Source organism: Variovorax defluvii (genome assembly GCF_039541515.1).
GTDB lineage: Bacteria > Pseudomonadota > Gammaproteobacteria > Burkholderiales > Burkholderiaceae_C > Variovorax > Variovorax defluvii.
On the sequence record NZ_BAABGJ010000015.1, the window covers coordinates 1 to 55095 of the forward strand.

The 55095-nt window shown below is 68.7% G+C and carries 53 protein-coding genes (1 of these 53 only partly in view); 28 read left to right on the forward strand and 25 right to left on the reverse strand.

What is annotated here, in order from left to right; genetic code table 11:
• The first annotated feature begins 244 nt into the window (after positions 1-244).
• The 3 genes from ABEA07_RS09065 (at position 245) to ABEA07_RS09075 (ending at position 3431) form a co-directional block, all read left to right on the forward strand.
• Entirely contained in the window at positions 245-877 is a 633-nt protein-coding gene (locus ABEA07_RS09065) for a response regulator (protein ID WP_345537321.1), read from the forward strand.
• Positions 878-1005: 128 nt separating this feature from the next.
• On the forward strand, positions 1006-3069 hold the full coding sequence (locus ABEA07_RS09070) for a carbon starvation CstA family protein (RefSeq protein ID WP_345537323.1): 2064 nt from the start codon (positions 1006-1008) through the stop codon (positions 3067-3069).
• A 155-nt stretch (positions 3070-3224) separates the two neighbouring features.
• Positions 3225-3431 (forward strand): YbdD/YjiX family protein, encoded by a 207-nt coding sequence (locus ABEA07_RS09075; protein WP_345537324.1) that lies wholly within the window; start codon positions 3225-3227, stop codon positions 3429-3431.
• Positions 3432-3446: 15 nt separating this feature from the next.
• On the opposite strand, the gene ygfZ is transcribed toward ABEA07_RS09075, so the two are convergent.
• Positions 3447-4370 (reverse strand): CAF17-like 4Fe-4S cluster assembly/insertion protein YgfZ, encoded by a 924-nt coding sequence (ygfZ, locus tag ABEA07_RS09080; RefSeq protein ID WP_345537325.1) that lies wholly within the window; start codon positions 4368-4370, stop codon positions 3447-3449.
• Between the two features lie 76 nt (positions 4371-4446).
• Here ygfZ and mltG point away from each other — a divergent pair, with 76 nt between their 5' ends.
• The 6 genes from mltG to ABEA07_RS09110 all read left to right on the forward strand — a co-directional run bounded on the left by mltG (position 4447) and on the right by ABEA07_RS09110 (position 9046).
• On the forward strand, positions 4447-5472 hold the full coding sequence (gene mltG, locus ABEA07_RS09085) for an endolytic transglycosylase MltG (RefSeq protein ID WP_345537326.1): 1026 nt from the start codon (positions 4447-4449) through the stop codon (positions 5470-5472).
• Positions 5469-6113: a dTMP kinase gene (gene tmk / locus ABEA07_RS09090; protein WP_345537327.1), complete on the forward strand. Its 645-nt coding sequence runs from the start codon at positions 5469-5471 to the stop codon at positions 6111-6113. Before mltG ends, tmk begins: the two co-directional genes overlap by 4 nt.
• A complete protein-coding gene (locus ABEA07_RS09095; protein ID WP_345537328.1) occupies positions 6110-7126 on the forward strand; it encodes a DNA polymerase III subunit delta' in 1017 nt (338 codons plus the stop codon). Before tmk ends, ABEA07_RS09095 begins: the two co-directional genes overlap by 4 nt.
• The gene (locus ABEA07_RS09100) at positions 7123-7506 is read left to right on the forward strand and encodes a PilZ domain-containing protein (RefSeq protein ID WP_345537330.1); all 384 of its coding nucleotides are present in this window, start codon (positions 7123-7125) and stop codon (positions 7504-7506) included. Before ABEA07_RS09095 ends, ABEA07_RS09100 begins: the two co-directional genes overlap by 4 nt.
• A gap of 68 nt (positions 7507-7574) precedes the next feature.
• Positions 7575-8381: a TatD family hydrolase gene (locus tag ABEA07_RS09105; protein ID WP_345537331.1), complete on the forward strand. Its 807-nt coding sequence runs from the start codon at positions 7575-7577 to the stop codon at positions 8379-8381.
• Positions 8378-9046 (forward strand): ankyrin repeat domain-containing protein, encoded by a 669-nt coding sequence (locus ABEA07_RS09110; protein ID WP_345537333.1) that lies wholly within the window; start codon positions 8378-8380, stop codon positions 9044-9046. The genes ABEA07_RS09105 and ABEA07_RS09110 overlap by 4 nt, the downstream gene beginning before the upstream one ends.
• A 282-nt stretch (positions 9047-9328) precedes the next feature.
• Here ABEA07_RS09110 and ABEA07_RS09115 read toward each other — a convergent pair whose 3' ends face one another.
• Positions 9329-10516, reverse strand: coding sequence for an extracellular catalytic domain type 1 short-chain-length polyhydroxyalkanoate depolymerase (locus tag ABEA07_RS09115; protein WP_345537334.1), 1188 nt, complete (start codon positions 10514-10516; stop codon positions 9329-9331).
• 17 nt (positions 10517-10533) lie between these two features.
• Positions 10534-10959, reverse strand: a complete 426-nt coding sequence (locus ABEA07_RS09120) for a CopG family transcriptional regulator (protein WP_345537335.1) — start codon at positions 10957-10959, stop codon at positions 10534-10536.
• Between the two features lie 196 nt (positions 10960-11155).
• Here ABEA07_RS09120 and ABEA07_RS09125 point away from each other — a divergent pair, with 196 nt between their 5' ends.
• On the forward strand, positions 11156-12205 hold the full coding sequence (locus tag ABEA07_RS09125; RefSeq protein ID WP_345537336.1) for a glycosyltransferase family 4 protein: 1050 nt from the start codon (positions 11156-11158) through the stop codon (positions 12203-12205).
• Between the two features lie 31 nt (positions 12206-12236).
• Entirely contained in the window at positions 12237-14390 is a 2154-nt protein-coding gene (locus ABEA07_RS09130) for an amylo-alpha-1,6-glucosidase (RefSeq protein WP_425584111.1), read from the forward strand.
• Between the two features lie 149 nt (positions 14391-14539).
• Here the strand turns inward: ABEA07_RS09130 and ABEA07_RS09135 are convergent, their stop codons facing one another.
• The 7 genes from ABEA07_RS09135 to ABEA07_RS09165 all read right to left on the reverse strand — a co-directional run bounded on the left by ABEA07_RS09135 (position 14540) and on the right by ABEA07_RS09165 (position 21584).
• A complete protein-coding gene (locus ABEA07_RS09135; RefSeq protein WP_345537339.1) occupies positions 14540-15493 on the reverse strand; it encodes a transglutaminase-like domain-containing protein in 954 nt (317 codons plus the stop codon).
• A gap of 222 nt (positions 15494-15715) precedes the next feature.
• Complete coding sequence (locus ABEA07_RS09140; protein ID WP_345537340.1) at positions 15716-16651, reverse strand: flavin reductase; 936 nt, start codon at positions 16649-16651, stop codon at positions 15716-15718.
• Positions 16648-17016: a VOC family protein gene (locus ABEA07_RS09145; protein ID WP_345537342.1), complete on the reverse strand. Its 369-nt coding sequence runs from the start codon at positions 17014-17016 to the stop codon at positions 16648-16650. The genes ABEA07_RS09140 and ABEA07_RS09145 overlap by 4 nt, the downstream gene beginning before the upstream one ends.
• Positions 17017-17024: 8 nt before the next feature.
• Positions 17025-17810: an SDR family NAD(P)-dependent oxidoreductase gene (locus ABEA07_RS09150; protein ID WP_345537344.1), complete on the reverse strand. Its 786-nt coding sequence runs from the start codon at positions 17808-17810 to the stop codon at positions 17025-17027.
• A 12-nt stretch (positions 17811-17822) separates the two neighbouring features.
• A complete protein-coding gene (locus tag ABEA07_RS09155) occupies positions 17823-18890 on the reverse strand; it encodes an LLM class flavin-dependent oxidoreductase (RefSeq protein WP_345537345.1) in 1068 nt (355 codons plus the stop codon).
• A 427-nt stretch (positions 18891-19317) separates the two neighbouring features.
• The gene (locus ABEA07_RS09160) at positions 19318-20301 is read right to left on the reverse strand and encodes a Bug family tripartite tricarboxylate transporter substrate binding protein (protein ID WP_345537347.1); all 984 of its coding nucleotides are present in this window, start codon (positions 20299-20301) and stop codon (positions 19318-19320) included.
• Positions 20302-20504: 203 nt separating this feature from the next.
• Positions 20505-21584, reverse strand: coding sequence for an LLM class flavin-dependent oxidoreductase (locus ABEA07_RS09165; RefSeq protein WP_345537348.1), 1080 nt, complete (start codon positions 21582-21584; stop codon positions 20505-20507).
• A gap of 110 nt (positions 21585-21694) precedes the next feature.
• Between ABEA07_RS09165 and ABEA07_RS09170 the strand changes: the two genes are divergently transcribed.
• Positions 21695-22651 (forward strand): LysR family transcriptional regulator, encoded by a 957-nt coding sequence (locus tag ABEA07_RS09170; protein WP_345537350.1) that lies wholly within the window; start codon positions 21695-21697, stop codon positions 22649-22651.
• A 5-nt stretch (positions 22652-22656) separates the two neighbouring features.
• Here ABEA07_RS09170 and ABEA07_RS09175 read toward each other — a convergent pair whose 3' ends face one another.
• A complete protein-coding gene (locus ABEA07_RS09175) occupies positions 22657-23544 on the reverse strand; it encodes an SMP-30/gluconolactonase/LRE family protein (protein WP_345537351.1) in 888 nt (295 codons plus the stop codon).
• A gap of 405 nt (positions 23545-23949) precedes the next feature.
• On the opposite strand from ABEA07_RS09175, the gene ABEA07_RS09180 reads away from it, so the two are divergent.
• The 12 genes from ABEA07_RS09180 (at position 23950) to ABEA07_RS09235 (ending at position 39201) form a co-directional block, all read left to right on the forward strand.
• Positions 23950-24723 carry an enoyl-CoA hydratase/isomerase family protein gene (locus ABEA07_RS09180; RefSeq protein WP_345537352.1) on the forward strand — a complete coding sequence of 258 codons (774 nt, stop codon included), beginning with the start codon at positions 23950-23952 and terminating at the stop codon, positions 24721-24723.
• Between the two features lie 2 nt (positions 24724-24725).
• The gene (locus ABEA07_RS09185; protein WP_345537353.1) at positions 24726-26867 is read left to right on the forward strand and encodes an acetate--CoA ligase family protein; all 2142 of its coding nucleotides are present in this window, start codon (positions 24726-24728) and stop codon (positions 26865-26867) included.
• A gap of 8 nt (positions 26868-26875) precedes the next feature.
• Positions 26876-28075, forward strand: coding sequence for an acyl-CoA dehydrogenase family protein (locus ABEA07_RS09190; RefSeq protein WP_345537355.1), 1200 nt, complete (start codon positions 26876-26878; stop codon positions 28073-28075).
• 6 nt (positions 28076-28081) lie between these two features.
• A complete protein-coding gene (locus ABEA07_RS09195; RefSeq protein ID WP_345537357.1) occupies positions 28082-29041 on the forward strand; it encodes an acyl-CoA dehydrogenase family protein in 960 nt (319 codons plus the stop codon).
• 16 nt (positions 29042-29057) lie between these two features.
• Positions 29058-29816, forward strand: a complete 759-nt coding sequence (locus tag ABEA07_RS09200; protein WP_345537359.1) for an SDR family NAD(P)-dependent oxidoreductase — start codon at positions 29058-29060, stop codon at positions 29814-29816.
• 17 nt (positions 29817-29833) lie between these two features.
• The gene (locus ABEA07_RS09205) at positions 29834-31063 is read left to right on the forward strand and encodes an SDR family NAD(P)-dependent oxidoreductase (protein WP_345537360.1); all 1230 of its coding nucleotides are present in this window, start codon (positions 29834-29836) and stop codon (positions 31061-31063) included.
• Positions 31060-31821, forward strand: a complete 762-nt coding sequence (locus tag ABEA07_RS09210; RefSeq protein ID WP_345537361.1) for a carboxymuconolactone decarboxylase family protein — start codon at positions 31060-31062, stop codon at positions 31819-31821. Before ABEA07_RS09205 ends, ABEA07_RS09210 begins: the two co-directional genes overlap by 4 nt.
• Positions 31822-31876: 55 nt before the next feature.
• Positions 31877-33124, forward strand: a complete 1248-nt coding sequence (locus tag ABEA07_RS09215) for an MFS transporter (RefSeq protein WP_345537362.1) — start codon at positions 31877-31879, stop codon at positions 33122-33124.
• A gap of 184 nt (positions 33125-33308) precedes the next feature.
• Positions 33309-35030: a SpoIIE family protein phosphatase gene (locus ABEA07_RS09220; protein ID WP_345537363.1), complete on the forward strand. Its 1722-nt coding sequence runs from the start codon at positions 33309-33311 to the stop codon at positions 35028-35030.
• Positions 35027-37501 (forward strand): response regulator, encoded by a 2475-nt coding sequence (locus ABEA07_RS09225; protein ID WP_345537364.1) that lies wholly within the window; start codon positions 35027-35029, stop codon positions 37499-37501. The genes ABEA07_RS09220 and ABEA07_RS09225 overlap by 4 nt, the downstream gene beginning before the upstream one ends.
• 102 nt (positions 37502-37603) lie before the next feature.
• Positions 37604-38737 carry a sensor histidine kinase gene (locus ABEA07_RS09230; protein WP_345537365.1) on the forward strand — a complete coding sequence of 378 codons (1134 nt, stop codon included), beginning with the start codon at positions 37604-37606 and terminating at the stop codon, positions 38735-38737.
• Positions 38738-38955: 218 nt separating this feature from the next.
• Positions 38956-39201, forward strand: coding sequence for a hypothetical protein (locus ABEA07_RS09235; protein WP_345537366.1), 246 nt, complete (start codon positions 38956-38958; stop codon positions 39199-39201).
• A 1-nt stretch (position 39202) separates the two neighbouring features.
• Here the strand turns inward: ABEA07_RS09235 and ABEA07_RS09240 are convergent, their stop codons facing one another.
• Complete coding sequence (locus ABEA07_RS09240; protein ID WP_345537367.1) at positions 39203-39646, reverse strand: putative immunity protein; 444 nt, start codon at positions 39644-39646, stop codon at positions 39203-39205.
• 195 nt (positions 39647-39841) lie between these two features.
• Here ABEA07_RS09240 and ABEA07_RS09245 point away from each other — a divergent pair, with 195 nt between their 5' ends.
• Positions 39842-40876 carry an alpha/beta fold hydrolase gene (locus ABEA07_RS09245; protein WP_345537368.1) on the forward strand — a complete coding sequence of 345 codons (1035 nt, stop codon included), beginning with the start codon at positions 39842-39844 and terminating at the stop codon, positions 40874-40876.
• Positions 40877-40890: 14 nt separating this feature from the next.
• Here the strand turns inward: ABEA07_RS09245 and ABEA07_RS09250 are convergent, their stop codons facing one another.
• The 4 genes from ABEA07_RS09250 to ABEA07_RS09265 form a co-directional block, all read right to left on the reverse strand.
• Entirely contained in the window at positions 40891-42351 is a 1461-nt protein-coding gene (locus tag ABEA07_RS09250; protein ID WP_345537369.1) for a methyl-accepting chemotaxis protein, read from the reverse strand.
• 139 nt (positions 42352-42490) lie between these two features.
• Positions 42491-42709 carry a hypothetical protein gene (locus tag ABEA07_RS09255; RefSeq protein WP_345537370.1) on the reverse strand — a complete coding sequence of 73 codons (219 nt, stop codon included), beginning with the start codon at positions 42707-42709 and terminating at the stop codon, positions 42491-42493.
• Positions 42710-42806: 97 nt separating this feature from the next.
• Positions 42807-44222 (reverse strand): phenylacetate--CoA ligase family protein, encoded by a 1416-nt coding sequence (locus ABEA07_RS09260; protein WP_345537372.1) that lies wholly within the window; start codon positions 44220-44222, stop codon positions 42807-42809.
• Positions 44223-44308: 86 nt separating this feature from the next.
• Positions 44309-45256 (reverse strand): adenylate/guanylate cyclase domain-containing protein, encoded by a 948-nt coding sequence (locus ABEA07_RS09265; protein WP_345537373.1) that lies wholly within the window; start codon positions 45254-45256, stop codon positions 44309-44311.
• Positions 45257-45555: 299 nt separating this feature from the next.
• On the opposite strand from ABEA07_RS09265, the gene ABEA07_RS09270 reads away from it, so the two are divergent.
• The gene (locus ABEA07_RS09270) at positions 45556-45888 is read left to right on the forward strand and encodes a hypothetical protein (RefSeq protein ID WP_345537374.1); all 333 of its coding nucleotides are present in this window, start codon (positions 45556-45558) and stop codon (positions 45886-45888) included.
• Positions 45889-45987: 99 nt separating this feature from the next.
• On the opposite strand, the gene ABEA07_RS09275 is transcribed toward ABEA07_RS09270, so the two are convergent.
• The 8 genes from ABEA07_RS09275 to ABEA07_RS09310 all read right to left on the reverse strand — a co-directional run bounded on the left by ABEA07_RS09275 (position 45988) and on the right by ABEA07_RS09310 (position 52367).
• Positions 45988-46935, reverse strand: coding sequence for an LD-carboxypeptidase (locus ABEA07_RS09275; RefSeq protein WP_345537375.1), 948 nt, complete (start codon positions 46933-46935; stop codon positions 45988-45990).
• Complete coding sequence (gene tadA / locus ABEA07_RS09280) at positions 46932-48014, reverse strand: tRNA adenosine(34) deaminase TadA (protein WP_345537377.1); 1083 nt, start codon at positions 48012-48014, stop codon at positions 46932-46934. Before tadA ends, ABEA07_RS09275 begins: the two co-directional genes overlap by 4 nt.
• A complete protein-coding gene (locus ABEA07_RS09285) occupies positions 47998-48198 on the reverse strand; it encodes a hypothetical protein (RefSeq protein WP_345537378.1) in 201 nt (66 codons plus the stop codon). The genes tadA and ABEA07_RS09285 overlap by 17 nt, the downstream gene beginning before the upstream one ends.
• Positions 48199-48846, reverse strand: coding sequence for an FMN-binding negative transcriptional regulator (locus ABEA07_RS09290; RefSeq protein WP_345537379.1), 648 nt, complete (start codon positions 48844-48846; stop codon positions 48199-48201).
• 66 nt (positions 48847-48912) lie between these two features.
• Positions 48913-49608, reverse strand: a complete 696-nt coding sequence (locus ABEA07_RS09295; protein WP_345537380.1) for an ankyrin repeat domain-containing protein — start codon at positions 49606-49608, stop codon at positions 48913-48915.
• 5 nt (positions 49609-49613) lie between these two features.
• The gene (locus tag ABEA07_RS09300; RefSeq protein WP_345537381.1) at positions 49614-50141 is read right to left on the reverse strand and encodes a GlcG/HbpS family heme-binding protein; all 528 of its coding nucleotides are present in this window, start codon (positions 50139-50141) and stop codon (positions 49614-49616) included.
• Between the two features lie 124 nt (positions 50142-50265).
• Positions 50266-50895, reverse strand: a complete 630-nt coding sequence (locus tag ABEA07_RS09305) for a response regulator transcription factor (protein ID WP_345537383.1) — start codon at positions 50893-50895, stop codon at positions 50266-50268.
• A complete protein-coding gene (locus tag ABEA07_RS09310) occupies positions 50892-52367 on the reverse strand; it encodes a sensor histidine kinase (protein WP_345537385.1) in 1476 nt (491 codons plus the stop codon). The genes ABEA07_RS09305 and ABEA07_RS09310 overlap by 4 nt, the downstream gene beginning before the upstream one ends.
• Positions 52368-52777: 410 nt before the next feature.
• Between ABEA07_RS09310 and ABEA07_RS09315 the strand changes: the two genes are divergently transcribed.
• Both ABEA07_RS09315 and ABEA07_RS09320 read left to right on the forward strand, forming a co-directional pair.
• Positions 52778-53866, forward strand: a complete 1089-nt coding sequence (locus tag ABEA07_RS09315) for a DUF72 domain-containing protein (RefSeq protein WP_345537553.1) — start codon at positions 52778-52780, stop codon at positions 53864-53866.
• 75 nt (positions 53867-53941) lie between these two features.
• On the forward strand, positions 53942-54430 hold the full coding sequence (locus ABEA07_RS09320) for a tetratricopeptide repeat protein (protein ID WP_345537386.1): 489 nt from the start codon (positions 53942-53944) through the stop codon (positions 54428-54430).
• Here the strand turns inward: ABEA07_RS09320 and ABEA07_RS09325 are convergent.
• Positions 54427-55095 carry the 3' portion of an FMN-dependent NADH-azoreductase gene (locus ABEA07_RS09325; protein ID WP_345537387.1) on the reverse strand. Its footprint extends 51 nt past the window's final position, so only the last 669 of its 720 coding nucleotides appear in the window; its start codon lies off the right edge, out of view; its stop codon occupies positions 54427-54429. The two genes, ABEA07_RS09320 and ABEA07_RS09325, sit on opposite strands and share 4 nt — an antisense overlap.

Sequence of the window (55095 nt, forward strand, 5' to 3'; positions counted from 1 at the left end):
GCGAGACAAAGAAAGTAACTCGCCCGCCGGGGCGAATTCCCGGCTCCTGCGCCACACAACCAGCAAGGCCAAAACAAAGCCCCGAACGCCAAGTCCAAGCCAAAACAAGAACAAAGCCAAAACAGAGGCCCAGAGCCCTCCCCCCCACCCTCTCCCAGAACAAGAGTGCGCAAGTCAGCGCCGGGCGAATCCTGAAACCGTCGCCCCCTAGGCGCAGATCGCAGCCGAAGCCGGAGCTTCTCCGATGACGATGCCCATCCGTCTCTTCCTGGTCGACGACCATCCGCTGGTGCGCGACGGCCTGCGTGCCCGGCTCGATCCGCTGCCCGGCATCGAGATCGTGGGCGAGGCCGGCAGCGCCGCCGAAGCGCTGGAGGCCATCGACCGCCAGCAGCCGCAACTGGTGCTGGCGGACGTGGGCATGAAGGACATGAACGGCATCGAGCTGGCCGCGGCATTGCAGGCGCGCCACCCGGGGGTGCGAGTGGTGATGCTCAGCATGTACGACAACCCCGAGTACGTGCAGCAGGCACTGGCGGCTGGCGCGCGCGGCTACGTCCTCAAGGACGCGCCGGCGGCGGAGATCGTCGCGGCCATCGAAGCCGCGGCGGCGGGCGGGACCTTCCTGAGCCCGGCGGTGTCGCAACGCCTCTTCCGCAACCAGGCGCCGCGGCCGCTGCTGACGCCGCGCGAGAGCGAGATTCTGTCGGCGCTCGGGCGTGGCGAATCGAGCAAGCAGATCGCGCGCACCTTGGGCCTGAGCGTGCGGACGGTCGAGGCGCACCGGCAGAGCATCAAGCGCAGGCTGGGCATCGAGGGGCAGGCGGAGCTGATCAAGTACGCTGTGGAGCATGCGCGAGGCTTCGGTCAAGGCTGAGCGGACACTTGATCAGGGTTATCCCTTAGGTGATGCCGCGCAGTTCGCTTGCGCGGTGTGACGGATGCCGGCGCGCGCTTCGCTCGCCACACTCCCTGGGTTCGCGTGACCCAAGGAGACACATCCGTATGCATACCATTCGCCGCCACCTCGTGTGGCTCGTCGTGGCGATCGCCGGCGGCTTTGCGCTCGGCACCGTCGCCCTGGCGCGTGGCGAGGCCATCAGCGCCCTCTGGGTGGTGGCTGCCGCCCTCTGCACCTATCTGATCGCCTATCGCTACTACAGCTTGTTCATCGCCGACCGCGTGCTCGGCCTGGACGGCAAGCGCATGACGCCCGCCCATCGCCACAACGACGGGCTGGACTACGTGCCGACCGACAAGAACGTGCTCTTCGGCCACCACTTCGCGGCCATCGCGGGCGCGGGGCCGCTGGTCGGACCGGTGCTGGCGGCGCAGATGGGCTACCTGCCGGGCCTGCTGTGGATCCTGGCCGGCGTGGTGTTCGCCGGCGCGGTGCAGGACTTCATCGTGCTCTTCATCTCCACCCGCCGCGACGGCCGCTCGCTGGGCGACCTGATCAAGCAGGAGATGGGCACGGTGCCGGGGCTGATCGCGCTCTTCGGCACCTTCATGATCATGATCATCATCCTGGCGGTGCTGGCGCTGATCGTGGTCAAGGCGCTGGCCGAGTCGCCCTGGGGGGCCTTCACGGTGGCGGCGACCATCCCGGTGGCGATCTTCATGGGCGTGTACCTGCGCTACATCCGCCCCGGGCGCATCGGCGAGATCTCGGTGATCGGCTTCGTGCTGCTCATGCTGGCGATCTTCGGCGGCCAGGCCGTGGCGAACAACCCGGACTGGGCGCCGCTTTTCACCTTCGACGGCAAGGCGCTGACCTGGATGCTGGTCGGCTACGGCTTCATCGCCGCCAGCCTGCCGGTGTGGCTGCTGCTGGCGCCGCGCGACTACCTCTCGACCTTCCTGAAGATCGGCACCATCATCGCGCTGGCGATCGGCATCGTCTTCGTCGCGCCCACGCTGCAGATGCCGGCGGTCACGCAGTTCGCGCAGGGCAACGGGCCGGTGTGGTCGGGCAGTCTGTTCCCCTTCCTCTTCATCACCATTGCCTGCGGCGCGGTGTCGGGCTTCCATGCGCTGATCTCTTCCGGCACCACGCCGAAGATGCTGGACAACGAGCGCCACGCGCGCTTCATCGGCTACGGCGGCATGCTGGCCGAGTCCTTCGTCGCCGTGATGGCCCTGGTGGCGGCCGCCTGCATCGAGCCGGGCGTGTACTTCGCGATGAACAGCCCGGCCGCGCTGGTGGGCAACACGCCGGAGACGGTGGCGCAGGCCATCTCGAACTGGGGCTTCGTGGTCACGCCCGAGATGCTCACGCAGACCGCGAAGGACGTCGGCGAAAGCACCATCCTCGGCCGGGCGGGCGGCGCGCCCACGCTGGCCGTGGGCATGGCGCACATCCTGCACCAGGCGATTGGCGGCCAGGCCATGATGGCCTTCTGGTACCACTTCGCCATCCTGTTCGAGGCGCTGTTCATCCTGACCGCGGTGGACGCCGGCACCCGCGCCGGGCGCTTCATGCTGCAGGACCTGCTGGGCAGCTTCGTGCCGGCGCTCAAGCGCACCGACTCCTTGGCGGCCAACATGCTCGCCACCTTCCTCTGCGTCGCGGCCTGGGGCTACTTTCTCTACCAGGGCGTGGTCGATCCGCTGGGCGGCATCAACACGCTGTGGCCGCTGTTCGGCATCTCCAACCAGATGCTGGCCGCGGTGGCGCTGATGCTGGGCGTGGTGGTGCTCTACCGCATGAAGCGCGAGCGCTACGCCTGGGTGGCGATCGTGCCGGCCGCCTGGCTGCTGGTGTGCACGCTGACGGCGGGCTGGCAGAAGATCTTCTCGGCCGATCCGAAGGTCGGCTTCCTCGCGCACGCCTCGAAGTACGCCGAGGCCCTGGAGAAGGGTGTGCTGCTGGCGCCGGCCAAGACGCCGGAGGCGATGTCCCGCATCGTCTTCAACGACCGGCTCGATGCGGCGCTGTGCGCGCTCTTCATCTTCGTCGTCTTGAGCGTGCTGTTCTACAGCGTGAAGAGCGTGCTGGCCGCGCGTGCCTCGCACAAGCCGACGGCACGCGAGACGCCTTTCGAGGCGATGCCCACCCAGGCCGCGTGAAATGAAGCTCTCCCCCAGGCTTCGCGCACTTTGTGTCGCTACGCCACCCCCCTCACCTGGGGCAACACCAGCGGCCCGGCAAAGCCGGTTCCGCGGTGTTTCTCGAACGGGCCTCGCTGCGCTCGCCTCGCGCAGCGTCATGGGATATTGAGGTGATGGCTTCTACGCTGTCCGAAGCCGGGCGCTACCTGGGCCGCTCGCTGGCGCAGTCGCTGCGGCTGATGGTGGGCCTGCCGGACTACGACGCCTACCTCAGCCACATGGCGCGCACGCATCCGGAGCAGGCGCCCATGAGCTACGAGGCTTTCTTCCGCGAGCGCCTGGAGGCGCGCTACGGCAGCGGCAAGGGGCGCTGCTGCTGAGCGCCCGCAGCGGGCTCAGATGTCTTGCAGAAGGGGGTAGGGGAGGGGCTCGACCTTGAGGGCCGCGCCGCCGGCGGAACCGGCATGCAGGCCTCCGGCGTCGAGTGCCGCGATCTGGATCGACACCAGCGCGGCCCAGCCGCCGCCCGGCGCGGGGGCGGCCTGCGCCACCAGGCCGACGGGCTGCTCCGCGTCGTTGGCGGCAAAGACTTCCTGGCCTGCCTCCACCGGGGCCTCGGACTGCACCAGGTAGGTCCGCCGCTTGAGCGTGCCGCGGAACTGGCTGCGGGCCACCACCTCCTGGCCGGGGTAACAGCCCTTCTTGAAGTTCACGCCGCCCACGGATTCGTAGTTGAGCATCTGCGGCACGAAAGCCTCGACGATGGGCGTGCTGACGGTGACGATGCCGCTGCGCACCTCGCTCCAGGACCACAGTGATGCATCGAGCGCCGGGCCCTCGGGCGGCGGGGTGCCGGCGGGGGCGATGTGCAGTGCACGCGGAACGCCGTCGGCGGGGTGGAGCGACACGACATGCGCTTCGCCGACGGTGCTGCAGCGGCCCGGCGCCGCGCCCGCATCGACGCCGTTCGCCGCCAGCGCCGTGCCGGCCAGACCGTGCAGCGCGAATTCTTCGGTGGCATCGCTGAGCTTGAGCTTGGCCCGCAACACGTACATCGAGAGTCGCTTGAGCGTGGCCGGCAGGATGTCGCGGCCCAGCACCAACAGCACCCGGTCCGGCTGCGGCTTGATGCCGATGAAGCTCGCGATCACGCGGCCCTTGGCCGTGCACAGCGCGGCCAGTCGCGCCTCGGCGGGGCCGAGCAGGGCGAAATCCTGGGTCAGTTGGCCGTTGAGGAAATTGGCGGCCTCGGGGCCCTCGGCGCGGATCACGCCGAGGTGGGAAAGGGCTGTAACGCCGTTCAGAACGACAGGGGTCATCGCTGAATTATCATGGGCCGGTCCGTTCCGTTCGGCCCGCAGGGCTACCGCGCTTTTCTCCTCGTCCACCGGATCCGTGCGCCGCTTCCTCCTCACGCTTTTTCTGCTCGCCGCTTTCGTCGTGCTCGGCGCCGGTGCGGCCGGGCTGTGGTGGGTGCAACAGCCGCTCAAGCTGCCGGCACCCTCGGTGGACCTGTCGGTGGAACCCGGCACGACGCCCAAGGGGGTCGCGCAAGCAGTGCAGGCCGCGGGCGTGGCGGTGCCCTGGCAACTGCTCTACGGCTGGTTCCGCTTCTCGGGGCAGGACCGGCAGATCCGCGCCGGGAGCTACGAACTCGAGCGCGGCGTCACGCCGAGGCTGCTGCTCAACATGCTGGTGCGCGGCGAAGAGGCCACTCGCAGCGTCGTGCTGGTGGAAGGCTGGAGCTTCCGCCAGGTGCGCGCCGCGCTGGCCAAGGCCGAGCAGCTCAAGCCGGACAGCCTGGGCCTGAGCGACGAGGAACTGATGAACCATTTCGGCAGGCCCGGCGTGCACCCCGAAGGGCGCTTCTTCCCCGACACCTACACCTATTCGAAGGGTTCGAGCGACCTCGCGCTGCTGCAGCGTGCGATGCGTGCCATGGACAAGAAGCTGGAAGCCGCCTGGTCGGCCCGGGCCTCCGACCTGCCACTGAAGTCGCCCGACGAAGCGCTGATCCTCGCCAGCATCGTCGAGAAGGAAACCGGCGCGGCCAAGGACCGCGCCGAGATCGCGGCGGTGTTCATCAACCGCCTGCGCGTCGGCATGCCGCTGCAGACCGACCCGGCCGTCATCTACGGCATGGGCACCCGCTTCGACGGCAACCTGCGCAAGAAAGACCTGCAGACGGACACGCCCTGGAACACCTACACGCGCCCCGGCCTGCCGCCCACGCCGATCTCCATGCCCGGCAAGGCGGCGCTGCTGGCCGCGGTCCAACCGGCCCAGAGCAAGTCGCTCTACTTCGTATCGCGCGGGGATGGCTCCAGCCACTTCAGCACCTCGCTGGACGAACACAATCGCGCGGTCAACCGCTACCAGCGCGGCATCGACACGCCGCCGGCCAAGGGTGAACAGCGATGAGCGCAGGCCTGTTCCTCTCGCTGGAAGGCATCGACGGTGCCGGCAAGTCCAGCCACATCGATGCGCTGGAAGCGCTGTTCAAGGCGGCGGGACGGCAGGTCACGCGCACGCGCGAGCCCGGTGGAACGCCGCTGGCGGAGACGCTCCGCACCCTGGTCCTCAACGAGGCCATGGACCCGCTGACCGAATCGCTGCTGGTGTTCGCGGCGCGGCGCGATCACGTCGTGCAGGTGATCGAGCCCGCGCTCGCACGCGGCGACGTGGTGCTGTGCGACCGCTTCACCGACGCCACCTTTGCCTACCAGGGGGCAGGGCGGGGCTTCGACCAGGCGGTGCTGGCCACGCTGGAGCGCTGGGTTCAGGCGCGTGACGATGCGGCACTGCTGCAGCCGGCGCTCACGCTGTGGTTCGACCTGCCACCCGAAATCGCCGCCGAACGCCTGGCGGGTGCGCGCCTGCCGGACAAGTTCGAGTCGCAGCCGGTCGAGTTCTTCCGGCGCGTGGCGAGCGGCTATGCAGCGCGTGCGGCCGAGGCGCCCCGCTTCGCGCGCATCGACGCGAATCGCTCGCGCGAACAGGTCTGGGCGCAGGTCGAAGCGGTGCTGGCGGAGCGTGGCCTGATCGGGAGGCACACGCGATGAGCGACGCGGCACCTCTGCTGCCCTGGCTGCGCCGGCCCCTGGCCGAACTCCTGCGCCAGCGTGGCCATGCCTGGCTCCTGCATGGGCCGTCCGGCCTGGGCCAGTACGAACTGGGCCTGGCGCTCGCCGCGGCCTGGCTGTGCGAGCGGCCGGCGGACGGGCAGGGCGCCTGCGGCCATTGCCCGAGCTGCCACGCGATTGCGGTACGCACCCATGCGGACCTCTGCGTGCTGATGCCCGAAGTGGCGATGCAGGAACTGGGCTGGCCACTCGACGAAAAAAGCCAGGCCGACATCGACGACAAGAAGCGCAAGCCCAGCCGCGAGATCCGGGTGGAAGCCATGCGCGACGCGGTCGGCTTCGCCCAGCGCACCAGTGCGCGCGGCCGCGGCAAGGTGGTGCTGGTCTATCCGGCCGAGCGCATGAACACCATCACCGCCAACGCGCTGTTGAAGACGCTGGAAGAGCCGGTCGGCGACGTGCGCTTCGTGCTCGCCAGCGAGGCTGCCTGGCAATTGCTGCCCACCATCCGCAGCCGCTGCCTCGGCTTCACCCTGCCGTGGCCCGGCGAGGAGGAGGCGCGCGACTGGCTGGTGGCGCAGGGCGTGCCGGCCGCGGATGCGCCGGCGCTGCTGCGCGCCGCCGGCGGCCGTCCCAGCGATGCGCTTCGCCTGGCCGCCGCAGGCCAGTCCCCCAAGGCCTGGAGCCTGCTGCCCAAGGCCTTGCAGCGCGGCGAGGTCGCCGCCCTGGCCGATCACGCGCCCGCCCAGGCCATCGTCGCCCTGCAGAAGCTGTGCCACGACCTCATGACGGTGGACAGCGGCGCCGCGCCCCGTTTCTTCGACGCCGCCGACCTGCCGGGGCCGCCCTCACGCGCGGCGCTGGCGCGCTGGGCCCGGTCCCTCGCAAATGCGGCAAAAACCGCAGAACATCCTTTCAATGCCGGCCTGATGCTCGAGGCGCTTGTGAGCGAAGCGCGAAGCACCCTAAACTCGGCCGGCCGCCGCCCATGAATACATCCGCCACCCCCACGCCCGCCGCGCCCGCCGCAACCGCCCGTCCCAGCGTCATCCAGTTGGCGATCAAGGAAAAGGGGGCGCTCTATGCGGCCTACATCCCGCTGTTCGCCGAAGGCGGCATCTTCATCCCGACCTCTCGCGAATACCGGCTCGGCGACGATGTGTACGTGCTGCTGACGCTGCCGGAAGACCCGCAGCGCTATCCGGTGGCCGGCAAGGTGGCCTGGATCACGCCGGCCCGTGCGGCCGGCAACCGGGCGCCCGGCGTCGGCATCCGTTTCCCCTCCGACGAGAAGTCGCGCCAGCTCAAGGCGCGCATCGAGGAGGCGCTCGGCGGCATCATGGCCTCCGACCGCCCCACCCAGACCATCTGAGCGTTCCCGTCCCCCGTGACGCGGACCGCGGGCGCTGCGACTGCGGCGCCCTTTTTCTTTTTGCCGCGATGTTCACCGACTCCCACTGCCATCTGACTTTTCCTGAATTCGCCGGCCGGATGCCCGAGATCCGCCAGGCCATGGCTGCCGCACAGGTCGACAGGGCACTGTGCATCTGTACCACCCTCGAAGAATTTGCCGAGGTGCACGCTCTGGCGTCCGGTTTTGACAACTTCTGGGCCAGCGTAGGTGTCCATCCGGACAACGAAGGGGTGACGGAGCCCTCCGTCGAGGATCTGGTGTCGCGTTCCGCGCTGCCGAAGGTGGTCGCGATCGGCGAGACCGGGCTGGACTACTACCAGATGGAAGAGCGCAAAGGCGGGCGCAGCATCGGCGACCTGGAATGGCAACGCAAGCGCTTCCGCGTGCACATCCGCGCCGCGCAGCAGGTGCGCAAGCCGCTCATCATCCACACCCGCGAAGCCTCGGCCGACACGCTGGCCATCCTGAAGGAGGAGGGCGAGGACGGCGGGGCGAGGGCGGCGGGCGGCGTGTTCCACTGCTTCACCGAGACCGCGGCGGTGGCTCGCGCCGCACTGGACCTGGGCTTCTACATCTCCTTCTCCGGGATCCTGACCTTCAAGAAGGCCGCCGATCTGCGCGAAGTCGCCGCCTTCGTGCCGCTGGACCGCATGCTGATCGAGACCGACAGCCCCTACCTCGCACCCGTGCCGTACCGCGGGAAGACCAACAACCCGTCGTACGTGCCCTACGTGGCGCAACAGATCGCCGAGCTCCGCGCCCTGCCGGTCGAGGCCATCGGCGAGGCGACCAGCCGGAATTTCGAGGCCCTTTTCAAAGGGGTGAAGTCGTGAAAAACAACTTCAAGAATCTACTTTATCTTATTGTTTTTACTGCATCTTTTTCGATTTATGCGGGTTCGTATGAAGACTTCTTCCGGGCCGTGCGCAGCGACAACGCCAGCGGCATCCAGGCGCTGCTGAACCGCGGTTTCGACCCGAACACCGTGGACGAGCACGGCCAGGCGGGCCTGCTCATCGCCATGCGCGAGCCCTCGCCGCGCGTGATCCAGGTGCTGCTGGATTCGCCGAAAACCAACGTCGAGGTGCGCAACGCCAAGGACGAAAGCCCCCTGATGCTGGCCGCGCTCAAGGGCCAGCAGGAACTGGTGACGCGCCTCATCGCCCGCGATGCCGACGTCAACAAGCCGGGCTGGACGCCGCTGCATTACGCGGCCACCGGCGGCCACGTGGCGATCATGAAGCAGTTGCTGGAGCACTACGCCTTCATCGATGCACAGTCGCCCAATGGCACCACGCCGCTGATGATGGCCGCGATGTACGGAACGGCCGAGGCGGTGCAGTTGCTGCTCGACGAAGGCGCCGACATCGCGATGAAGAACCAGCTGGGCATGACCGCGCTGGACTTCGCGCAGCGCGCGAACCGGTCCGATGCGGCGCGGCTGCTGAGCAACGCGGGCGCGGCCAAGGCCAAGCGGCCGAGTGACGGCAAGTGGTGATCGTGGATCAGTGATCGGGGCTGATGCTCGGCCTGGGATCCGCATGCTCGGACCGGCCCGGGTCTCCTTCGGCAACACAATATGCATTATGTTAAATCAAGGATGCGAATCCGCAGGACGCTCTCCTTCCACGACCCGTTCGGCCAATCCGCTCGAAATCAAAGGCTTTCGATCCGCTGAAGCGCGCCAGGCACCTTGATCGGCCCCGCGCGGTCCGATGGCGCGCTGGATCGCGAACTTTCTGGAGTTGCGCAACCGTGTCAACGCCACCGGCGCATGGGTTCAACCGCGGGGACTGTGCGACAGAAAGAACCGCAGCATCTCGGTGCTTGCATCGGCCCCTGCCGGGTTGGTGTAGCTTCCATGGGCGCTGCCGCCCGACCAGGCGTGTCCCGCCCCGTGCAGCCGCCAATACTCGGCGGTGCTGCGGCCCGCATGGTCCGTGTAGACCGTGCGCGTGTGGCGCTGCCCTTTGCCCGAATGTCCTTCCGCGGTGCGCGCGGTCGGCATGCTTCCCGTCGCCTCTTCGGTCGCCGTGCGCGCCGCCTCGATGATCGCCGCCCCATTGCTCACGTGCACCGTGACATCCGCATCGCCATGAAAGACGATGGTGGGCGGCATGGGTTGTGCGCGCGTGGCGCCTGACGCGGCACTGCTGCCGCGCATCGCGGACATGGCGGACATCAGGTCCGTCGCCGAGCCGCTCGGCAATCCCGAGTGGATGCCGACTGCCGCGAATACGTCTGGATAGCAGCGGCCGAGAATGTCCGCCATGGCGCCGCCCGCAGACAGGCCCGCCACGAAAACGCGCGCCGCATCGACGTGATGCTCGGCCGTGATCGACTGCGCCAAGGCGGCCAGGATGGCTGGCTCACCCCGCCCGCGTTGCTGATGCTGCGGCTTGAACCAGTTCCAGCATTTCTGTGAGTTGGCGTGCTGCGTCTGCTCCGGATAGAGCACCACCACGCCGAGATCGCGAGCCAGCGCATTCATTTGCGTGCCTGCAGCGAAGTCGTCCGCGCCTTGCGTGCACCCGTGCAACATCATCACCATGGGGCGCGGCGTGATCGCGATGCCCGGCGCGCAAGGCGGAAGATAGAGCTTGTACGCCAGCGTGCGCCCCTGGTGCGTGAAGCGGCCGTCGATCCACCGTTCCTCGCGTGCACCATCGACGTCGAAAGGTGCCTCGCCGGGTCGTTCCACCACCCCAGGATGGCGCACGTTCGGGGTTGCCTCGGCGAACTCCGCAGGCAGGTCGATCACGCGCGTCAGGCCATCGAGGATCACCGCTGCGCCCGGGCGGCGCGACGCGTGGGAGGTGGGCGGAGGTGTCGCGGGGTCGCTGACACCGAACACTTCGGAGGCACCTCCCCGAAGCGCGCGCTGGATCGCCTGCGTCGCCTCGCGGAGTTGTCCGTTGCGGGTCAGCGCCGTCGCCTCGACCATCAGTTTCTGAAGCAATTCGTTCATGAGTTCTTTCGTGTGGATCAATGAATTCGTCCGGCCAGCGCTGCCTTGACGGCGCTGCTGGCCTGCAGCGCTCCCAGCACCGTGATGGATTCGATGGTGGCCAGGGCGAGTTCAGGCGTGACGTCGGCGCCGAAGCTCGCAAGGCCGAGTACGCGTATTTGCAATTTCTGTCCCGAAGCGCGTGCGGCCTCGAGGTCTGCTGCAGAGAAATGCTGGAGACCAAGCACCAGCAGCTTTCGCGCGACGGCTTGCTTGAGTGCGTCCGCGTGTGTGGCGAGTTGGTTGCGAATCGCGGTGCGGATGAAATCCGTTCGATTCGCGTAGAAGCTCTCGGCGACCAGGAGATCGATATGACCGAGGTCGACAAAGCCGACGTTGATCGTGATCTTTTCTGATTCGGGTGTTTTCGCCGTAGGAAGGCGCGTCACATTGTTGCTGGGCATGCGGCCATCCTAACACCATCCAGCTGGATGGTGTGGGGATGTTTTTTTTGCGTGGAGATCCCGGAGTGACGGGCGCCGAGCGGCCGGCACCCCTCATCCGCGGTCAAGCGTCTTCTGCGACGGCGTCTGCGCCTCTTGTCTTTCGCCCGAAGAGCGCTCCTATTGGAACGATGACTTTTTATGGATCGGAGACAGTATGAAGATCGCCCAGGTTTCGCCTCTGTGGGAGGCCGTGCCGCCGACCTTCTACGGGGGCACGGAGCGCGTCGTCGCCAATCTCAGCAATGCCTTGGTCGACCAAGGGAACGAGGTCACCCTCTTCGCGGCCGGAGGATCGCACACCCGCGCGACGCTGGTGCCGGTCCGGCGGCAGGCGCTGCGGCTCGATCCGGCGCCGCTCAAGTCCGAACTGGCCGCGCATCTGCTTCTCATGAGCGAAGTTAGGCGGCGCGCCGACGAGTTCGATGTGCTGCACTTTCACATCGACCTGTTGCATTTCCCCTTTTTCGAGGACATGGCCGATCGCACCCTCACCACGATCCATGGCCGACTGGATCTGACGGACCTGGCCGAGGCATATGGGAGGTGGAGTGAGTTTCCCCTGGTCTCGCTCACCCATCAACAGCGCGAGCCGATGCCCTCGGCCAACTGGATCGGCACGGTGCACAACGGAATCGACGACACGCATTTCAGCCCGTTGACCAAGCCGACGGGCGCATATCTCGCCTTTCTCGGTCGCATCGCGCCCGAAAAGCGTCCCGACCGCGCCATCGACGTCGCGATTCGCGCGGGTGTACCTCTCAAGATCGCAGCCAAGGTGGATGCCGTCGACCGCGCCTACTTCGAGAACTGCATACGCCCGCTGCTGCAGCACCCGCTCATCGAATACGTGGGCGAAGTGAGCGACGCCGAGAAGCCCGGGTTCCTCGGGAACGCACGCGCCCTCCTCTTTCCGATCGACTGGCCGGAACCCTTCGGGCTCGTGATGATCGAGGCGATGGCCTGCGGCACACCGGTCATTGCATGGCGCTGCGGATCGGTGCCAGAGGTGCTGGAGCATGGCCTGACCGGGTTCATCGTCGACAACGAACAGGAAGCCACGGCCGCTGTGAAGCACGTGGGGAAGCTCGATCGTGCGCGCATACGGGCGGCTTTCGAGCGCGGGTTCTCCGCCAAGGTGATGGCATCCGCCTACGTCAAGCTCTACCACGGGCTGCCGGCAATGAGCCTGCCCGCCGCCGCTTGAGGAAGCTGTTGTGATGAGCCAGGGACAGGGAATGACACAGGAGCCTGCGCTCCAGGGACTCGACACCGAGGAACTCATCGAACGCAGCCCGCAACGCCTGTTCGTGCTGAAGGAGGGAGACACCTTCCTGGTCGCCGACATCTACGGCGATGTGACCGGCGCTGCGGACGGCTTGTTCGTGAACGACACGCGGCTGCTGTCGACGTTCTGCCTTCGCTACGGGGGCCGCAGGCCCTCGCTGCTGTCGGGCGGCGTGAGCCAGGACAACGTCTTCTTCGCCGCGCATATGACCAACCAGCCCTTGCCGCCGCTGGGCGATGCCGCGACGCCCGAAGGCGTGATACATGTGGAGCGCGAGCGACTGCTGTGGTGCGGCCGGATCTTCGAGCGGATCAGCCTCTTCAACTATGGTCGCGCACCGGTGAAGGCGCCGTTGACCATCCGCTTCGGCGCGGACTTCCGCGACATGTTCGAGGTGCGCGGACAGCAGCGTTCGCAGCGCGGCATCGCGCAGCCGGCCGTGGTCGAGGAGCGCGCAGTGCGGCTCGGCTACGAAGGCCTGGACCATGTCCTGCGAACCGTGAGCATCGCGTTCTCGGAGGAGCCCGTGAGGCTGGACGAATCCCTGGCAGAGTTTTCTGTCGAGGTTCTCCAACGTACACCCTGGGTCCTCTATATCGAGGTCGGCCCCTCGCTCGCGATGGCGCCCAGCCGCGCCCGCCACCGGCAGGCGGCTGCAGCCGCACGGCGCAGCATGCGCATGCGGCAGCGCCGGGGTGCACGGACCTATTCGTCGGCTCGGCACTTCCAGCACTGGATGGACAAGTCGCGCGCCGACCTCGCGCTCCTGACCACCGAACTGCCGACGGGGCCCTACCCTTACGCGGGCATCCCGTGGTTCTCCACCCCCTTTGGACGCGATGCAATCGTCACCGCGCTGCAGACCTTGTGGCTCGACCCCTCGCTCGCACGCGGCGTGCTGTCGTTCCTTGCGCACAATCAGGCGCAGCAGACCTCCTCCTTCCGCGACTCGGAGCCCGGAAAGATCATGCACGAGAGCCGCAAGGGCGAGATGGCGGCGGTCGACGAACTCCCGTTTGCCAAGTACTACGGTGGGGTCGACACCACGCCGCTGTTCGTCATGCTCGCCGGCGCCTATGCCGTTCGGATGGGCGGCGCGAGCGAGATCGATGCCTATTGGCCCGCTCTGAACAATGCGGCCCGGTGGATCGAACGCAGCAGCGGCGGCAATCCCCAGGGCTTGTTGACGTACGCGCGCGGCGAGGCCAGCGGATTGGCCAACCAGGGATGGAAGGACAGCGACGATTCAGTCTTCCACGAAGACGGGAGTTCGCCCGAGGGGCCGATTGCGCTCATCGAAGTCCAGGGCTATGCCTGGCGCGCCTATCTCACGATGGCCGAACTCGCAGGCCTGCGGGGCGAAGTCGACGCGGCCGCACACTGGAAAAGCCGCGCGGGCGCCCTCAGGCGCGCTGTCGAGCAGCACTTCTGGCTCGACGGCCTGGCGTACTATGCGCTCGCGCTCGACGGCACGGGGCGCCCCTGCAGGGTGCGCTCCTCCAACGTAGGCCATCTGCTGTACTGCGGGCTGCCTTCCCCCAAGCGCGCGCAGGCGGTCATTCGACAGCTGCTCGGCCGCGCGTTCGACTCGGGCTGGGGGATCCGCACCCTGCCGTCAGAGGCCGCGCGCTACAACCCCATGTCCTATCACAACGGTTCGGTCTGGCCGCATGACGTTGTGCTGTGCGCATCGGGCATGGCGCGCTACGGGGAACGCGACGGCATCGTTCACCTGATGACCGGCTTGTTCGAAGCAGCCACCTTCTTCGGCATGCGCCTGCCCGAGCTGTTCTGTGGCTTCAGCCGCGAGACGGGGGAGCCGCCCATTGCCTACCCCGTCGCGTGCTTGCCGCAAGCATGGGCGGCGGGGTCCGTCTTCATGTTGCTGCAAGCAATGCTCGGCTTGCACATCGACACCGCACGCATGACCGTGCATGTGAGACAGCCGCGCCTGCCGAATGAGCTGGACCGGCTTCAGGTTCGCCACTTGAAGGTGGGAGACCAGGTGGTGGATCTCAGCTTCCAACGGGCGGAGCAGCGCGTCGTCGCTTTCATCGAGAACCAGCGCGGATCGCGGAAGGTGCATCTCTCTGTGCACTACTGACCTTCGCTGCGGCCTGTTTCGACGCTGATTGCAAACTACGATGCGTCAACACCGCCCGTGAAAAGCCCGCGCGAAGCGGGCCTCGAACCCTCGAGGAAGTGAAGCGTAGGGTGATAGGCGCCACATCCGCATCCAGCAGCCCAGGCCCCCTAGTCCGGAAGCTGTTTCAGGACGGGGCCCTGTGCCACTGCTCCGCCCGCTTTGGAGTCGAAGGATGCGCAACCTGACAGCTGCAGGGGAGAGGCTGCGGCCGTGGACAGAGCGTCGGCGCAATGGTGAGGCGTTTCGAGTCCCTCCCCCTCCAGGGCCCGGACTTGTATCGAAGGCGCCTTGGAAACGACATCGCCAAAAATGGTGGCAAAGGCGACGTCCGCTGCGTCTCTCCCCGTTCCCAGGCGGAGGAAGCCCATGGGAACCCCCGTACCCGAGGCGTCGAACAGGTACCAGCGGTCCCCCAGGTAAACCTCCACGTAGGCGTGGAAATCAGGCGGCCCCAGGGCGGGGTCCGCGCCATAGTCGGTGCCCGTTCCGATGCGCGCCGGTATGTTCAATGCGCGACACAGCGCGATCATCAGGTGCGTGAAGTCGCGGCATACGCCGACCCGCTCGATCAAGGTGTCGATGGCCGACGTGTTCGAGTTCGTGGTATTCGAAGCAAAGGTGACATGCTGCTGGACCCAGTGCTGGATGGCCAGCACCCGGCTGTACCCTTGCCAAAGATTGCCGAAGTTCGTGAGGGCCATTCTGAGCAGCCGGTCCGATTGGCAATACCTGCTCGGGTAGACATAGGGGAGCACTTCCAGGGGCAGGCAACGCATCGGTACTTCGTGCAAGCTGCCAGGGTCGGCGCGATGGTGTGCGATGTCGACGGTTGCACGGTAATTCAGATGGAGCGTGCCCTGATCGGCGTGCAAGCGCATGAAGCGTGTATGCGTTGCCGGGTCGGTGGCCACATCCGGAATCACGGGCTGGCTGAGCGCGAGATGCTCTTCGACCACCGTCTGCTGTTCGGTGTGCGCGGCGTGCACATTGAAGATGAAGTCGGCTCCGGCCGGGGTCCGGACCTCATAGTCGAGCTCCACCTGATACTGAAGCCGGATCATCGTGGCGCACCGTTTCTCATCCCCCTTTGTCCTCTTCATCCACCGCCCGGTCTGTAGGACAAGCCAGTGAACGCCACCCACAAGGTCCCGGGCGGGAACGTGAGGTCCACGGCGCCGGCTGCACCACCTGTTGGCGCCGAATGCATCCAGATAGCGATCGCGTCTCGCGCGCCTGGGGGCCGCGATGTGGCCGGCTGGTTGGTCATCGGCGCGCAAGGCGCCCTACCCCGCCTTGCGCAAGGCGGTGATGAGCGCGTCGAGCGCGCCCACCGCCCCGTCGCCGTCACGCGCGCGCAGGCACTGCACGACCTGGCGGCGCAGCGGGAATACGTCCGGCCGCGGATGTGCCGGGATCACGTGCGTCATGCGCTCGCGCAGCACGGCGGTCATGGTGTTCGCCATCAGGCGCAGCGCCTCGTTGTGGCCGGCCATGGCGATGGACGAGAAGAATCGCGCCGTGGCCTCGATGCGCTGGGCCAGCGCTTCCACGCCCTGGTGCTGCTCGATCTCGTCGACGGCCGACTCGATGGCCTCGACTTCCGCCTCGGTGGCGCGGTCGCAGGCCAGCCGCAGCAAGGTCCCGTAGAGCGTGCGGTAGGCTTCATCGATGTCGGTGGTGTTGAGCTGTCCGTCCAGCACCAGCTTGCGCAGCGACTCGGCCAGCATCCTGTAGGCGCCCTTGTAGAACACCAGCGCCGGGTCGGCAGGACCGCCGGCCATGTGCCGCACCTCGCCGATGAAGATCTCGTGGTCGCCGGCCTCGTGGCGGGCATGCACGCGGCACTCGAAGCTGGCCAGGCAGTCGTCGATGAGCGGCGTGCCCATGGGACCGGCGCGCCACGCCACGCCCTCGAACTTGTCGGCGATCTTGCTCGAGGCGAAGCGCCCCGACAGCCCGTCCTGGCTCTGCGACAGGATGTTGATGGCGAAGGCGTCGGCCTCCACGAAGGACCGCAACAGGCTGCTCGCCTTGCGCAGGCTGAAGAGCACCAGGGGCGGCTCCAGCGACACCGAACTGAAGGAGTTGCACGTCAGGCCCACCGGCTTTCCGTCGGCGGCGTTGGTCGTGATGATCGCCACCCCGGTCGGGAAGCATCCCAGCAACTGGCGGAACAGCCTCGGCTCGATGACCTCGATGTGCGATGCAGCGTGGCTCATGGCGTCGGCGTCCCTTGGCGCTTGAAGAGCTGAACGATGTTGCCCTCGGGGTCGCGCAGCGACAGCACCGCGCCGTGCGAACCCATGTCGCGCTGGCCCAGCACCTCGCCGCCCAGGGCCTCGACGCGCTCGATCGTGGCGGCGAAGTCCTCCACCTCGAACACCATCACCACCCCGGAGGTCGCGGGCGCGCCCTCCTCCTTGCAGGCCACGGCGACGTTGGTGTTGCCTGCGCCGTACTGGATCCAGCGATCCTGGTCGCGGAACTTGAGCTGCAGCCCGAGTGCCGATTCGTAGAAGGCATGGAGTTCGGCGGGGCGCTCGGCCACCACGAACACGTTCTGAAGGCGCTTGGGGGATTCCATGGGAAGGCTCACGGTCTGGCTTCGTTGTAGAGATTGATGAGGGAGGCCTTGAGGAAGCCGCCGTCGACCACGATGTCCTCCCCGTTGACGTAGGTGGATGCATCGCTGGCCAGAAAGGAAACGGCCTCCGCGATGTCCGCGGGATGGCCGATGCGCCGGGCCGGAATGCGCGAGGTGCGCAGCTTGAGCGCGTCGCCCTGGTAGTGCACTTCCGACAGCGGCGTACGGATCATGCCGGGGCTGACGGAGTTCGCGCGGATGCCGCGCGGCCCCCACTCCACCGCCATCTGGTGGGTCAGCGCGCGCATCGCGCCCTTGGTCGGCCCGTACGCGCCTGAGCGCGTGGACACCTGGGCCGCGATCGAGGCCACGTTGACGATGCTCCCGGCCTGTCGCTCGAACATCATCGGCACCAGGGCCTGCGCGCACAGCAGCGCGCCGCGCAGGTTCACCTGGAAGACGCGGTCCCACAGCTCGATCGGGAAGTCCTCCAGCGGCACCTGCTTCGCGGTGATGGCCGCGTTGTTCACCAGCACGTCGCAGCGCCCGTAGCGAGCGCGCGTGAGCGCCGCCATCGCCCGCACGGAGGCCGGGTCCGCGATGTCGCAATGCACGGCCAGCGCGCCCTCGGATTCGACGGGTGCCTGCGGATGGCTGATGTCGGCCTGCACCACCTGCGCGCCGATCGAGCGCAGGTGCTGGCAGATCGCCTGGCCCAGCCCCCCGGAGGCGCCGGTGACCACGGCCACGCGCCCCTGCAGGGCCTGGCGGTCGAAGGTGTTCGAGAAGGACATCGTCGAAGTCACTCAGGCCGCGGCGGCGCTCATCGACTCGACCTCCTTGCGGATGGCCGGGATGATCTTCTCGCCCCACAACTCGATCTGCCGCAGCATGGTCTTCTGGTCGCAGTCGCCCAGCTGGGTCTGCAGTGCGATGTGCTTGGGACGCAGGATGCTGATTTCCTCCAGCATCCTGTCGATGACCTGGTTGACCGAGCCCACGGGCAGGTTGGCGCGCAGCTGATCCATCGTCGGATCGGTGGGCGACGGCACTTCCTTGACCATGTAGCCGTCGTCCGATTGCGCGCGGCGGAACTTGAGGCTTTCGGAGATGCGGCGCTGGAAGCGTGCGTTGTCCAGGTAGGCGTCGATCTCGGACTGCTTGTCGGAGGCGAAGGCGCAGCGCAGGAAGCCGAACTTCACGTCGTCGTCGAGGTCGGCGCCATTGTCCTGCGCCACCTTCTCCAGGCGCTCGCGCAGCGAGGAGACGGCATCGGTGCCGTTGAGCAATGCGGTCACGAAGAGGTTGTGGCCTTCGCGCACGCCGCGGCCCAGCGTGACCGGGTTGCCCGAGGTGATCCAGAGCGGCGGCATCGGGCTTTGCACCGGGCGCACGGCGATGGAGCTGGGCGGCAGCTTGAGGTACTTGCCCTGGTACTCGACGATTTTCTGGGTCAGGCCCTTGGGGATGATGTCGAGGAACTCGTTGTAGATCGCGCCCGACTCCTCGATCTTCACGCCGAAGCGCTCGAACTCGAATTCCTGGTAGCCGGAGCCGATGCCCAGTTCCAGGCGGCCATGGGAGACGGTGTCGACAAAGCCCACTTCGGCCAGGAAGCGCGCGGGGTGGTACAGCGGCAGGATGCACACGGCCGAGCCCAGGCGGATGCGCTGCGTCTTGGCCGCCATGTGGGCGATCATCATCAGCGGCGAAGGCGAGAGCGAGTAGTTGTTGAAGTGGTGCTCTGCGTACCAGGCGGTGTCGAAGCCGGCCTGCTCGGCCGCCACGGTCTGCTCGATCGAGTTCTGGATGACCTGTTGCGAACTCTGGTGGTAGCCGCGTTGCTGGGCCAGGATGAAGACGCCGAATTCCATGTGTGTTTCCCGTTGCGAAGCGTGTTGTGCGATGCAGGGAATTCTGGAGTTCGCCCCTCGAATCGAGAATAGCGAGGGAGCGCGATTCAGTCCTGCAAAAAAATGCGGGATATCTGGCTCTCCCCCAGGCTTCCCCACTTCGTGTGGTCCGCCAACCCCCTTCCGGGGGCGCACCCAGCGGCCCGGCAAAGCCGGTTCCGCGGAGGATGTCGCTCTCCCCCAGGCTTCCCCACTTCGTGTGGTCCGCCAACCCCCTTCCGGGGGCGCACCCAGCGGCCCGGCAAAGCCGGTTCCGCGGGTGCTCCCGAAGGGGCCGGCTTCGCGGCCTGGGGGTTTCTTGCGGCGAACGAAAAAAGTGCCATCGCGCCGGCTTGCGGCAGGATGGCACGTCAGGCTGTCGGGGATCGCGGGGCGACCGCCCTGCCCTTTACTTGTCCTTCAGGTCCGTGGTCCTGGCCAGCCCTTGCCAGATCGCGGCGTCCTTCTTGATCGAGGCGGCGAATTCCTTCGCGGTGCGCGCCGGCGGCACGATCATGTTCTGGCCCTCGATCTTCTGGCGCACCGCATCGGTCTGCTGCAGGCGGTTGATCTCGGTGTTGAGACGGTCGATGATGGCCTGCGGCGTTCCGGCCGGCGCGAAGAAGCCGTACCACCCATCGGCCTCGAACTTGTAGCCCTGCTCCGCCAGCGTGGGCAGGTTCTTGGTGGCGGGCCAACGCTGCGAACCTGTCTGGCCCAGGCCCACCAGCCGGCCGTTGTGCATGTGCGGGATGGGCGACTGGATGTCGGTGAAGCCCACGCTGATGTTGTTGGCGATCAGATCCGTCACTTCGCTGACCAGCGTCTTGTAGGCCACGTGCGGCATGTCCAGGCCGTAGTGCGCCTTGATGCCCTCCATGGCCAGGTGGCCGGAGGAGCCGTTGCCCCAGGAGCCGTAGGCCAGCTTGCCGGGATGGGCCTTGGCGTAGGCCACCATGTCGGCCAGGTTCTTGAAGCCGGTGCTCGGGTTCGCCACCAGCAGGATGCCGGCCGCGCCGAACTGCGTGACCGGCACCAGGTCCTTGTCGGCGTCGTAGGGCAGCTTGGCGTGGATCACCGGGTTGATGAGGATGGCGGAGGACGGCGCGAACAGCAGCGTGTAGCCGTCGCCCGGGGCCTTGGCCACCGTGTCCGTCGCGATCAGGCCATTGGCGCCGGCCTTGGGCTCGACCACCACCGGCTGCTTCAGCACCTTCGACAGCGGCTCCGCGATCATGCGGGCGAAGATGTCGCCGCCGGCGCCGGCCGAGCCGGCCACCACCAGGCGGATGGGACGCGAAGGCCAGGCGTCGTCGGCGAAGGCGCTGGCACCCGCACCCAGCATCATGCTGGCGAGCAAGAGGGTGCGTCGGTTCAGAGATGTCGGGATCATTCGGGTCTCCTGTTGTGGCTGCGCAATGGATGAAGAACTCAAAAAGAAAAAAGGGTGAGCGGACCGGGCTCGATGGCCATGGCCGGCGCGGCGCCAGGCGGGAGCTTCTTCGCACCCCGCCGGGTGCATGCATGTCGATTCGGCGATGCCGCGATGACGCGATTCGGCGTCTGTCTTGACGCGTCAGGCTTTGCTTCGGCCGCTCAGGCGGCCAGCCTTTCGGCGGCCGGCGCGTTGCGTCCGAGTTCCTTGCGGATCGCGGGGATGATTTTTTCACCCCACAACGCGATCTGTTTGAGCATGGTCTTCTGGTCGAAGTCGCCCAGCTGGGTCTGCAGCGCGATGTGCTTGGGGCGCAGGATGCTGATTTCTTCCAGCATCTTGTCGATGACCTGGTTGACCGAGCCCACGGGCAGGTTGGCGCGCAGCTGCTCCATCGTCGGGTCCGTGGCCGAGGGCACTTCCTTGACCATGTAGCCGTCGTCGGACTGGGCGCGGCGGTACTTCAGGCTCTCGGAGATGCGGCGCTGGAAGCGTGCGCAATCCAGGTACGCGTCGATCTCGGCGTTGCTGTCGGAAGCGTAGGCGCAGCGCAGGAAGCCGAACCTGACGTCGCGATCCAGGTCTTTGCCGTTGTCGGCCGCCACCTTGTCGAGGCGCTCGCGCAGGCCCCGGATGGCCTCGTTGCCGTTGAGCAGCGCGGTCACGAAGAGGTTGTGGTTCTCGCGCACGCCGCGGCCCAGCGGCACCGGATTGCCGGAGGTGATCCATACCGGCGGCATCGGGTTCTGCACGCAGCGCACGGCAATGGAGCTGGGCGGAATCTGGAGGTGCTGACCCTGGTACTGGAAGATCTTCTGGGTCAGGCCCTTGGGCAGGATGTCCAGGAACTCGTTGTAGATGGCCGCCGATTCGGCGATCTTCACGCCGAAGCGCTCGAATTCGAATTCCTGGTAGCCGGAACCGACGCCCAGGTCGAGCCGGCCATTGGAGACGGTATCGGCGAATCCGACTTCCGCCAGGAAGCGGGCCGGCTGGTAGAGTGGCAGGATGCACACGGCGGTGCCCAGGCGAATTCGATTTGTTTTCCCCGCCATGTGCGCCACCATCATCAGCGGCGACGGCGAAAGAGAATAATTGTTGAAATGGTGCTCCGCATACCAGGCCGTTTGAAATCCAGCCTGTTCCGCCGCGACGGTCTGCTCGATGGAATTCTGGATGACCTGTTGCGAAGTCTGGTGGTAGCCTCGCTGCTGGGCAAGAATGAATACTCCGAATTCCATGCAATGTCTCCGCTTCAATAGCATCCGTAAGGGCCGTCGAATTCTAGGTGTGCGGGCCGGAACGGCTATGGCAGAAACTGCAGATCAGAACTGCGGAATCCGGAGGATTCATGGATAGATTGCGCGCGATGGAGCTGTTCCTGTCGATCTCCCAGACGCGGAATTTCTCCGAGACGGCGCGGCGCTTCGGCATCTCGGCCACCGGGGTGTCGCGCATGATCACGGAGATCGAGGAGGAGCTGAAGGTCAAGCTCCTGCTGCGCTCCACCCGCCAGGTGGCGCTCACCGAATCCGGCCAGGAATATGCCCGGCAACTCGAAGGCATCCTCTGGAGCATCAACGAGCTGCAGGCCAACATCACCGCGATCAGCTCGGCGCCGCAAGGCCTGCTGCGCGTGCATTCGCGGGTGATGTTCGGACTTGGCGTGCTGCCGGCGCTGCTGGCCGAATTCCGCAAGCGCTACCCGGACATCCACATCGAGCTGACGCTGACCGAGGCCGCGGTGGACCTGCGGCGCAACCAGTTCGACATCGACTTCCGCATCTCTCCGCCCGTCGAAGCGGGGGTGAAGCGCCGCATGCTGTTCCAGAGCGAGCGCTATCTCGCCGCCGCCCCTGCCTACCTGGCCCGCAAGCCCCCGCTCACCGGGCCCGAGAGCATCCTGGAACACGACTGCCTGGCCTACGAACTGCCGGGCAACCAGTACTGCTGGCTGTTCAAGGAGGAGGAGCGGCTCACCGAGATCGCCTTCAAGCCGCGCCACGTCAGCAACAACGGCATCGCGCTGCTGGAACTGGCCCGGCTCGGCGAGGGGCTGGTGCTGCTGGACGACTACACGGTCCACAACGACCTGCGCCAGGGCACGCTGGTGCGGGTGCTGCCCCAGTTCCGCATCAGCAACAAGGGCTTCGACGAAGGCATGTATGCCACCATCCTCGACACGCCCATCATTCCCGCCAAGATCCGCCTGTTCCTGGATTTCGTGGCCGAGCACGTGGCCGGGCCGGAGCTGCGCTTTTCCGCGCATGGCAAAGCCGCGGGCTTGAGCGTGACGCCGGCGGCGTAGCCGCTTCAAGACCGCAGCGGCAGGCGGCACACCGGTCGCGCCATCCCGCGAAAGCCCAGCCCGGTGATCTTCAGCACCGCGCCATCCAGCGGCCCCGTGGCGCTCAGGCGTCCGCTGTCGCTGAGGGTGGTGACGAACAGCGCGTCCATCTGCGCCCCGCCGAAGCACAGGGCGCTCGGGTAGGCCACCGGCAGTTCGATCCTGTTTGTCAGCCGGCCTTCCATGTCGAAGCGCCCCAGTGCGCCGATGCGCACCAGCGCGGTCCACAGCCCGCCCTCGCTGTCGAAGGCACAACCGTCCGGGCCGGAGCCCAGCGTCTCGGTGCGGACGAACTCGCGCTTGTCCGCCAGGCCGCCGTCGGCTCCGACGGCATAGGAGTAGATGACCCGCGCGGTGCTGTCGGCCACGTAAAGCCGCTGGTCGACCGGGTTCACGCAGGGCCCGTTGGTGATGCCCAGCCCGGTGTCGACCCGGTGCAGGCGCAGCCCCGTGTCGAGCCGGTACAGCCCGCCGAGCGGCGCTTCGCCGGGCTCGCGGAAGACGTGCATGGTGCCGACCACGAAGCTGCCGTCGGCCAGCGAGATGCCGTCGTTCAGGCGCAGATGGGGGTGGCTGTCTTCGATGCGCGCCAGGGTCTGAAGGCGCCCGCTCGGCAGGTGCAGGACGGCGATCTCCTCTTTCAGCGCCAGGACGATCCACTCTCCCTCGTCCCCATTGAAAGCGAAGGAGCCCAGCGGCGCCGGTGCCGTGTGCCGGGCCACGACGGCCCCGGTGTCCGGGTCCAGCGCCAGCACCAGCCCGGCGCGGCAGTCCAGCAGCCACAGCCGCCCGCCGTGCCATACGGGACACTCGCCGAGCGCAGTCTTCAATTCGCCGAGACGTTGAATTTCCATTTGATTTGGGGAATTCCGGGATTGATCGAATCGCACCGGAAAACCATGTCGAATTCCGGATGAATTCATTTCATGATCCATTCCGGGCGACCGGTTGACGCATTGCCGGGGCTCAGGCTTGCCGGCAGGAATCGCCCTGCTTCCCGAATTTTGAAGTTCCCGCATCGTAGCCACCTCGCCCGGCCGTCACCTCTGCATTTTTCGCAGAACACTCCCACAGTTTGAACGCCAATCGATTTGGACCCGATTTCTATAATTCGGCGACCGCACGATACGAGACAAACCGGCGGGAGCATCCGCGCCTGCGCAGCCCCGACTGGACCTTTCCTGCCAACGGGCCGTTTGTCCAGCGCGTGCATTTTTTCTGATTTCCGCCGGCGAGCTGGCTTCTGACAGAGGTGGTCTATGAGTGATGAATGGGTTCGTTTGGAAGTCTCCGCCGACGGCGTGGGACTGGTCACCATGGACCGCCGGCCGGTCAACGCGCTCAGCCGCGAGATGCGCCGCCAGCTGGTCGCCACCTTCGACGCGATCTCCGAGCGCGAGGACATCCGCTGCGCCGTGCTGACCGGCGCCGGCAACGTGTTCTGCGCGGGCGCCGACCTGAAGGACCGCCCCAGCAGCGAGATCGCCGGCGACTTCCTCGAGCACAACCGCATCACGCGCGAGACCGGCAACGCCATCCGCGAATGCGCCAAGCCCGTCATCGCCGCCATCAACGGCGCGGCGCTGGGCGCCGGCTTCGGTCTGGCCGCCGCCTGCGACATCCTCTATGCCTCGGAAAACGCCACCGTGGGCATGCCGGAGATCAACGTGGGCCTGGCGGGCGGCGCCTCCATGCTCAAGACGCTGTTCGGCCGCTCCACCCTGCGCCGCATGTTCTTCACCGGCCAGCGCCTGAGCGCCCACGACCTGCTCAAGCGCAACATCATCGAGGACGTGCTGCCCGAGAAGGACCTGCTGCCCGTGACCCTGGCGCTGGCTCGCGAGATCGCCTCCAAGGCGCCCCTGGCCGTCATCTACGCCAAGCGCGCCGCCAACATGGTGGACGTGATGCCGCAGCGCGACGCCTACCGCTTCGAGCAGGAGTTCACCATGGCCTTGTCGAAGACGGAGGACGCCCGCGAGGCGCGCATGGCCTTCCTCGAGAAGCGTGCACCCGTCTTCAAGGGGCGGTGAGCATGCTGACCCAGGTTCAGGCCGCGCCGGGCGCCGGGCTCGACGCCTTCTTCCAGGCTCGCAGCATCGCTGTGGTCGGCGCCTCCGACGACATCACCAAGATCGGCGGCCGCCCCGTCCAGCTGCTGCGCAAGTACGGCTACGCCGGTGCCATCTATCCCATCAACCCCAAGGGCGGCAGCATCCAGGGCCTGCAGGCCTACGCCTCGGTGCTGGACACGCCCGCCGCGCCCGAGCTGGCCATCCTGGCCGTGCCGGCGGATGCTACCCTCCAGGCGGTGCGCGACTGCGCCGAGCGCGGCGTGCACGGCGTGATCGTGCTGTCGGCCGGCTTCGGCGAGGCCGGCCCCGAGGGCGTCGCCCTGCAGGGCGAGCTGGTGCGCGTGGCGCGCAACCACGGCATGCGCCTGCTGGGCCCCAACTGCCTCGGCGCGGTCAACGTCGTGGACAAACTGGTGGGCTCCTTCTCGATCGCGCTCGAGCAGAGCATGCCGCCCGCCGGCCAGGTGGGCATCGTCTCCCAGTCGGGCAACATCGGCAGCTTCACCATGCGCAACATGGCCGACCGCGGCCTGGGCCTGAGCCGCTTCATCGCCACCGGCAACGAGGCCGACGTGGACGTGGCCGACGGCATCGCCGCGCTGGCCGAGGACGACGCCACCCGCATCATCCTGTGCTGCATGGAAACCTGCCGCCATGCCGGCCGCCTGACCGAGGCGCTGGACATGGCGCGCCGCCGGCGCAAGCCGGTGATCGTGCTGAAGATCGGCGCCACCGAGCAGGGCCAGGCCGCCGCGGCCTCGCACACCGGCGCCCTCACCGGCTCCGACGCGGTCTTCGATGCCGTCTTCCGCCGCCATGGCGTGCTGCGCGTGCGCTCCTTCGAGGAACTGCTCGACGTCGGCCACGCCGCCGTGCTGCTGAGCGATGGCCGCCTGCCGACCACCGATGCCGTGACGCTGGTGGCCGCATCGGGCGGCTTCGGGATCATGATGGCCGACGCCATGGTGGAAGCCGGCATGACCCTGCCCCAACTCGCCGAGACCACCAAGGCGCTGATCCGCGAGGCCGTGCCCACCGCGGGCACGAACAACCCGGTCGACGCGTCCGCGCAAATGTCGGCGCGCCCGGACATCCTGCTGAAGATGCTCACCGCACTGCAGGAAGACGCCAACGGCAGCACGCTGGTGCTGCTGCTCGCCCTGTCGCTCTACAACCCGCGCCTGCGCGGCGTGTACCTCGAGGCGCTCGCGAAGATCCGCGCCAGCCACCCGGACCGGCTGCTCGTCATCATCAGCCAGGGCCCGCCGGATGCAGTCGCCGAGATCAACGCGCTGGGCATCCCCGTTTTCCCCGGCATTCCCGCCGCCGCCAAGGGCCTGGCCGGCCTGGTGCGGCTCGGACAACTCGCCGCCCTGCCCGCCGCCCCGGCTTACCAGGGCCCGGTGGATGCGGTCGACCCGGCCGTCTTCCGCAACGAGTTCCATGCCAAGAAGGCGCTCGCCGCCGCCGGCATCAGCGTGCCGCGCGAAGAGATCGTCGACTCGGCCGAGCAGGCCGTGCGTGCGGCGCAGGCCACCGGCTATCCCGTGGTGCTGAAGATCGCCTCCGAGGACATCGCCCACAAGACCGAGATCGGCGGCGTCGCCCTGAACCTGCAGGATGATGCGGCCGTGCGCGAGGCCTACGACCGCCTGATGGCCAACGCCGCGAAGAACGCGCCGAAGGCGCGCCTGGACGGCGTGCTCGTGGCTCCCATGGTCCGCGGCGGCGTGGAGCTGATCGCCGGCGTCTCGCGCGACCCGGTGTTCGGCCCCGTGGTCATGGTCGGCCTGGGCGGCATCTATGCCGAGATCCTCAAGGACGTCGCGGTGCAGGTGGCGCCGGTCTCGGAGGACGAGGCGCTGCGCATGCTGCGCAGCCTCAAGATGTTTCCGCTGCTCGACGGCGCGCGCGGCCAGGCCAGGGCCGACGTGGCCGCGGCCGCACGCACGGTGGCGCGGCTCTCGGAATTCGCCTGCCGCCATGCGGCCGACGTGGCCGAGATCGACATGAACCCCATCCTGGTCCGGCCGGAAGGCGAAGGCGTCCTGGTGCTGGACGCCCTGATGGTCCCGACTTCCAGCAGCACCCCCGCCCACTGAAGCCTCACATGCACATGGACAAGAACCCGGCCATCCCGGACGCCGCCGCAGGCCCGGCCGTCTACCGCCAGTACGCACGCGAATGGCTGCGTGCCAATCTGCCTGCCCACATGCGTGCGGACAGCCTCGACTACCGCGTCCCCACCCTCGACGAGTGCCGCGACTGGGAAGCCGCCATGTACAGGGCCGGCCTGGCCGGCATGACCTGGCCCCAGGCCTACGGCGGACTCGGCCTCACGCTGCGCGAGCACCTGGCCGTCAACAAGGAAGTGGGCGCGCTGGCCATGCCCGAGAGCGTGAGCTCGATCGGCAAGGAGCTTGCCGGCCCCATCATCCAGACCGTCGGCACCGAGGAGCAGAAGCAGCAGTTTCTGCCGCGCATCCTCTCGATGCAGGACTACTGGTGCCAGGGCTTCTCCGAGCCCGACGCGGGCTCCGACCTCGCGCGCCTGCGGACCCGGGCCGTGCAGGAAGGAGAGCACTGGCGCATCAACGGCCAGAAGATCTGGACCAGCGGCGCGGCCAAGGCTCACTACTGCCTGCTGCTGACCCGCACCGGCACCGTGGCCGACAAGCACCGCGGCCTGCTGATGTTCGCCGTGCCCATGAACACGCCCGGCATCCGCGTGGTGCCGATCAAGTCGATCGACGGCAAGGAGTCCTTTGCCGAGGTCTTCTTCGACGACGTGGTGGTGCCCGACAGCGCTCGCCTGGGTGCGCCGGACGAAGGCTGGAACGCGGCCATCCGCGTGCTCTCCATCGAGCGCGCCACCAACCGCATGTACCGCGCCTGGCGCTTCGAATGCGAACTGCGCCAGCTCGTCGCCGCCTGCAAGTCGGACCCCGCGCTGTCGAAGCTGCTGGACGACGGCTACTACCAGCGCCGCATCGGCGAGGTGGTCGGCGAGATCGACGCCCTCAAGGGCCTGGTGGAGCGCACGGTCGACCTGATGATGGCCGGCGACAGGATCGGCGCCCGCGGCTCGCTCACCAAGCTCTTCTGGTCCGAATGCCACCAGGCCTTCGCCGGCCTCGCGCTCTCGGTCGTGTCGCACGTGAACCCGCGCTCCAGCGCCCTCGCGCAGCGCGCCCGCAAGCACTTCAGCACGGGCTACCTGTTCGCCCGCGCCGAGACCATCTACGCCGGCACCACCGAGGTGCAGCTGGACATCATCGCGCAACGCATCATGAACCTCCCGAAGGACTGAGAAGCTGTGACCGACAACGATCTCAAGCCCGAAGAATTCGCCCAGGCCGCGGCCGAGGCGATCACCGACGCGCAGGGCCGCGGTTTCCGCGAGGCGGGGCAGGTCCTGGCGAACGCCGGCCTCTGCGGCGTATGCGCGCCCGAAGCCGCCGGCGGCCTGGCGCTCGGCATCGAGTTCGCCCTGCCCATCGTGGCCGAGGCCGGCAAGCTGCGCCTGCAGTGGCCGCTGCTCGAGACCATCCTGGCCGCCAAGGCGCTGGGCGACTCCCCGCTCGCGGCCGAACTGGCCGGCGGCGAACGCATCGCGACCTGGGCGCTGGAAGGCAGCCTGGCCGAAGGGCTGGCCGGCCATGCGCGCCACGCCAGGCAATGCGACTGGGTGCTGGTGGCCGACGGCCAGGGCGGCGGCGCGCTGCTCGACCTGGCCACCTCGGTCGAGGTCCGGGAGGACGGCGCGCTCGACCCCGAGCATCCCCAGTCCTGGCTGGACCTGCGGGGCGCCAAGGTGCTGGCCACGCTCGATGCGGCCGCCTTCGCCGCACTCCGGCGCGAAGGGCAGATCCTGATCGCCGGCCTGGTCAACGGTGCCGCCGAGGGCGCGCTGGAGGCCACCGCCGCCTACATGTCGACGCGCGTGCAGTTCGGCCGGCCCCTCTCGGCCAAGCAGGCGGTGCGGCATCTTCTGGCGCGCATGCGGCTGCTGCAGGAGGCCTGCAACGCCGGCATCCACCGCGTGCTGCGACCGGACGAAGACAAAGGCCTGCGCAACACCGGGCCGGTGCTGGCGCAGACCCTGTCGAGCGCGGCCTTCGTGCTCGAGAAGTCCATCCACCTGCACGGCGGCATGGGCTTCACGTGGGAACTGCCGTTGCACCACGCCCTGCGCGAAGTGCGCAAGTTCGATGCGGCCTTCGGCTCGGGCGCCCTCGCCCGCCAGGTCGGACAGGACTTCATCCGCTCCGTGTGACACCCAAGGAATTTTCATGAATCAGGATCTGCAAGGCCGCGTGGCCCTCATCACCGGCGCGGGTGCCGGCATCGGTCGCGAGACCGCGCTCCAGATGGCCGCGCGCGGTGCCGTGGTGTGCGTGAACGACCTCAAGGAAGAACTGGTCGGCCCGGTGGTGAAAGAGATCGAGGCCCGCGGCCAGCGCGCCTTCGGCGTGCCGGTGAACATCGCCAGCCGCGAAGGTATCCGCGAGGCCATCCAGCGTTCCTTCGCGCATGGCGGGCGCTTCGACATCCTGGTGAACAACGCGGCCTGGGTGCGCTACCAGGCCATCCCGGAAATCATGCCGGAGACGGTGGAGCGCATGCTGGACGTCGGCTTCAAGTCCGTCATCTGGAGCCTGCAGGAGGCCGTGGCCGTGATGGACCCGGAGCGCGGCGGGTCGATCGTCAACGTGGCCTCGGTCGCGGCGCTGCGCTCGGCCGCCAACTCGGTGGTGTACTCGGGCATCAAGGCCGGCATCCTGGGCATCACGCGCGCGGCGGCGGCCGAGCTGGGCGCGCGCCACATCCGCGTCAATGCAGTGTGCCCCTCGGCCGTTCCCACCGAAGGCACGCAGCGCAACCGCAATGCCGAGCGCGACGCCAACCGCATCGCCCGCACGCCGCTGGGCCGCCTGGGCACGGTCGAGGACATCGCGCGCAGCATCTGCTTCCTGGCGAGCGACGACGCAGGCTTCATCACCGCGCAGGCGCTCACCGTGGATGGCGGCATCACGCTGACCAACATCTGATCGAGGCCGTGGCGCACATGCCAACGGTCCTGATCACCGGCGCCGCCTCGGGCATCGGGCGCGACACCGCCCGGCTGTTCGCGGCCACGGGCTGGGCCTGCGTGCTGGTCGATCGCAACGCCGAGGCCCTGCAGGCGCTGGGCCGCGAACTGCCCCCGCCGCCCGCCGGCGCGCACGTGCTGCGCGACATCGACCTCAGCGATGCCGCACAGGTCGCCTCCCTGCGCGAGGGCACGCCCGTGCTGGACGCCATCCTCAACAACGCGGGCATGTCCGACGCCTCCAACACGCCGCTGGTGGCGCAGGAGCCGGCGCAGCTGGAACGGCTGCTTGCGCTCAACCTGGCGGCGCCCGCCGCGGTGGTCGACGCATGCACGCCGCTGCTGCGGCCGGGTGCGCGCATCGTCAACGTGTCCTCCGGCGCCGGCCTGCATGCCATTCCCTGGCGCGGCGCCTACAGCCCGAGCAAGGCCGGGCTCATCGCCCAGACGCGCGCACTGGCCGAGGCGCAGCCCGGCTGGTGCGCGGCCGTGCTGGCGCCGGGCTTCGTGCGCACCGAGCTGGTGGACGGCCTGATCCACGCCGGCCGCATCGACCCCGCGCGCGCGGTGGCGAAGATTCCGCTGGGGCGCATGGCCGCGCCGGCGGAGCTGGCGCAGGCGCTCTACTTCCTCGCCAGCCCCGGCGCCCGGCCCTTGAGCGGGCAGGTGCTGGCGGTGAACGGCGGCTCGTCCATCTATGGCGGAAGCCAGGCCTTCGCGCCGGCCGCCCTGCCGGTGCTGCCGCTGGACCTGCCGCTGTGGCTGGAGGTCTGCGGCGGCGACGAGGCGCCTTGGCAAGCGCTGACCGCCGCGAGCACGTCCGCCGGGCAAGGCCGCTACGCCGCCTGCCTCGACCTGTCGCCCCTGCATGCGGGGCCCGCCGGGCTGCTACGCGCCGTGCACGCCGCGGCCGTGCGCTTCGCCGCACGCCATGAGCAACAGGCCAGCCTGACCCTGCTGCTGCCGCAGGCGAGCCCCGGCCGCTGGCAGGACGCAGGCGATGCCGCGGCGGCGCACATGCTGGTCGCCACCCTCGCCTGCGAGTGGGGACCGCGGGCCTTGCGCATCAATGCGCTGGAAGTGCCGCCGTCCTTCGAGCCCTCTGCCCTGCACCCGCTGCTGCGCTACGCCTGCGGCGCCGCTGCCCAGTACCTCACGGGGCAGACCGTCGCCGTGCGCACGGACGCGCCACGAGAAAGCCCATGAGCGCGGACCCTTCCCCGACCGATCGGAAGCGCGAGCCCGAACTCGCGCGGATCCGAGCCTTCTTCATCGCCCAGCGCGGCTACTGGCGGCCCTGGACCGAGACCATGCTGCAGGTGAACCCCGCGTTCGTGGAGCAGTACGCACGCTACGCCGGCCACCCCGCGCACACCGGCCCCCTCAGCGAACGCATGGTGGAGCTCATCTACGTGGGACTGGACGCCTCGTCCTCGCACCTGTTCGAGTCCGGCCTGCACACCCACATGAAGCGCGCGCTCGAGGTCGGCGCGACCCCGGCCGACATCTTCGACGTGCTGCATCTCGTGGCCGTGCAGGGCGTGGCCGGCGTGTGCCAGGCCGCCGACATCCTGGACGAGCTCGCCGGCCCCGGCGCCGCGCCCGTGGACCCGGCCCTTCAGGCCCGCATCGGCAGGTTCGGCAACGCCCACGCGCTGGGCCTGGACGCCCTGGCGCGGCTGGACCCCGGCTACGTGGACGTGCTGCTCGACTTCGTGGAGCAGGGCCGCCCCGGTGCAGGCCTGAGCCCGGCCGAGCGCAGCCTGGTGCAACTGGCCCTTCATGCCTGCTTCACGGCGTTCAATCCCAGGGCGGTACGGCAGCTCATCGCGACCGCGCTGTCGCAAGGCCTCAACCGCGCCGAGCTGCTGCAGGCCATCCAGATGGGCGCGCACCTGGCCGTGCACGGCAGCGCGCTGGGCGCCAACGTGTTCCGGCAGATGCCGCCGTCATCGGGCGAGTAGCCCAAAGACACCGCGCGCCCGTCGGACGCGCGGCGGCAGCACAATGGCGCGCTGCATGAACGTCTCCCTCCCGAACACATCACCACCCCGGCCCGGCATGGGCCTGCTCGCGCGCGTCAGCGCGGCGCATTTCGTCAGCCACCTGCACATCCTGGCGCTGCCGGCCCTCCTGCCCGTGCTGCCGGCCTTCCTCGGCGTCGGATTCGTCGAACTCGGCCTGGCACTGAGCGTCTTCAACATCGTGTCGGCACTGGTGCAGGCACCGCTGGGATTCGCGGTGGACCGCTTCGGCGCGCGGCGCGTGCTGCTCGCCGGCCTGGCGCTCGGCAGTGCGAGCTTCGCCTCGCTCGCCTTCCTGCACAGCTATGCGTGGCTGCTCGTCGCGATGGCATTCGCGGGATTGGCCAACGGTGTCTACCACCCGGCCGACTACGCCATGCTGTCCGCCGGCATCCAGGAGTCGCGGCTGGGCCGGGCCTTTTCCGTGCACACCTTCTCCGGCTTCCTGGGCGGCGCCATCGCACCGGCCATGCTGTTGAGCATCCATGCGGTGGGCGGCGTGCCATGGGCTTTCGGCGCGACGGCGCTGGCGGGCCTGATCGCCTGGTTCACGGTGTGGATGAGCCGCGAGCCCGTGGCTGCGCAGCGCGCCAGGCCGGCGCAGCGAACGGGTACGGCGCGGCCGCACGGACGCCCGCTCGGCGTCCTGACGCCAGCCATCGCAGCCCTCACCCTGCTGTACGTGTTCCTCAACCTGAGCACCGGCTCGATCGAGAAGTTCTCGGTTTCCGCCCTGGTCGGCGGCTATGGCCAGACCCTGCCCTGGTCCAACACCGCGCTGACCGCCTTCCTGTTCGCCAGCGCCTTCGGCGTGCTCGCCGGCGGCACGCTGGCCGATCGCACGCGCCGCCACGGCCTGGTCGCGGCCGCTGCCTTCGCCGGCGCCGCGGTGCTGACCGCGCTGGTAGCCTGGGGCGGACTGCCGCCGGTGGCATTCGTCCTCTGCCTGGGCGTCGCGGGTTTTCTCACCGGGATGATCGCGCCCTCGCGCGACATGCTCGTGCGTGCCGCCGCACCGCCCGGCGGCGAAGGCAAGGCCTTCGGCATCGTGTCGACCGGCTTCAACATCGGCGGCGCCGTCGGCCCGGCCTTCTTCGGATGGCTGCTGGACCGCGGCCACTTCAGCGCGATCTTCTGGGCCGCGGTGGTCTTCATGGCCATCACGGTCGGCTTGACACTGCTGCAGGAACGCGGCGCCGCGCGGCGGCGTTCGGCTTCGGTGCCGCGAGCGGTCGCGGGGTAAGCGGACCGACGGGAACGCGCGGTCCGCTTCCACGGCGCCCGTGGCCGACCATGGCGGCGGCCCTGCCCCGGAATCGCTGAGCTTTTTCGCCGTCGCGCAAGGCGTCTTCCCCGGCTTGCCATCGAGCCCGGCGCCCCGGAGAATTTCCGTCCCGCAAGGCGCAGGCGTCCTGCCTGCCGATGTCATGAACCTCGACCCTGTCCCTCCCGTGGCGCTGGTGGTGGACGACGAGCCGGTGACCCGCCTGATGGCGAAGCTCACGCTTCAGAGCCTCGGCTGTGCGCCCGTGCTGGAGGCGGCCGACGGCATCGCGGCGCAGCAGGTGCTGCGCGAGCATCCCGAGGTCGCGCTGGTGCTGACCGACATCATGATGCCGCGCATGGACGGCCTCGAACTGCTGCGCTGGGGGCGCCGGGCCGTGCCGGAGGCCATGTGGATCGTGCTGTCCGGCCTGGAGACCTTCGACTCGGCCGTGGCCGCCATCCGCCTCGGCGCCTTCGACTTCCTGCCCAAGTCGCCACGCAAGGAAGAGATGAGCGTGGCCGTGCGCAACGCGCTCGAGCGCCGCCACCTGCTGGCCGAGCGCGAGCGCCTGCACCGGGCGCTGGAGGACAAGGTGCGCGAACTCGAGGAGACCTCCGAACTGCTGCGGCGCGACCTGGAGCGCGCGGAAGTGATCCAGCGCGCCCTGCTCCCGCGCAGCCCGCCGCCGATGGAGGGCTATTGCATCCAGGCGGTGTACCGGCCCGGGCAGCACGTGGGCGGCGACCTGTACGACGTGGTGCGTCTGGGCGAGCATCACCTCGCCTTCTACCTGGCCGATGCCACCGGCCACGGCGTGACCTCGGCCATGCTCTCGGTGCTCTTCAAGCAGCGGCTGGTGCTGGTGGACGCGGTGAGCGGCCTGGCGCTGCCCCCGGCCGAGGTGCTGGCCGCGGTGAACCGCGCGATCTGCGAGGCACATGCGGCGCCCGGGCTGTTCCTCACCGCCGTGTTCGGCCTGCTGGACACCTCGGACGCCAGCCTCACGCTGGCTTCCGCAGGCCATCCCCCCGTGCTGATCGCGCGCGAAGGCGGGGAGAGGCGCCAGGTCCGCCGCACCGGGCCCGCGCTGGGGCTGGCGGCGGATGCGCGCTTCGGGCAGGAGCGGCTGCACCTGCTGGCGGGCGACCGCATCCTTCTCTACACCGACGGGCTGCTGCCCTCCGGGTCGGCGCCCGAGCTCGAGTCGCTGCAACAGGTGCTTGCCAGCCCGCTGGCCAGCGCGCAGGACGTGATGACGCAAGTGCATGGCGCGATGCCCGCGGGGGTGGACCGGGACGACGTCACCATCCTGCTGATCGACGCGCATGCGGGCGCCTCCTGGTTCGACAACGGCGCCGAGCGCCCCGCGGCCGCCGCCTCCACGATGCCGCGGCCCGAGAGCGAGGTGGTGTTCTTCGGCGAAGCCGATCACGTCGCCTGGCTGGCGCTGCGCGGCCGGGCGAGCTGGATGCAATGCGACGCCTTCCACGAAGCGGCCCTGGCCGTGCTGGACAGGGGACGGCCCCTGGTGCTGGACCTCTCCGGCTGCGAGTACATGGACAGCACCTGCCTGGGCACGGTGCACGAACTGGTCGCCCGCGGCGGCGTGTCGCTGGCCGAGGTGGCGCCGTCCGTCCGCGCCATGTTCGAGGAGCTGAGCATGCAGCAGGTGCTGGCCGCGGTGCGTGAGGACCGGCCCGCCGCGCCGGAGCTTTACCCGCTGGACGCCGGCGGCGACCAGGCCGCGGTGCAGAAGCGCATCCTGAAGGCGCACGAGGCCCTCTCGGCGCTGAGCGAGCGCAACCGCGAGGAGTTCAAGGACGTGGTGGCGTCCCTGCGCGGCGAACAGGACGGGCAGCACGGACAGGACGCACGCCGATGAGCACCACCATCCGCGTGCTGCAACTCGAGGACGATCCGGCCGACGCGCAACGCATCGGGGCCGGGCTGCAGGCCGAAGACCTGGCCTGCGACATCACCTGGGTGCGGACCCGGAACGACTTCGTCGCCGCCCTGCAGCGGCAGTCCTTCGACCTGGTGCTCTGCGACTTCGAAATCGGCGGCCTGGCGCTGGTGCGGGAGGTGCTGCAGCGGCATCCCGGCCTGCTGCTGATCGTCATCACCAACGCGCTCTTGAGCGAGCAAGAAGGCGTGCAGTGCATGGAGGCCGGGTCCACGGACTACGTCATCAAGATGCGCCTGCACCGGCTGCGCTACTCGGTGCGGCGGGCCATCGCCGAGCGGCAGCACATGGCGGCGCTGCGCCAGGTGGAGGAAGACCTGCGCACCCTCAACGCCGAGCTCGAGGCACGTGTGCGCGAACGCACGGCCGAACTGGAAACGGCCAACACCTTCCTCAACTCCATCATTCACCACATCCCCTACCAGGTCATCGTCAAGGACGCCAAGGAGCTGAAGGTCATCCGCGTCAACCGCGCCATGGAGGAACTGACGGGGCGCAGCCAGCAGGAGCTGCTGGGCAAGACGGCCCACGAGTTCGTCGTCTCGCAGGCCGAAGCCGACTTCTTCACGGCCAAGGACAAGGAGGCGCTGACCCTGGGCCGCGAAGTGGACATTCCCGCGGAGAGCCTGCACACCCGCGACGGCAGCGTGCACGTGCTCCATGCGAAGAAGATCCCGATCTTCGACGAGTCCGGCGAGGCGCGCTACCTGCTCACCATGTCGGAAGACGTGACGGAAAGAAAGAAGAAGGAGCAGGAGATCGAGCGCCTGAACGCCGCCCTCGCCCAGCGCAGCGCCGAGGTGGAGGCCGCCAACCGCGCCAAGGGCACCTTCCTGGCCACCATGAGCCACGAGATCCGCACGCCCATGCACGGCATGCTGGGCATGCTGGAACTGCTGGGCCTGACCGAACTGGATGCCGAGCAGCGCGAGACGCTCGGGCTGGTGCGCGAATCGAGCCGTTCGCTGCTGCGCATCATCGACGACATCCTCGACTTCTCGAAGATCGAGGCCGGCAAGCTGGAGGTCCGGCCCGAGGTCGTCTCCATCAAGCGGCTGATCGAAGAGGTGCAGAGCATCTACCTGGGCAACGCGAGCAGCAAGGGCCTGATCGTGCGGCGCATGGTGGACCCGCGCGTCAGCCCGGCGCTGCGGGTCGACCCGGTGCGGCTGCGCCAGATCCTCAACAACTTCGTCAACAACGCGATCAAGTTCACCACCGAAGGCTGGATCGACATCAACGTGCAGTGGCTGGGCCGCTCGGACGGCGTGGAGCACCTGCGCTTCGAGGTCAAGGACACCGGCATCGGCATCTCGCCCGAAGACCAGCAGCGCCTGTTCCAGCCCTTCAGCCAGGCCGAGGGCGAGGAGGCGCGGCGGCGGCCGGGCGGCACGGGCCTGGGGCTGGTCATCTCGCGGCAACTGGCGCAGATGATGGGCGGCTCGATCCGCATGGAGAGCGAGCCGGGCAAGGGCACCACCATCACGCTGGAACTGCCCCTGCCCATCGCCGAGGCGGTGCCGGCCCCGGGCGCCGATGGCGCGCGCCCTCTTCCTTCCTCGTCCTCGTCCGCGCGGCGCATGGCGCCCGACACCGCGCAAGCCGAGGCCGAGGGCACGCTGGTGCTGCTGGTGGACGACCACCCCGTCAACCGCATGCTGCTGCTGCGCCAGGTGCGGGCCCTGGGCTACGCCGCCGAGACCGCGGACGATGGCGTGCAGGCCCTCGCTGCGTGGAGATCCGGCCGCTACGGGCTGGTCATCACCGACTGCCACATGCCGCACATGGATGGCTACGAATTCGCGCGCAACATCCGCGGGCTGGAATCCGAGCTCGGCGCCGCGCGCGTGCCGATCATCGCCTGCACCGCCAACGCGCTGCAGGGCGAAGCGGAGGCTTGCCTCGCCGCCGGCATGGACGACTTCCTGGTCAAGCCGGTGGAGCTGGCGCAGCTGACGGCCAAGCTCGATCGCTGGTTGCCGCTGCCCCTCGCCCCTGCCCTGCCCGCGGCGACGCCGGCATCGGACCCGCAGGCAAGCATCGCCGATGGCCCGATCGACCAGGCCCTGCTGACGGCCAACTGCGCGGGCGATGCATTGATGGTGAACCAGGTGCTGGCCGCCTTCCGCCTGACCTGCGAGGACGATTCGGCCGGACTGCGCCAGGCCGTGGCCGACGACGACGTGCCCCAGGTCACCCGCTTCGCGCACCGCATGGCAGGCGCCAGCAAGATGGTGGGCGCGCTCGCCTTCGCCGCGGCTTGCGAACGCATCGACCGCGCCAGCCGCGCCGGCGACTGGAAAACCGTGCTTGCAGGCATGGCGGCGTTCGAGCGGGAATGCGGGCGGCTGGATGCCCACTTTGCGGAGCGTGGCAAACATGGCGCATGATGTGAACTGATGGACGGACCTCGCCGACGTGCGGGGGACGCCGAATTTTCCCCACTGAGCTCTTCGAACTCGTCGAAACCGGGGCTCTTCATGGACGGCCACATGCATCGATTCCTCTCGAACCATCGCGACGACCTCATCGAAAGGTGCAAGGCCAAGGTTGCTCAACGACCCAAGCGCGCAGCCACGGCTGAGCAGTTGGCCAACGGCGTTCCGATTTTCCTGGACCAGCTGATGAGGACGCTGGAAGCGCAGGAGAACGGCGAGGTCGACGAGAGCTTCAGGATTTCAGGTGCTGCTGGCGGTGACGCCGCTGCCTTGTCCGAAATGGGCCTGAGTGCGGCAGCGCACGGCAAGCAGTTGATGGAGCTCGGCTTTTCCGTCGACCAAGTCGTGCACGACTACGGCGACCTTTGCCAGGCCATCACTGACCTCGCCGTCGAACTCGATGCGCCGTTCTCCGTCGACGAGTTCCGCACCTTGAACCGTTGCCTCGACAACGCCATTGCCGACGCGGTCACCGAATTCAGCACCTGGCGGGACGCCAGCGTCGCACTTCAGCAGACCGCCGAGGAGAACGAGCGACTGGGGGTGCTGGTGCATGAGCTGCGGAACTACTTGCACACCGCAACGCTTGCATTCACCGCGCTGGAATCGGGAAGAGTTCCGATTGGCGGCGCAACAGGCGCCGTGCTGAAAAGGAGCCTGGCCTCGTTGGCGGCCATGCTGAATCTGTCACTGTCTCAGGTCAGGGTCGCGGCCGAAGGTCCTCAGGAGGCGGCCTTTTCGGTCGCGTCGTTCGTTGCGGAGGCCAGGAATGCCGCCTCGCTCGATGCGAGCACCAAGGGCTGCACGCTCTCGGTCCTCGACGTCGATGGCACACTGGGCATCTCGGGCAATCGGGAGCGGCTCTTGGCGGCCCTGGTGAACTTGCTGCAGAACGCCATAAAGTTCACCCAACCTCGTACCGAAGTCATCCTGAGTGCCCATGCCGAAGGGGACTATGTCCTGGTCGACGTCATGGACCACTGCGGTGGACTTCCGCCAGGAGCCACAGCGCGCATTTTCCAGCCCTTTGTGCAGGTTGGTGAGAACAAGAGCGGCTTGGGACTCGGTCTTTCCATCGCGCGACGAAGCGTGGAGGCTGAGGGGGGCGTATTGAACGTTCGGGACCTTCCGGGCACTGGATGTGTCTTCACCATCAAGCTTCCGCGAAAGACGCTCTTGGTTGAGTGAGCCCCATCGTCGAATATCCGTTCCTGGCCGTCATCGGCGCCAGGCGTCCTTGCTGTACCGCGCCGAAACATCCGATTGAAGGCGGCCACTGACTCGTAGCCGACCTGGCGCGACACCTCGGGCAGGGAAAGATTACCTTGTCGCAGCAACCGGCTCGCCCAGTAGAAAACCGCGTAGCCCAGCTTGATGCTCTTCTGGCTGCCGCTTTGCAAAAGGTCGTGAAGACCATCTCGCGGCAGCTGCAGGTCCACGTGATATCGCACCGCGAGTTCACCGCCCTGGGCCCTCGGGACACGCTCTCGCGCAAGCTGGCAGCCCGATCCTCGTTCGAGATCGTCGCGATGGGCGACACCAAGGCCGAGGTGCCGAGCGAGCGTGTGAGCCTGATTCGACGGGCTTCTAAGAGGCTGGCGCCTCGCTTCGCAGCCCGTCTCGCACGCCCCTCGGGGGGGCCAGTTCAATGAGTCAGTGGACTAGCCGCTCCAGCGCTGCCAACTGCCACTTCCTCTCGGCGACGAAGGACTCGGGGTCGCACACGGCGCCATACCCCCCCTCGGCGTAGACCACAGCGTACGCGGCGTAGTCTGCCGCCTGAATGGCACGGCCGCCCAATGCATTCGCAACGGCATAGCTTGCCGACACGGCGGCATGACCCACGCCGTCCAACGAGCGGGAGCCTTGATGCCCATTGGCCAGCGTTGCGGCTTCGGCCGCGGCCTGATCGAGCGCTGCTCGATCCGCCTCCCCCTTGACGTACGCCTTCAGGACGTCGAGGCAGCGCGTGACACGCTCATCCTCGAGCAAGTGGCGGACTCGCTCGGCGCACTCGCAGGCAAACGCCAGCTTCAGCTCTTCGTACCGCGCAGACGATTCATGGGCCAGCAGGGCCGAGGAAACTGTATCGGTCATGACCCCTCCTTCCTTGTGACTGACTCGCTCCGGCGCGCAGGGCGCCCCGGCTCGCCACGCGTCATGAAATTTAGTGTGGCCAAAGCCGCTCCGGATACAGAGGCATACGAAGGTACATCGTCAGAGCGTGCCCGGCCACAACAATCCGTTCGACAAAGCCCGAACCGGCTCCCTCCATCTCACAAGGAAGTACTCATGTCGAACACACACGCATTCGCACTCCCCCGGCGCTCATTCCTGGGCGCCGCTGCCATCGGCGCCATGGCCGCGCAGTTCGGCACCGCGGCGGCATGGGCCCAGGATGCGGCCCCGACCTCGGCTGCGCCGCTGAGACGCCTCGCGCCGCTCAAGAACATCCACGCCGGCGTGCTCGACGTGGAATACGCCGAACTCGGCCCCGCGGACGGCGACCCCGTGATCCTGCTGCACGGCTGGCCCTACGACATCCACACCTATGTCGACGTCGCGCCGCTGCTGGCCGCGGCCGGCCGTCGGGTGATCGTGCCGCACCTGCGCGGCTACGGCGGGACGCGCTTTCTTTCCGAAGCGACACCGCGCAACGGCCAGCAGAGCGCCGTGGCCGTCGACATCATCGCGCTGATGGACGCGCTGAAGATCCGCCAGGCCACCATCGCAGGCTGCGACTGGGGCGCACGCACCGCCTGCATCATGGCGGCGCTGTGGCCCGAGCGCGTGAAGGCGCTGGTGTCGGTCAGCGGCTACCTGATCGGCAGCCAGCAAAGCGGCCAGGTGCCGTTGCCGCCGGAGGCCGAGTTGCAGTGGTGGTACCAGTACTACTTCGCCACCGAACGGGGACGGCTGGGCTACGAGAAGAACCGCAAGGCCTTCGCCCGGCTGATCTGGCAGACCGCGTCGCCGCGATGGGCCTTCGACGACGCCACCTTCGAACGCAGCGCCGCGGCCTTCGACAACCCGGACCACGTGCGCATCGTGGTGCACAACTACCGCTGGCGGCTGGGCCTGGAAGATGGCGAAGCGAAGTATGGCGAGCTCGAAGCGCGGCTCGCGCAGGCGCCGCTCATCGGCGTGCCGACCATCACCCTGGAAGGAGATGCCAACGGCGCGCCGCATCCGCAGCCCAGTGCGTACGCCCGCAAGTTCGCGGGCCGCTACGAGCACCGGACGATCCCCGGCGGCATCGGCCACAACCTGCCGCAGGAAGCGCCCGCGGCCTTCGCGGCTGCGGTTCTGGACCTGGCGAAGCGCTAGCCCTCAGAGCACGTCTAGAAGCTCTCCCAGTCGCCGCCCGCGGGCAGCTTCGACGGGGCTTCGCGCGGCACTGGCGGGGCAATCCGCTGCATTGGCTTGGCCGGCACCTTCGGCCGCACGGCGACCGGCCGCGCCGACGCGGACGCGGGCAAGGACGCGGGCACCGGCAGGGGCACGGGCACGGCGGGCGCCTCGTCATCGTCGAGCTTGAAGGTGCCCACCACCTGCGACAGCTTGCCCGCCTGCTCCTGCATCGAGGCCGCCGCGGCCGCGGCCTGTTCCACCAGCGCGGCGTTCTGCTGCGTCACCTGGTCCATCTGCGTGATGGCCTGGTTGATCTGCTCGATGCCCTGGGTCTGTTCGTGGCTGGCTGCCGTGATCTCGCCGATGATGTCCGTCACCCGCCTGACGCTTCCAACGATCTCTTCCATGGTGCGGCCGGCTTCGCTCACCAGCGCGGTGCCGGCGTCCACCTTGCCCACCGAGTCGTCGATCAGGCCCTTGATCTCCTTGGCCGCGCCGGCGGAGCGCTGCGCCAGGTGGCGCACCTCGGCGGCGACCACCGCGAAGCCCTTGCCCTGTTCGCCCGCCCGCGCGGCCTCCACCGCCGCGTTCAGCGCCAGGATGTTGGTCTGGAAGGCGATGCCGTCGATCACGCCGATGATGTCGACGATCTTCTTCGAGGACGCATGGATCGACGCCATGGTGTCCACCACCTGGCTCACCACGTCGCCGCCCTTGACCGCCACGTCGGAGGCCGACTGCGCCAGCTGATTCGCCTGGCGCGCGTTGTCGGCATTCTGCTTGACGGTGCTGGTGAGCTCTTCCATCGAGGCCGCCGTCTGCTGCAGCGAGCTGGCCTGCTCCTCGGTGCGCGAGGACAGGTCCTGGTTGCCGGACGCGATCTCGCTCGATGCCGCCACGATCGAATCGGTGGACGCCTTGATGCGGGTCACCACGTCGGTCAGCGTGTCCTCCATCTCGCCCATGCCGCGCAGCAGCCGGCCGAACTCGCCGCCGCGCTCGGTCCCGAATTCCTTGCTGAGGTCGCCCGCGGCCACCGTCTCGGCGATCAGGATGGCCTCGTCCAGCGGCCGTACGATGGCTCGCACCATGCCGAGGGTCCAGCCCACGCCGGTCCCCAGCGCGAGCAGCCCCAGTCCCAGAAGCCAGCCGTTGGCGCCGGCGATCGCCTCTTCGATTTCCGCGGCGGCCGCTTTGGCGTGCCTGGCCTGTTGTGCCTGCAGGGCGCCGAGGGCGGCCAGATGCTTCTGCGCGGCGTCTGCGGCACCCGCGCCTTCGGACAACTGGCGCATCGCGCTCGACAGCGCCTCCATCTGCGCGGCCTGGGCTCGCACATGAATGTCAGCCGTGCTGCGCAAATGGAGCATGCCCACCATGATCGATGCAGCCATGCACAGCAGCACGATCCCGAAGCCCCACCCGAGGCGGGTCGCGATCTTCATATTCCGCATGCTTGTTCCTAGACGGCCGTCGATACCGGGCCGGGTCACCAGGCATATCGGCTGCGGCCTCGTGGAACTTGAGGCTGCGAATCTAGGTACAAACCCGCGATCCCGGGGAACGCGGCGTCGCGGTGACCGCGAGCGACACTCAGCCGTCGATGGGCACGCCGCCACCGAAGCGGCAGATCCACTGGTCCCAGAGTTCCTGGTTCACGGCAGCGAAGGGCTGTTGCCAGAGGGTCAGCATCTGAAGCTGGGCCTGCTGCACCCGCATCAAGCTGTCGATGACCGCGGTTTGAAGATCGAGCAGCGACTGGAAGCTGCCATAAGGACCGCTGGGCAGATCGGTGGCAGAGGCGAAGGTCATCAGGGTCTCCCAGTGGATTCCGATTCCGTTCCGGCTGCGGCTCGTGCGAAGCGTCGCGCCGGTCGAAAGCGAAGCCTAGAGGAAGGAGGCCGCCGCTTCAAGCCTCGGATGCGGCAATGCGCACGCGCTGGACCTTGCCGCTGAGGCCGCGATGCTCGCGCGCGCCGCTGCGGCAATGGATGTGCACGCCGACCGCGCCCTGCCTGGCGAGGAAGGCCGACAGCGCGCTGCGCGCGCGGCGCAGGCTGGCATCCGCGGCCTGCCCCCTGAGGCCGGTGCTCAGGAGCAGCTCGCAAGGGCCTTTCTGCACGAGTTGGAAATCGAACAGGCCGCCATCGTCTTCCAGCACCGTGCTCACGGCCAGCGGCGGGACGCGGACGGTTCGCGTGCCCGGCCGGCCCAGGCGCAGGGCGTCGTCGTTGCGGCCTTCCACCTCGATCACGGGCAGCGCGCTGCCGCAGGCGCAGGGGACGGGGTCCTGCCAGACGCGGTCGCCCAGGTCGTAGCGGATCAGGGGCTGGACATGGTTGGCGAGGTTGGTCAGCAGCGTGGTGGTGCCGCGCCCGCCGGCCGGAAGGACGCGACCCTGCGCATCCACCGATTCCAGGATCGCCCAGTCGCTGTTGAGATGCAGCCGGCCCTGCCGGCATTCGCTGGCCAGCGTGAGGAACTCCGAGGCGCCGTAGTTGTTGACCACGGGGCAGCCGAGCGCCTGCTGCACGAAGCCGCGGCAGGCGGCCGACAGGTTTTCCCCCCCGGTCCAGACCTCGCGCGGCGCGGTCCGCAGTCGCCCGGCCTGGCGCTCCTCGGCCAGCAGCAGCGCGACGCTGGGATAGGTGGCGATGACCGTCGGACGCAAGGCGTCCAGTTGCCTCAGCAGCGATTCGGGCGATTGCAGAAATGAGAGGCTGTGCAGACTGAGCGCCAGCATCGGGTTGAGCCGGCGCAGGCGTTCGATCGACACCGTGCTGGCGAAATGGCCGCCGGTGGCACCGACGAAGACGATGCGCTCGCCGATGCCGAAGGGATTCATCAGGCGCTCCAGCGAGCGCGCCGCCGGCCGGCGCAGGTACTCCAGCGCGTCATACACGGCCATGGCGTGGGTGTCCTGCACGAAGATGCCCGGGTGGCCGCTGCTGCCCGAACTCTCCCACACCACGTAGCGGCCCTCGAAGGGGTCGGCGATGCGGGAGCGATCGGCGGTGAAGCGGCGCAGCGCATCGAGGCGCAGCACGGGATCGGCCACCCAGTCGTCGAAGGCGTCCATCAACTCGGCCTTGTGTACGAGCGGCAGGGTGTCGAGGCGGATGTCCGCCGGATTCCGCCCCGCCAGATAGCGCCGGTAGAAGGGCGAACCGCGTGCGGCGGCCCGAAACAGGTCCGCCAGGCGCCGGTCGCGCCGCGCCGCGAGCGCGGCGGCGTCGGCATGCGCAGCGGCCGCCGCGTCGAGGGCGATGCGGTTTGTCAGCCAGGGATCGAAGGGTGGCAGCACGGCGGCCCAAAAACACACCATGGTGGACGCAGATGCGTCGCTTGCCAAGCAGAGATATCAAGAATCGGGAAGGACGACGGGCGACCGCCCCGCCCCGCCCTGCTCTCTCAGCGGCCGCTGCGCGACAGCAGCACGCTGCTGCCGGTGGTGTTGAAGGAAATCGTGGGCGCGCTGAAGTCGCTCAGCGGCGCGCCGAGACCGATCTCGCCGCTGCCGTGCAGCACGCACTCGTCGCGCCGCAGCGCGATCTCGCCGCTGGCGCCCGCGGTGCCGTGGAAGCGCACCCAGGTGCCGTACGTGCTGATGTCGACCAGAACGCAGCTGCCCAGGCGTGCCTCGATGCGCGCATGCAGCCGCGACACGCGAGGATCGTTGACCACGAACTGGGCGTCGTCCACCCGGCCCAGGTGGATCGGAAGCTCTTCGGCGCGGAACATGGAGCGCACGTCCAGCCATGCCAGTTCGATCTGCCCGAAGGAGGAATCCGCCCCTCGCCCGGTCGGCGCGGCCAGCGAGGCCGGCATGGTGAGGAACTCGGTCACCTCGTCCTGCCAGTCGATTCGGTGCACGACCGGCATCTCGTTCTTGCCGCGGATGTTGATCGGGCCCAGGCTGCGGTGCCGTGCCTCTCCGCCCTGCAGCTGGTCGATGACCGACTCGGTCGCCCAGATCTGGCCAGGGCCGGCCAGGTCGCTCAGGCGGGAAGCGAGGTTGACCGCATCGCCGTAGCAGTCGCCATCGACTTCCACCACCTCGCCGCTGGCCACGCCGATCTGCAGCTCCATGCGCAGCGGCGCCGGCCAGGTCTGCAAGCGTTTCTGGTGATTGCGCTGGAGTTCCAGCACGGCGTGGGTTGCCTTCGCCCCGCTGGCGAATATCGCGAACACGCCATCGCCCAACGATTTCACGACACGGCCACCGTGCGATTCGCAGACCCCGCCGATCCACTGGATCAGGCGCGTGACGGTCTCGGTGGCACGGGCGTTGCCGATGGCCTCGAACACCCTGGTACTCCCAGTCAGATCGGCGAAAACGACAGTGGGGTGACCGGTCATTGGTGCAAGTGTGCAAATGTTGGTGGCTGGCGCCGAAGGATTATGGCAAAGCAGGCCCCAAATGCCCCAGAGCAGCGTCAAATCGCGACCTGGGCAAGTCGAGATGTTGCTTTTTCATTCAGTAGCAACGTGGTGTCAGATCCTATTACAACTTAGTTATTAATTGCTCTACTAAAGCATGAAGAAATGTGTGAAGTATGTTGTTTTCCAACGTGAAATCGCACTTTCTCCCTTGTGTGTTACACCCTTGTACCTTTAACGTTGCGCCCATCAGCGCTCTACGCACTCACTTTCGTCACATGGCGTCACTCAGCAGTCTCTTCCGATTCCTGTCGTCTCCCGTCTTCGGGCTGCGCCGCTCTTCGGATCGTCAGCTCGCGCAGATCCGCAGTGCCATGCTCGAACTCCTGCAGAAGCACGGTGGCCACGCGACCCAGCGCGTCGCGCAACGGGTCCGCTTTGCCGGCGACATAGAGGCGCTCTGGTACCTCCGTCAAGATGTGGTGACCGCGTTGAGCACCACTGACGGCGAAGCCGTCGCCCGCCGCCAGATGCGCGAGATCAACCGGATGTTCAAGGGCGGGCTGCCCTGCGCGATGGTGCCGCGGCCGCATCACCGCTTCACCACCTGAGAAGCGCCTCCTCCTCTTCCACAATGAAAAAGCCGCTGCCTTGCGCAGCGGCTTTTTCATTGGACGGCCCCGGCCGGGATGGGCGGGCGTTGCTGGGCGTCAGTGGGCGCGGTGGCCGGGGGCATGGCGGTGCCCCCACACCATGAACACGTCCCGCCCATCGGCCGCGACCTCGACCTTGGCGCCCACCGGCAGCAGTACCTTGGTCGGCACGTGGCCGAAGGGCAGGCCCGTCAGCACCGGCGCCTTGATCAGCCCCCGCAGGCGGTCCGCCACGGTCCGCATGTCGAAGCCGCGGTCGTGCGGCAACTTGCGCGTACCGGTGAAGTGCCCCAGCAGCACGGCCTTCTGCCGCGCGAGCACGCCGGCATGGCGCAGCTGGTCGAGCATGCGCTCGATGCGGTAGGGATGCTCGTTCACGTCCTCGAGGAAGAGCACGCCCTTGTCGACCGCCGGAAAGTAAGGCGTGCCGAGCAGGCTGGTCAGCACGCAGAGGTTGCCACCCCACAGCGTCGCGCCGTGCAGGCCGCGAAAGCCGGCGAGCATCTCGGCCTCGCGCGGAGGCACGCGCCATCCTGTGCCCTCGCCCTGTCCTTGCAGCAGGTCGTCGAAGCAGGCTTCCATGATCTCGTCCGGGCCGTCCTCGGCGCCGAAGTCCTCGCCCAGTGCCGGGCCGGACCAGCTGACCGCACCCGTCTTCGCGAAGAGCGCGCACTGCAGGGCGGTGAAGTCGCTCAGACCCACGAACTCGGTGCCGCGCTCGATGGCCTTGGCGATGGCCTTGCAGGGTATGGCATCGAGGATGCGGGTGAGCCCGTAGCCACCGCGCGAGATCAGCGCCACGTCGGCCCGGCTGGCCGCGGCGCGGGACAGCGCGGCGACGCGGGTGCGGTCGTCGCCCGCGAAGCGCTGGTACGTGGAAAGTGCCGCCTCGTCGACCTCGACCTCGTGGCCCAGCGCCTGCAGCCGCTGGATGCCGCGCCGGTAGGCGGCCTTGTCGCGCACGGCGCTGGAGGGGGAATAGATGTAGATGTGCTTCTTTTTCACGGGGCGAAGTATCCCATCGCCTCTCGCGCGATCAGCTCGGCCTGCTCCGGGCTGGGCCCCGACACGTCTTCGGGTGCGGCGCCGAGGGCTCGCAGCGCCGCTTCGAAGCCGCGATCGGGAAAGGGCGCGCGCCAGGCGGCCTCGGCGCTCGTGCCGCCGTCGGGGGCGGCGATGGCGAGCATGAAGCGCTCCGGTGCGGCGCTGGTGAGCAGGCTCGCCAGCTCGCCTGCGCCGGCGCTGTACACCAGCGCCAGCGGCCCGGGCTGCAGGCGGTCCAGCCAGGCGAGCAGCAGGTCGCGGTGCCATGGCCACTGGTGCACCGCCTCGCGCTTGGGCTTGTCGCTGCGGCCGAAACCGACCAGGTCCGGCACCAGCACCCGCGGCCCGTGCACGCGCGCGAGATGGCGAAAGAAGTAGCTCCATTCTCCGGGGCCGTGCAGGCACAGGCAGGCCCAGGGCGCGTCGGCCGGTCCCTCGTCGAGGTAGTGCATGCGCCAGCCGCGCTGTTGCGGCAGGTCGCTGACGTAGTGCGGCGCGAAGCCGTAGTCGGGCAAGGCCTCGAAGCGCTCGGCGGGTGTGCGCAGGGCATCGTCGCGCAGCGGCTCGGCCGCCTCGCGTGCCGCGCTGCGCCGGCCTTTGAAGAAGTCTTGCAGCAGTTGCTGGCATTCGTCGGCCAGCACGCCGCCCTGCACCTGCGTATGGTGGTTGAGCTGGCGCCTCGCGAACAGGTCGAGCACCGAGCCGGCCGCGCCGGTCTTGGGGTCGGCCACGCCGAAGACCACGCGGGCCAGCCGCGCATGGAGGATGGCGCCGGCGCACATCGCGCAAGGCTCCAGCGTGACGTAGAGCTCGCAACCGTCGAGGCGGTAGTTGCCCAGTGCCGCGCCGCCCGCGCGCAGCGCGTTCATTTCGGCATGGGCGCTGGGGTCGTGCAGCGCGACCGGCGCGTTGCGGCCGCGGGCGAGCACGCGGCCGTCTCTCACCAGCACCGCGCCCACCGGGACTTCGCCGGCCGCGGCCGCCCGCTGGGCCTCGTCGAGCGCGAGGCGCATCCAATGCGCTTCAGCGGGCGTCGTCATCCGGGATCGGGCGAGGCTGCTGCATGGCGGCGTCCAGCGCCTGCTTGAACTGCTGTTCGACCTGGCGGGGCTGAGAGGCTGCCGGCTGGCCCGGCGCCGCCGCTGTGCCGCCCAGCTGCTTCTTGACCAGCACGCCCACGATCACGAGCGCGAGCAGCACCCCCAACAGGCCCAGCGCGCGCATTCAGTGCTCCCCTGCCGGGGTGGGCTGGGTCGCCATGCCGAGGCGGCGCATCCAGGCCGCGAGCGCCTGCTCGTCGTGCGAGCCGGCGCTGTACTGCGCGTACATGGCCGCATGCGACTCGCGCCGGTGCTGGTTGAGCTTGAGCTTGCACTGCAACGCCGTCACCTCGAGCTCGAAGCCGACGATGCCGTCGAGCATCTTGCGCTGGAACGCCTCGCCCAGGTCGCGCCATTGCCGGGCATAGGCCGGTTCGTGATCGCCGATCAGGCGCTTGAGCAGCGCGTCCTTCTCAGGGGCCGATTCGATCAGCCGCGCCGACACGTTGCAATGCACGGCCAGGTAGTTCCAGGTGGGCACCCGGGCAAGGTCCGGGTACACCGAGGGCGAGAGGTAGGCATGCGGCCCCAGGAAGCTCACCAGCGCCCGCGGCCGTGCCTGCAGGTGGCGCCAGGCCGGATTGGGCTTGGCGCAATGGCCCAGCAGCGCGAAGCCGCCCGCTTCGCCGCGGTCGTCCAGCACCAGCGGCAGGTGCGTGCCGAAGGGCTGGCCATCGTCGTCGACCGTGATCAGGCTGGCGAAGGGATGCTCGCGCATGAGCTGCGCGGCAATCGCGCGGTCCTGGCTGTCGAACTGGGGCGGCATGTACATCGGCGAACTCCTCCGGAGGAATCGCCCGATTGTCCCCGAGTGGCAGGGGCGGGTGCGCACCTCTTGCTACTTCGCGCCCGCCGCCTTCAGCTTGTCGACCATGGCCTGGTAGCCGCGGGCCTTCGCCAGTTGCAGGGGCGTGTTGCCCTGCCGGTCGGCCAGCCGCAGATTCGCGCCGGCATCGACCAGCGCGGCCAGCGTGCGCTGGTGCCGCGGGCCGCCGTCGCCCAGCACGATGGACTCGATCAGCGCGGTCCAGTGCAGGTTGTTCACGTGGTCCAGCGGGGCGCCCGCCGCGATCAGCCGGCGCACCACCTCGTCGTGCCCAAGGTGCGCGGCGGCGATCAGCGCGGTGCCGTCGTAGCGGCTGGTGGTCTGGCGCGGGCTGGCGCCCAGCGACAGCAGCAGCGAGAGCGTGGCCGGATCGTCGGCCACCGCCGCGATGGTGATCGCGTCGTAGCGGTCATGCTCCAGCACGTCGAGCTTCGCGCCGGCCTGCGCCAGCAGCCGGATCGCCTCGCGCTGGCGCGCGTAGGTGGCCACGTGCAGCGCGGTGCGGCCGCGGCTGTCGCGTGCCTCGAGATCGACCTTGGCAGCCAGCAGTTCCTTCAGGCGCGGCAGGTCGCCGCGCCAGGCGGCCTGGTGCACGCCTTCGTAGGCCAGCACTTCGGCGGCCGACGGCGGCACCTGGGCCGCCGCGGGCGCCATCGCCAACGCCGACAGGAGCGCAAGCCACGACAGCCGTCGATGCAGGGCCTTCATCGCGTTCAGCCGAGCTGTGCCTTGACTTTGTCGATGCCCGCGTTGGCGCACTGCTCGTCGAGGTGGCCGCCCGGCGCGCCGCCGACACCGACGGCACCGATGACTTCGTTGCCGGCCTTCACCGGCACGCCACCGCCCAGCAGCAGGAAGCCGGGGATGTTCACCAGGTTCGCGGCACCCGGGTTCTTCTGCGCGTTCTCCATCATCGCCAGCGTCGGCGCCTTGGCCGAGGCCGAGGTCCAGGCCTTGCGCTCGCTGGCTGCGATGGTGTGCGCGCCCGCGTTGTCGGCACGCTGGATCGCGCGGACCACGCCGGCACGGTCGACCACGGTGGCAGCGACCGAGTAGCCGTTGGCCGCGCAGGCGGCGACGGTGGCGGCGGCGATCTGGTTCGCGAGTTCCAGCGAGATGTTCTTCTCGCTGCGCACGGCCGGGCTCTGCGCCTGGGCCGGGGCCTGGGCCTGGGCGTGCGCGCCGATGGCGATGGTGGCGAAGGAGACGGCGAGCGCGCCGCGGCGAAGGATCGGATGCATGAAGTTCTCCAGTGGTGTCGAGTCTCGCGCCGGCGTCTTGCCGGCCGCATCGCCACTGTAGAAATCGCGGCCCGCCGGCGCCATTCGTACGGCTACGCCGAGGCCTCCGTAGAACTACGGAGCCTCACGGTGCGTCCGCCACCAGTGCCGCATAGCGCCGGATCAACTGCGCCAGCGAATCGCAACCCAGCTTGGCGAACAGGTTGGCGCGATGCGTCTCGACGGTGCGCGGCGACAGCGCGAGTGCCCGCGCGATCTCCTTGTTGGTCAGACCTTCGACGATGAAGCGAAGCACCTCGCATTCGCGCTCCGACAGCTGCGCATGGCGCTCGCGCGCGGCCTGGTCCGCCTGCGCGCGTTCGCGCGAACGCACATGCTGGCGCACCGCCTGCTGCAGCGCCTCGAGCAGTTGCTCGTCGTCCACCGGCTTCTCGAGAAACTCCGCCGCCCCCGACTTGAAGGCGCGGCGGCACATCTCGACCGTGCCGTGTCCGGTGAGCATGATCACCGGCTGGTCCACCCCCTGCTTCACCAGGGTCTCCAGCACCGTCAGTCCGCTGAGGCCCGGCATGCGCACGTCCAGGACGATGGCGCCGATGCCGCTGCGGTCGAAGCCCTCGACGAAGGCCTGCGGGTCCGACCAGCCCTGCGTGCGCAGGCCCACCGTGCCGATCAGCAGCGACAGGCCGGCACGCACCGCGTCGTCGTCGTCGATCAGGTGGATGAGCGGCGACTGCGGCTCGTGGCGCGTCATGCGCGGCCCTCCTGCATCGCCAGCGGCAGGCGCAGCGTGAAGCGCGCGCCGCGCGGCGCGGCGGGCTCGGCGGCCAGCGTGCCGCCCATCGCGCCGGCCAGCGTCTCGCACAGGCTCAGTCCGAGGCCCAGTCCGCCCTCGCGCGTGCTGAAGAAGGGCTCGAAGATGCGCGGCAGCAGTTCGGGCGCGATGCCGCGTCCGTTGTCGCTCACGCGCAGCACGCCCTGCCCGCCCTCGCGCTCGATCGCGAGCTTCAGTTGCCGCTCGCCTGCCGGCAGTTCGTCCAGTGCCTGCATCGCGTTCATCAGCAGGTTGTGCACGATCTGCTCCAGCGCCACCGGCTCTGCCTGCACCTGTACCGGCGGGTGCAAGCCGCCCTCGAGCACGGGCGCGATGTCACGCCGGTCGAACTCGGGCGCCAGCAGGTGCAGCGCGCTGCGCACCGTCTCCTGCAGCGGCACCGGCCTGGCGGCGCCCGCCTGTCCCGGCCGCTCGATCGCGCGGCGCAGCCGCCCCACCACCTCGGCGGCGCGGCGCGCCTGCGCCGCCGCCTGCTGCATGGCACCGCGCGCGGTGGCCAGCTCGGGCGGGTCCTCGTCGAGCAGCCGCCGCGCGGCCTGCGTGTTCGCCAGCACCGCCGTCAGCGGCTGGTTGAGTTCGTGCGCCAGGCCGGCTGCCAGTTCGCCCAGCGCATTGAGGCGCGCGACCTGGCCGAGCCGCAGCAGTTCCTCGGCCCGGCGGCGCTCGATGCGCTGGCGCCGCAGCGCGGCGGCGCCGCTGAGCACCACGGCCATGGCCATCGCCCACGCCGCCATGCGGGCCCAGGGCAGTTCGCGCCAGCGCACGTGGCGCTGCGCGACCACGTCGAAGGCCTGGCTTTCCGAGGCCAGCACCTTGCGGAAATCGAAGGCCCAGCCCTGTGCGGCCGCGGCCCGGCCGGGCTGCACCACGAACTGCTGGCCGTCGCGTTCGAGCAGCACGCGCACCAGGCTCGTCTTCGGATCCATCGGCCAGTCGCGCCAGGGCACGGTGGCGGGCAGGTCGATGTCCAGCGCATAGCTGGTGGGCGTCGCGCCGATCACGAGCCGGTAGCGCCCGCGCACGAAGTCCTGGCTGGCGAGTTCGGGGCGGCGCAGTTCGCGCGAGCGTGACTCTGCCCGCGCCAGAGCGGGATCGGGCCACGCGGCGCCGTCGTCGCGCCGCATGACACCGAGGATCGAAGGGTAGACCGCCGACAGCCGCTGCTCGGGCCGCCCGGCATCGGCCGCCGTCTCCAGCAGCGCCAGCGTGGCCAGCACCGCGTCGTACTGCACCACCTGCTGGCTCAGCAGCCGGTGGGCGATGCGCGCGTTCGTCTCGAAATCCTCCTGCAGCCGCGCCAGCTCGGCGCGCGCGATCCAGACCGCGCCGGCGACGGCGAGCAGCAGCCATGCCAGCCACCAGACGACTTGCGCGCGCATCCCGTGCTTCATGGCGGGGATTGTGCCCGCCGCCGGCGCGGCTCAGGTCAACCGAGTCGCTGCGCGTCGCCCTCGGCGTAGACCTCATCGATGAAGGCGACGTCCGTTCCATTCCGGAAAGATGAGAGCGAACTCGTCATACGCTGCGGAGAAGATGTCGTAGACGCTGTTCACTGCGCCGTCGATCACTTGAATGTTTTTGATGGCTTCTTGTTCGGCCTCCCCTGGCTTCGTTGCGGAAGACTTTCAAGTCGCTTCTGTGCAGGGGGCGATACAGGTAGTCGCGCAGAGCCTTGAACTTCACCAGGCCTCGTCGCGTGAGCCACCCGCCTCTCGCTCGCTCGGCTTCGGTCTGCGTGTCGAAGAAGGAGATCACGCCGTCCGTGGTGCCGCACAATGCCGCGCATCCACCGCGCCTCGCCATGCAAGAGTCCCTGTTCGACGAACTCCCGCAGCCTGCTCCGCCCGCACCAGCGCCCGCGCCCGCGCCTGCGGCGAGGAAGCGCCCTGCATCGAGCGGCGGTCCGAAGGTCCGCCCTGCCCCGCCCGACCCCGCCCAGCAGGCGCTGGCCCGATCCCTGCCGCCGCAACTGCGCCTGGGCACCTCCTCCTGGTTCTTCCCCGGCTGGGCCGGCATGGTGTGGGAGGGTGACTACGAGCAGTCGGTGCTCTCGAAGCACGGCCTCGCGGCCTATGCCCAGCACCCGCTGTTGCGCACCGTGAGCCTGGACCGCAGCTTCTATCGCCCGCTCACGGCCAGCCAGTACGCCGCCTATGCCGCGGCGGTGCCGGAGGACTTCCGCTTCATCGTGAAGGCGCCCAGCCTGGTGGCCGACGCCCTGGTGCGCGGCGAGGACGGCCGCGGCATGCAGGCCAATCCGGCCTTTCTCGATCCGACGCTGGCGGTGCAGGAGTTCGCCGCCCCCGCGCTGGCCGGGCTGGGGCCGAAGCTGGGCGTGCTGGTCTTCCAGCTCAGTCCCCTGCCGGGGCCGATGCTGGGGCAACTGCCCGAGTTGCTCGAGCGCCTGCGGCGCATGCTCACGGCCTTGCCGCCGCTGCGGACGCAGGCGCCCGATGCCGTGGTGGCCGTCGAGTTGCGCAATCCCGAACTGCTGACGCCGGCCCTGGCCCAGGTGCTGCGCGAGGCCGGTGCGACCTACTGCCTGGGCCTGCATCCGAAGATGCCGCCGATCGGCGAGCAACTGCCGATGCTGCGCGCGCTGTGGCCAGGCCCGCTGGTGTGCCGTTGGAATCTGAACCGGCTGCACGGCGCCTATGGCTACGAAGAGGCGAAGAAGCTCTACGAGCCCTTCGACAAGCTCGCCGATCCCGATCCGCAAACGCGCGAAGCCCTGGCCCGGGTCATCGCGGGCACCACGGGTGCGGGGCAGCTGGCCTATGTCGCCATCAACAACAAGGCCGAGGGGTCGGCACCGCTGTCGGTTGTGGCGCTGGCGCAGGCGCTCGCGCGGCTGCGGGGCGATGCAGGCACAGGCCATCCGGCGGATTGACCGTCCGGGCTGGCCGGGCGTCCGAGCCCGACCGGCCTATGGCGCAACGCTTCCCTCGCGCAGCACAATGCGCGGATGAACACCGCCACCGCCCGAACCCTCCGTCACCTGCTGGCCGGCGCGGCGCTGGCCGCCATGGTCCCGTGGCCCGCCCTCGCTGCGGACAGCGATTCCACCCCGCCCGCGCTGCGGCTCGCCGCGGCCCGTTCGCAGATCGAGGCCAGGAACTGGCAGCGCGCGATCGCCGAGCTGCAACAGGTCAACGACCCCGGCAACGCCGACTGGAACAACCTCATGGGGTACAGCCTGCGCAAGAGCAAGTCGCCGGACTATGCGGCGGCCGAGCGCCACTACGATGCGGCCCTGCGCATCGACCCCAACCACCGTGGCGCCCTGGAGTACTCGGGCGAGCTCTACCTGATCCTGGGCGACCTGCCCAAGGCGCAAGAGCGGCAGATGCGGCTGCAGCGCCTGTGCAGCACGCCATGCGAGGAGCTGGATGACCTGAGCAAGGCGATCGATCGCTACAAGGCAGCGGGCAACAAGTACGTGCCGGCGGACTAGGCGCGGTGAACGCGCTGCGACGTTGTGAATGAGTCCGCCGACTGCCGCGATGCCGCGAGCGCATCGACCAGGCGATCGACACCCCGTTCGGCCTGCGCCAGCGACTGCGCCAGCCGCGCGTCCTTGAACTCGTCGTACTCGACGGCGAGTTCATGCACCTCGCTGATGCCGATGTAGCCGAACACCGAGCGCACGCTGGCCTCCACGTGGTTGAGGTGCGCGAGGCGCTGCCCCTGCCCGTAGCCGAAATCGCCGCGTGCGCTCAGCAGCACCAGGCGCTTGCCCGCATCGGCCAGCATGGGCCAGTACGGCTGCTCTCCGCGCGCGCGGTCGAAGCCGAAGGTGCGGCCCACTCGCACGATGTTGTCGATGTAGGCCTTGAACGGGGCCGGCACGCCGAAGTTGTACATGGGCAGCCCCACCACGATCAGGTCGGCGGCGATGAGCTGGTCCACCAGGCGGTCGCTTTCGGCCAGCGCTGCTTTCATCCACGCGGCGCGCGCTGCCGGCGGGGTGAAGGCGGCATGAACCCAATCGCCGCTGACGGGTGACGGCGGCACGCGGCCGACGTCGAGGCGGTCGATGCGGTCTTCGGGCCGGGCGGCGCGCCATCGCTCGACGAAGCGGGCCGACAGCCGGCGCGTGTGGGAGCCATGGGGGTCGGT

Excerpts from the sequence above, each read along its gene's own strand:
- ygfZ (WP_345537325.1), bottom strand. The coding sequence starts at position 4,370 with ATGACCCCTGTCGTTCTGAACGGCGTTACAGCCCTTTCCCACCTCGGC.
- ABEA07_RS09200 (WP_345537359.1), top strand. The coding sequence starts at position 29,058 with ATGAATCAGGATCTGCAAGGCCGCGTGGCCCTCATCACCGGCGCGGGT.
- ABEA07_RS09305 (WP_345537383.1), bottom strand. The coding sequence starts at position 50,895 with ATGACGCGCCACGAGCCGCAGTCGCCGCTCATCCACCTGATCGACGAC.
- ABEA07_RS09245 (WP_345537368.1), top strand. The coding sequence starts at position 39,842 with ATGTCGAACACACACGCATTCGCACTCCCCCGGCGCTCATTCCTGGGC.
- ABEA07_RS09240 (WP_345537367.1), bottom strand. The coding sequence starts at position 39,646 with ATGACCGATACAGTTTCCTCGGCCCTGCTGGCCCATGAATCGTCTGCG.
- ABEA07_RS09065 (WP_345537321.1), top strand. The coding sequence starts at position 245 with ATGACGATGCCCATCCGTCTCTTCCTGGTCGACGACCATCCGCTGGTG.
- ABEA07_RS09290 (WP_345537379.1), bottom strand. The coding sequence starts at position 48,846 with ATGTACATGCCGCCCCAGTTCGACAGCCAGGACCGCGCGATTGCCGCG.
- ABEA07_RS09315 (WP_345537553.1), top strand. The coding sequence starts at position 52,778 with ATGCAAGAGTCCCTGTTCGACGAACTCCCGCAGCCTGCTCCGCCCGCA.
- ABEA07_RS09265 (WP_345537373.1), bottom strand. The coding sequence starts at position 45,256 with ATGACCGGTCACCCCACTGTCGTTTTCGCCGATCTGACTGGGAGTACC.
- tadA (WP_345537377.1), bottom strand. The coding sequence starts at position 48,014 with ATGACGACGCCCGCTGAAGCGCATTGGATGCGCCTCGCGCTCGACGAG.
- ABEA07_RS09105 (WP_345537331.1), top strand. The coding sequence starts at position 7,575 with ATGTTCACCGACTCCCACTGCCATCTGACTTTTCCTGAATTCGCCGGC.
- ABEA07_RS09160 (WP_345537347.1), bottom strand. The coding sequence starts at position 20,301 with ATGATCCCGACATCTCTGAACCGACGCACCCTCTTGCTCGCCAGCATG.
- ABEA07_RS09100 (WP_345537330.1), top strand. The coding sequence starts at position 7,123 with ATGAATACATCCGCCACCCCCACGCCCGCCGCGCCCGCCGCAACCGCC.
- ABEA07_RS09120 (WP_345537335.1), bottom strand. The coding sequence starts at position 10,959 with ATGCCCAGCAACAATGTGACGCGCCTTCCTACGGCGAAAACACCCGAA.
- ABEA07_RS09320 (WP_345537386.1), top strand. The coding sequence starts at position 53,942 with ATGAACACCGCCACCGCCCGAACCCTCCGTCACCTGCTGGCCGGCGCG.
- ABEA07_RS09150 (WP_345537344.1), bottom strand. The coding sequence starts at position 17,810 with ATGTCCTTCTCGAACACCTTCGACCGCCAGGCCCTGCAGGGGCGCGTG.
- ABEA07_RS09310 (WP_345537385.1), bottom strand. The coding sequence starts at position 52,367 with ATGAAGCACGGGATGCGCGCGCAAGTCGTCTGGTGGCTGGCATGGCTG.
- ABEA07_RS09260 (WP_345537372.1), bottom strand. The coding sequence starts at position 44,222 with ATGGTGTGTTTTTGGGCCGCCGTGCTGCCACCCTTCGATCCCTGGCTG.
- ABEA07_RS09140 (WP_345537340.1), bottom strand. The coding sequence starts at position 16,651 with ATGAGCCACGCTGCATCGCACATCGAGGTCATCGAGCCGAGGCTGTTC.
- ABEA07_RS09135 (WP_345537339.1), bottom strand. The coding sequence starts at position 15,493 with ATGATCCGGCTTCAGTATCAGGTGGAGCTCGACTATGAGGTCCGGACC.
- tmk (WP_345537327.1), top strand. The coding sequence starts at position 5,469 with ATGAGCGCAGGCCTGTTCCTCTCGCTGGAAGGCATCGACGGTGCCGGC.
- ABEA07_RS09210 (WP_345537361.1), top strand. The coding sequence starts at position 31,060 with ATGAGCGCGGACCCTTCCCCGACCGATCGGAAGCGCGAGCCCGAACTC.
- ABEA07_RS09095 (WP_345537328.1), top strand. The coding sequence starts at position 6,110 with ATGAGCGACGCGGCACCTCTGCTGCCCTGGCTGCGCCGGCCCCTGGCC.
- ABEA07_RS09225 (WP_345537364.1), top strand. The coding sequence starts at position 35,027 with ATGAGCACCACCATCCGCGTGCTGCAACTCGAGGACGATCCGGCCGAC.
- ABEA07_RS09255 (WP_345537370.1), bottom strand. The coding sequence starts at position 42,709 with ATGACCTTCGCCTCTGCCACCGATCTGCCCAGCGGTCCTTATGGCAGC.
- ABEA07_RS09270 (WP_345537374.1), top strand. The coding sequence starts at position 45,556 with ATGGCGTCACTCAGCAGTCTCTTCCGATTCCTGTCGTCTCCCGTCTTC.
- ABEA07_RS09175 (WP_345537351.1), bottom strand. The coding sequence starts at position 23,544 with ATGGAAATTCAACGTCTCGGCGAATTGAAGACTGCGCTCGGCGAGTGT.
- ABEA07_RS09070 (WP_345537323.1), top strand. The coding sequence starts at position 1,006 with ATGCATACCATTCGCCGCCACCTCGTGTGGCTCGTCGTGGCGATCGCC.
- ABEA07_RS09205 (WP_345537360.1), top strand. The coding sequence starts at position 29,834 with ATGCCAACGGTCCTGATCACCGGCGCCGCCTCGGGCATCGGGCGCGAC.
- ABEA07_RS09115 (WP_345537334.1), bottom strand. The coding sequence starts at position 10,516 with ATGAACGAATTGCTTCAGAAACTGATGGTCGAGGCGACGGCGCTGACC.
- ABEA07_RS09285 (WP_345537378.1), bottom strand. The coding sequence starts at position 48,198 with ATGCGCGCGCTGGGCCTGTTGGGGGTGCTGCTCGCGCTCGTGATCGTG.
- ABEA07_RS09180 (WP_345537352.1), top strand. The coding sequence starts at position 23,950 with ATGAGTGATGAATGGGTTCGTTTGGAAGTCTCCGCCGACGGCGTGGGA.
- ABEA07_RS09230 (WP_345537365.1), top strand. The coding sequence starts at position 37,604 with ATGCATCGATTCCTCTCGAACCATCGCGACGACCTCATCGAAAGGTGC.
- ABEA07_RS09190 (WP_345537355.1), top strand. The coding sequence starts at position 26,876 with ATGCACATGGACAAGAACCCGGCCATCCCGGACGCCGCCGCAGGCCCG.
- ABEA07_RS09300 (WP_345537381.1), bottom strand. The coding sequence starts at position 50,141 with ATGCATCCGATCCTTCGCCGCGGCGCGCTCGCCGTCTCCTTCGCCACC.
- ABEA07_RS09075 (WP_345537324.1), top strand. The coding sequence starts at position 3,225 with ATGGCTTCTACGCTGTCCGAAGCCGGGCGCTACCTGGGCCGCTCGCTG.
- ABEA07_RS09130 (WP_425584111.1), top strand. The coding sequence starts at position 12,237 with ATGACACAGGAGCCTGCGCTCCAGGGACTCGACACCGAGGAACTCATC.
- ABEA07_RS09185 (WP_345537353.1), top strand. The coding sequence starts at position 24,726 with ATGCTGACCCAGGTTCAGGCCGCGCCGGGCGCCGGGCTCGACGCCTTC.
- ABEA07_RS09125 (WP_345537336.1), top strand. The coding sequence starts at position 11,156 with ATGAAGATCGCCCAGGTTTCGCCTCTGTGGGAGGCCGTGCCGCCGACC.
- ABEA07_RS09145 (WP_345537342.1), bottom strand. The coding sequence starts at position 17,016 with ATGGAATCCCCCAAGCGCCTTCAGAACGTGTTCGTGGTGGCCGAGCGC.
- ABEA07_RS09155 (WP_345537345.1), bottom strand. The coding sequence starts at position 18,890 with ATGGAATTCGGCGTCTTCATCCTGGCCCAGCAACGCGGCTACCACCAG.
- ABEA07_RS09220 (WP_345537363.1), top strand. The coding sequence starts at position 33,309 with ATGAACCTCGACCCTGTCCCTCCCGTGGCGCTGGTGGTGGACGACGAG.
- ABEA07_RS09165 (WP_345537348.1), bottom strand. The coding sequence starts at position 21,584 with ATGGAATTCGGAGTATTCATTCTTGCCCAGCAGCGAGGCTACCACCAG.
- ABEA07_RS09250 (WP_345537369.1), bottom strand. The coding sequence starts at position 42,351 with ATGCGGAATATGAAGATCGCGACCCGCCTCGGGTGGGGCTTCGGGATC.
- ABEA07_RS09215 (WP_345537362.1), top strand. The coding sequence starts at position 31,877 with ATGAACGTCTCCCTCCCGAACACATCACCACCCCGGCCCGGCATGGGC.
- ABEA07_RS09295 (WP_345537380.1), bottom strand. The coding sequence starts at position 49,608 with ATGAAGGCCCTGCATCGACGGCTGTCGTGGCTTGCGCTCCTGTCGGCG.
- ABEA07_RS09170 (WP_345537350.1), top strand. The coding sequence starts at position 21,695 with ATGGATAGATTGCGCGCGATGGAGCTGTTCCTGTCGATCTCCCAGACG.